The sequence below is a fragment of the Rhizobium sp. CC-YZS058 genome (assembly GCF_034720595.1).
GTDB lineage: Bacteria > Pseudomonadota > Alphaproteobacteria > Rhizobiales > Rhizobiaceae > Ferranicluibacter.
Genome location: NZ_JAYESJ010000001.1, coordinates 1,052,686 through 1,108,341, shown reverse-complemented (window position 1 = coordinate 1,108,341; position 55,656 = coordinate 1,052,686). Strand labels below are relative to the sequence as shown.

Genomic DNA, 55,656 nt, shown 5'->3' with positions numbered 1-55,656 from the left:
ACGCACGAGCAGCAGCGGCACGCTGCCGGCGCGCGCGCGCACCTGCAGCCGCCGGCTTTCCTGAAAACCGAGAGCGGCGGGATTGCCGCGCATTTCGAGAACCACGGCCGCAAAGACCGAAAAGTTGAGCGCAGCCTCGGCGATCCACAGCGCCTCCTTGAGGCTTCTCGGACCGGAGATCAGTGCCCGCGACAGATCGAGCCCATGGCCGGCAAGCCCGACGCCATAGGGAGCCCCGGCTTCCTTCAGCGCCATGCCTTCAGCGATCCAGAGAACCGGACCGAGCTCGCCGCCCTCGCGCCGGCGGGCCTGGCAGAGCGCGGCGAGCGCCAGGGTGAAGCCGATACCGGCGCCCGCATCGCGGGTTTCGCTGACGCGGATCTCCGTCATGCCGCGCAGGGGCAGGCCTCCCGCCAGCGCCTCGTCGAGCGCAGGAACGCCGATCGGCAGAACCGGCTCGGCCCTTGCCTTGCTGATGCCCTCTTCGCGCAGCACGGTGGCAGCCGGATCCAGCGGCGGGCGGCCAAAGCCCGCCTCCTCGCCGGCCCGCTCAGTGGCGCGCGTTCCGGTGCCTCTCTCCAGTCGGGCGATGGCATCGCGCAAGGCGCGCACCGTCTCCCGCGGCACAGCCTTTTCAGCCATGGCGGTCAGCTCCTGTCTGCGTGTTCACTTTATGTTCTTATTGATTCCAGAAGCTGAAGAAAGAGTCAACGCGCCTTGGAGAAGACTCTTTTCCATGAAGCATAGGAACTTTTTCCTCTTTCAACCATGCGTTGGCGGTCCTTCCAGCGCAGGACGGCGTTGCTTGCAGATCTCGTGCAAACAGGACCTCTCTTCCTTCTAAGGGAGAGAGCGATGGCATGGTGATGGAAAGGCGGGGACGATCCCGTCAGCTGCGATAGAGCGTATCCGGATAGACATCGGGCTCGGGAATGGTCGTGTTTCCCTCGCCAAGCGCCAGCTGCATGATCGTCGTGTCCAGCCAGCGGCCGAATTTGAGGCCCGTTCCCGGCATGGTGCCGCACAGCGCGAAGCCGGCGGCGCGATGAACGCCGATCGAGGCTGGATGCGCGCCACCGATCACCGCCACCATCTGACGGAAGCCGAGCGCCGTGCAACGGCGGATAAGATCGTCGAGCAGGACGCGGCCGATGCCCTTGCCCCGTGCGTCCGGCGAAAGATAGATCGAATCCTCGACCAGGAAGCGATAGGCGCTGCGCAGGCGGAAGGCGGAGGCATAGGCATAGCCGAGCACCAGACCCGCTTCGTCTACGGCCACCGTATAGGGATAGCCAAGCCCGGTGACGGTGGAGAAGCGATTGGTCATCTCCGCCTCGTCCGGCACGGCGATCTCATAGGTCGCCACGCCATTCAGCACGGACTCCCTGTAGATGGCGGTGATGGCGGGGAGATCGGCAAGCGTGGCGTCGCGCAGGGTAAAGGCGGGCATGAGATGGTCCTTGGACAGGCCTGAGAAGCGTCGTCCCTCTCCCACACTCTCGTCAGCCAATCAAGCCGATGCGCCCGCGGGTCTGCGCAGGACTGGCTGAAACGAGAAAAGGCGGCCGAAGCCGCCTTTCCGAAGTTTTCCATCCAGCCGGAGCCCGGATGCCTGGTCGATCAGTTGCGGTTGCCGAGGAAGCGCAGCAGGAACAGGAAGAGGTTGACGAAGTCGAGATAGAGCGTCAGCGCGCCCATGATCGCCTTGCGGCCGGCGGTTTCCACGCCATCGCTTTCGAAATACATTTCCTTGATGCGCTGCGTATCCCAGGCGGTCAGGCCCGCAAAGATCAGCACGCCGATCGCCGAGATGGCGAAGGTGACGGCCGATGACTGCAGGAACAGATTGACCAGCGAGGCGATGATCAGGCCGAACAGGCCCATGACCAGGAACGAGCCCATGGCCGAGAGATCACGCTTCGTCGTGTAGCCGAACAGCGACAGCGCGCCGAAGGAGGCGGCGGTCACGAAGAAGGTCTGCACGATGCTCTGGCCGGTATAGACCAGGAAGATCGAGGAGAGCGACAGGCCCATCAGGCCGGCATAGATCCAGAAGGTGGTCTGCGCGGCCGCCACGCTCATCTTGTGAATGCGGAAGCTCAGGAAGAACACCATCGCCAGCGGCGCCAGCATGACTACCCATTTGAGCGGGCTTACATAAATCGCCTGGCCGAACGCGGTCAGTTCACCATTGTTAAAAGCCAGCTGGAACGCGCCGAAGGCGGCGACGCCGGTGATGGCGAGGCCGAGCGCCATCAGGTTGTAGACGCGCAGCATGTAGCTGCGAAGGCCTTCATCGATCGCGGCGCCCGCCCGGCCGGCTGCGGCCTGCGTGCGGAGATTGCGAAAATCAGCCATGGTTTCCCTTTCAAGCCCCGATGGACGAGAGGTTGAGGGGGGATCCGAAAAGACCACGTCCCTCCCAGGCGCCGCTGCGGGGCTCAGCATGCCTGAGGGAGAATATGGGCCCGGCTCGGCCAAATCACAAGGCCCGCCGGGCAAAGGCGGGCCCACATGACCAATTTGTCATCCGTCGCGCGGGCCCTTGCCGTTGGCGGAGACTACAGGTCGCGCAGTACCGGCGCCGCCTTCTGCCCGAGCACCCGCCAGGTGCCGACGAGCCCGATGCCGACGGTGAGCACCAAGGCCGCGCCAATGGTGCCAACCGCCACGTCCGGCAGGAAGGTGGACGGCAGCGTCATGATGCGCGAGACGACGAACCAGGCCGCCACCCCGCCGGCAAACAGCGCGAAGAGCGCCGTGGAGAGGCCGAGCATCGCATATTCGTAGCAGAAGGCGCGGATCAGCGTCGCCCGCGTCGCGCCCAGGGTCTTCAGCACCACCGCATCATGCAGCCGCGCCCGGTTGCCGGCAGCCAGCGCCCCGGCCAGCACCAGCACCGAGGCGACCAGCGCCACGGCGGCCGCCGCGCGGATGGCCGTCGCCAGCTGGCCGAGCAGCGTATTGACGATATCGAGCGCGTCCTTGACCCGCACGCTGGTGATCGTCGGATAGGTGTTGGTTATGGCCTTCAGCGCAGCCGCCTCTTCCGCTTCCGTGGCCGAGGGGTCGATGATCGTCGCCAGCCAGGCATGCGGCGCCCCGGCAAAGGTGTTGGGCGAAAAGACCATGACGAAATTGATCGACAGCGATTCCCACTCCACCGTGCGGAAATTGGCGATGCGGGCGGTGATGTTGCGCCCGAGCACGTTGACCGTCACCGTATCGCCGAGCTTGAGCCCCAGCTCCTTGCCCTCATTGGCGGAGAAGGAGACGAGCGGCTCGCCGGCATAGTCCTTCGGCCACCAGTCCCCCTCGACCAGCGTGGAGTTGTCCGGGATGTTCTGCGCATAGGTGATGCCGCGGTCGCCGCGCAGCACCCAGCGCGCTTCGGCCGGAACCTCGCGGGTCGCCACATCCTCGCCGTTGAAGGCCAGGATGCGGCCGCGCAGCATCGGCACCTCGATGATCTTGCCCTCCGGCATCTCCCGCTGCAGCAAGCCGCGGAAGCCGTCGATCTCGCTGCCCTGGATATCGACGAAGAAGAAATTGGGCGCCCGCTCGGGCAGCGTCCCGGTCAGCTGGTTGCGCAGGTTTCCGTCGATCAGCGCCAGGGTAACGAGCAGCGCCAGGCCAAGCCCGAGCGACAGCACGACCGAAGGTGTGAGCGCACCCGGGCGATGGATATTGCCGATGGCCAGTCGCAAGGCCGGCGAAGACACGCGCGGCGCCCGGCGCGCCACCCACTGCACCAGCCAGGACACGCCGCGCAGCACGACGAAGGCGAAGAGAATGGCCCCCAGGAAGGTCAGCGAGATCCGCCGCTCCTCGGCTGTGAAGACCGCCAGCAAGGCGATCGCCGCCAGGCTTGCAAAGGCGCCGCCGAGATAGGCCCAGGCCGGCCTGCGGGCCGGGCCGATCGCCTGGTCGCGGAACAGGGCCGTGGCCGGAACCGACCGCGCCCGGCCGAGCGGCAGAAGTGCGAAGGCCAGCGCTGTCAGCACGCCGAACAGCGCCGCCAGGGCGAGTGCCGAAGGGTAGAGCGCGGCACCGGTCGAGACCGGCAGCACATCTTGAAGGAAGTAGCCGGTGACCGGCGGCACCAGCGCCCCGATCACGAGCCCGATGACAATGCCGATGGCGGCGATCAGCAGGATCTGGATGAGATAGATGGTGGAGACCAGCACACCCGGGGCGCCGAGGCACTTGAAGGTGGCGATGACGGCCCGCTTTCCATCGAGATAGGCGCGCACCGCATTGGCAACCCCGACCCCGCCGACGATGAGCGCCGTCAGCCCGACGAGCGTCAGGAACTGCGAGAAGCGGGTGATGTTGGCGGTCAGCGAGGGGGCGGCATTGCGCGAGGAGCGGATCGACCAGCCGGCCTCCGGAAAGGCGCGCTCGGCCTCCGCGCGAATGGCCGGCACGGCGCTCGGATCGGCCACTTTCAGCTTGTAGCCATATTCGACCAGGCTGCCGGTCTGCACCAAGCCGCTGGCGGAAAGCGCGGCATCGGAGATCATGAGCCGCGGGGCAAAGCCGAAGCCGTCGGATACCGCGTCCGGCTCCCGGGCGATGGTGCCGGAGATCCGCAGCCGGGCATTGCCGATCAGGATCTCGTCGCCAACCTTGACGCCCAGCCGGTCGATGAGCAGCGGCGCAACGAGCGCGCCGTAAACCCCGTTCCGCGCCGCCAGTTGCGTGGCGAGCGGGGCGGAGGGCGTGCTTTCCACCGCGCCATAGAGCGGATAGGCGGCGTCGACCGCCTTGAGCTCGACCAGCGCCTGATTGGAGCCATCCGGCAGCCGGGCCATGGAGCGCAGGCCCGAAGTCAGCGAAATCTGGCCCTTTTCCGCAAGAAAGGTCCGCTCGGCGTCGCTTGCCTCGCGGTTGTTGAGCTCGAATCGAAGGTCGCCGGCCAGAAGCTCCTGCCCCTGGGCGGCGATCGAGCCGGTGATCGACTGGGACAGCGAGTTGACGCCGGCAATCGCCGCCGTCCCGAGCGCGATGCAGCCGAGAAAAATGTAGAAGCCGCGCAAGCCGCCGCGCATCTCGCGCAGCGCAAGACGGAAGGCGAGCCGCAGATTGGGCAGCCGCAACGCCGGGGCCGACAGCGAGCGGCCGCTCATGCGCGGATCGCCTCGGCGGGGCTGCGGAGAGCGGCAGTGCCGTCATCGACGATCTCGCCCGACCGCACCTTGACCTGGCGGCTGCAGCGCGCGGCGAGGCTGGGGTCATGGGTGACGAGAAGCAGCGTCATGCCGCGCTCGCTCTGCTTGGAGAAGAGCAGATCGGCGATCTGACGGCCGGTTTCGGCATCGAGATTGCCGGTCGGCTCGTCGGCGATCAAAAGCTTGGGCGATGGCGCCAATGCCCGGGCAATCGCCACGCGCTGCTGCTCGCCGCCCGAAAGCTGGCCGGGATAATGGGAAAGCCGTGCCCCGAGCCCGACGGCGGTCAGCTCGCGCGCCGCGATCGCAAAGGCGTCCGCAACATTGGCGAGCTCCAGCGGCACGGCGACGTTTTCGAGCGCCGTCATGTTCGGGATCAGATGAAAAGACTGGAAGACGATGCCGATGTTGCGGCCGCGGAACTCGGCCACCTGGTCCTCGCTCAGCCCCTGAAGCGCCGTGCCGTCGATGGTGATCTCGCCGCCATCCAGGCGCTCCAGCCCCGCAAGCACCATCAGCAGGGTCGATTTGCCGGACCCGGACGGACCGACGATGCCGACGGACTGGCCAGCCTCGATCGACAGCGTCATCCCCTTCAGCACATGGACGGAGGCTGCGGCGCTGCCGAGCGTCAGATCCGCATTTTTCAGTTCGATCATGGTTTTTGCCACGCGCCGCCGCCCTATATGATGTGATGCTGCATCTGCTCAGTGGAAGCGATTTAGGAGTGACGCGATGCGATTGAAAGGCTTGATCCCGGTTTTCATCACCGCTCTCGCGATGTTGATCGCCGCCGCCCTGCCCTCGCGCGCGGCTCCGCTTTCGATCGTCGGCTTCGGCGACAGTCTGATGGCCGGCTACCAGCTTCCCCAAAACGAGGGCTTTACGGCCAAGCTCGAACAGGCGTTGAAGGCCAAGGGCCACGATGTGACAGTTACGAATGCCGGCGTCTCAGGCGACACGACCTCCGGCGGTCTCGCGCGGATCGACTGGTCGGTGCCGGACGGCACGCGCGGCGTGATTCTCGAACTCGGCGCGAACGACGCGCTGCGCGGGATCGCACCCGAAGAGACCCGCAAGAACCTGGTGGCCATGCTCGAGAAGCTGAAGGCCCGCAATATTCCGGTCCTCCTCGTTGGAATGTTGTCTCCGCCGAACATGGGCGGCGATTATGCCGACAGGTTCAACGCCATCTATCCCGAACTGGCGAAAACCTATGGCGTCGAGTTCTACCCGTTTTTCCTGGATGGCGTTGTGGAGAACGCCGGTTTGAAGCTCGAGGACGGCATGCACCCCAATGCCAAGGGGGTCGACCAGATGGTTGCGCGCATGCTTCCTTCGGTCGAGCGGTTTCTGCAGAGGCTCGGTTCGTGAAGACAAACGAGGGGGTTCTTCAGCCTTCGTTAATCATCGTGGACAAATATTGCAGGTGCGAATTACCAGTTGCGTCAGGCCGTCAAGCATGATCGGCTGACGTCTGTCGCAACATTCGGGGAGACCTCGCCATGCCGAGATTGTTCACCGCCCTCGAAATACCGCGCAATGCGGCCATGAGCCTCTCACTGCTGCGAGGTGGACTGCCCGGCGCCCGCTGGATCGACGTCGAGAATTACCACATCACCCTGCGCTTCATCGGCGATGTCGATGGACGCACCGCCGACGAGGTGGTCGACCGGCTCGACCGCATCGAGCGGCCGGAATTCCAGCTGCAGCTGACGGGAACCGGCGCCTTCGGCTCCAAGAAGCCCCATTCCGTCTTCGCCGGCGTCTCGACTCCGCCCGAGCTTTTCCAGCTCCAGGCCGAAATCGAACGGATCTGCCAGCGGGTGGGCCTGCCCGCCGATCCGCGCAAATTTACCCCGCATGTCACGCTTGCGCGGCTGCGCTCCTCCCGCGTCGAGGATGTGGTGACCTATCTTTCCGGCCGCGGCGGCTTCATGACCAACCCGTTCACGGTGTCGCGTTTCGTGCTGCTCTCCTCGCGCGATTCGGTCGGCGGCGGGCCGTATCTTACGGAAGAGGTGTTCTCCCTTCACGAGCCGCGCGGCGCCAGCTTCTCGATCAGTGCCGAGCAGCCGTCCAAGAGCATGCTGTAGACGGTCTCAAACCCGTCTTCCGCACCGAAATAGGGATCGGGCACGTCCTCCGACCGGCCGAGCGTTTCCTCCATGAACAGCGCCAAGCGCGCGGAAGCACCGGTCGGCGCCAGCGCCTTCAGCGACGTCCAATTGCTGCGGTCGAGCGCGAGGATCAGGTCGAAGCGCGAGAAATCCTCGACGCCGACCTGCCGGCCGCGCAGCGTGGCGATGTCGACCCCCTTGCCCCGCGCGGTGGCGATGGCCCGCGGATCCGGCGGATCGCCGATATGCCAGCGGCCCGTGCCGGCCGAATCGAAAAGGAGCGGCGCGCCGCTTTCCGCGGCGAGATGCCGGGCGATACCCTCGGCCATGGGCGAGCGGCAGATATTGCCGAGGCAGACGAAAAGAATGCGGATGGGCGGTGGACGCATGCAACTCTTCCCGTCGCGATGATCTTCCGGGGCATGCATAGAAGGAGTGACCCGATGGCGAAACCCGAAAAACTGGACCCGGCCGCACTTGCTGAAGAATTGGCCTCGTTCCCCGGCTGGACGCTCGCCCGGGAGGGTACGGCAATCGAGCGGACGTTCCGATTCAAGACCTTCGTCGAGGCCTTCGGCTTCATGAGCCAGGCCGCACTGGCCGCCGAAAAGCTCGACCATCATCCCGAATGGTTTAATGTCTATGGCCGGGTGGAGGTCACGCTGACCACGCATGATGCCGGCGGGCTGACGGAGCGTGATTTCAGCCTGGCCGCGCGCATGGACGCCGCGGCGACTGCCTGCCTCGCCTGATGCATCCTCCGGTTTGAATTGCGCGCACCCTCCCCCATATTGCCGTCAGAACCAGCAACAAAGGAAGCTTCCATGCCCGATGCCAAGAGCGGTCTGGACGAGGTCAAGATCGGCGAGATCCTGCTGCCCGGCGAAAAGAGCGAACAGGATGCCAAGGCCCGCCGCGTCGAGAGGCGCTTCTGGCCGACGCTCAAGCGCGCGATCCGCCATATCCCCTTCGCCCGCGATCTGGTGGCCGCCTATTATTGCGCCTTCGATCCGAAGACGCCGCTGCGCACGCGCGGCATCCTGCTCGGCGCGCTCGCCTATTTCGTGCTGCCCTTCGACGTGCTGCCGGACTTCGTCGCCCTGATCGGCTTTTCCGACGATATCGCCGTACTGACCGCCGCCTTCGCGGCCATCAGCGGGCAGATCAAGGAAGAGCATTACGAGAAGGCCGACGCGGCGCTGCGCGACGGGCTGGCCGGCTGAGGCAGTGCCTATCTCAGATTCCGTCGAAGCCCAATTAGATTTCGTCGAAAATGGTGTCCGCGAGCTGGCGCAGGCGCGCCGCCGCAGAAGGGCCCACCACGGCGAAGGAGCCTGAGGGCGTTGCCCAGGAGATCATGGCCAGATCGTCGCGCATGGTCTCGCTGACCCGACCCTCGCTGTCGGCCATGCCGATCTTCAGAAAGTAGATGGCAAAGACGTCGCCGCTCGTGTCGACATAGAAGAGCTGCCCGGTCGGCTGGCCCTCGACCACGATCAGCCGTGCGCCCTGGAAGGTCAGGCCGCTGCGGGTCAGGTCCGGAACCGCGAAGGGGATGCCGGTCGATCCTGTCAGCCAGGAGCGGATCTCCTCCCGCTCGTTGCCGGAAACCTCGACCAGGTGGCGCTGCTGGCGGACATAAATCCGGTGCATGTTGGCGATATCGTCCAGCCAGCCGCGTGCATCGGCCCGGCCGAGATCGGCGAGCGGCGCCCGGTCGTCCGCCGTGCTGCCGATCAGGTAGCCTGCCAATCCGCCGACGAACAGCATGCCGAACGAGGCGCCAAGCAGCTTGGGCCAGAGTTTCGACCGCTTCTTCTTCGGCGCACCGACGACGCGCTCGGTGCGTGGCGTCACGTCCACGCCTTGGCGGATGCGGCGCACCAGCGAAAGCGGCACGGGATCGTTGAGGACGCCATCCATGGCAGTGCGCCCGAAGGCAATGCCGGTCTTCAACCGGTCGAGCAGGCGACGGGCCTCCTCGTCACGCGCGATCAGGCGCTCCAGCGCTGCCCGTTCCGCCTCGTCCACCGCACCGTCCAGATAGGCCGACAGCCGTTCCTCGAGCGCCACTCCGTCTGCCCTTGCCAAAGATCAGGCCCTTCTCATGCTGGAGGCTGCGGTCATATTGGCCAGGCGCAGCCGGGCGGCGCACAGCGTTTTGGCGACCTGCTCCGGCGCGAGATCCAGGACCGCCGCTGCCTCGGTATAACTGTAGCGCTCGACATCGACCAGCAGGAAGACGCTGGCATAGGTGTCGGGCAGAGCGAGGATCAGCGCCCGGATTTCGCTTCCGGGCCCCTCCGTTCCCTGGCCCCCCTGTGCCAGCGCAGCGAGAGCCTCGCGCCAGGCCGGCGGTTTTTCACCGTGAACCGCGCGGGCAAGCGCAAAGATCCAGCCGTCCAGCCGGCCGCGTCCATCCCAGCCGCCGGGCTGGCCGATGGCACGGTTGCAGACTTCCTCCACCAGCGCATCCGCCTCACCGCCGTCACGCGTCAGCGTCAGCGCGAAGCGGCGCAGCCGTGGCAGCAGGCTCGAAAGCTCCCGCCGAAAATCCTTCGCATCTGGTGCAGGGCGCATGACCGTTCCATGTCCTTCAAGACCCCCGCGCCGGCCGCTCGCCAAAGGGCGGGGCTCGATCCGTCAGCCTTGCTGGGTTCCTCGCAACTCAAAACCGCGTCTGCCTCAAGGCACGGCGTTTCAAGATATGACTCCATTGCCGCGACCGGCGCAACCCGCCGCTTGCCGCATCACCGAATTTTGCGGGGCGCGCGCCATGAGAGCGCGCAGGCCATTCTAGAACCGCGTCGTTTCGGCCAGGCGCACGGTGGAGCTCGCGCCGAGCGAAGGCCCGGCCGTCAGTTCGAACCGTTCCCGCGTCAGGTTCCATTGGCCCGGGCTGCCGGCGATCGAGAAGAGGTTGAAGGAGGCCGGCGGCTTCGACCCGCCCGGCCCCTGCGAAGCCGAGGCGATGCCGACCACCGGCACCGGCTTGCGCTGTCCGCGCAGCTGGTAGACCGTGTTGAGATGCGTATGGCCGTGAAGAACCAGCTCCGCCCCACCGGTGGACACCACGGCGCCGAAGCGGCGGATGCCGATCATGCGCTTGTGCATCGGGGTCGCGCCGCGGATCGGCGGATGGTGGATGAGCACGACGCGAAACAGCCCTGCCTCGCCCGCCGCCCTGAGCAGATTGACGGTCTCGCGCGCCTGGCGCCGGCCGAAATAGCCGCTGGCCGCAAAGGGCGGCGTCGCGACCGCGGTCGAACAGCCGATGATGGCGACCGGACCACGCACGCGGAGATAGGGGTAGCAATGGAACTCCTCGTCCCATTCCGCCGGGCCCGCCTCGCCCCGCATATAGGGGTACCAGGCCTTGGTCGCCTTTTCATAGGCGCCCGGAACATAGGCATCGTGATTGCCGGGGATGACCGAGATCTGGTCCGGCTGGCCCGCGGCCGTCAGCCAGTCCGATACGGCAGCGATCTCGCGCTTGGAGGCGAGGTTTACCATGTCGCCGGTGATCGCCAGATGGTCGGGATCGATCCGGTCGATCTCGTTCATCAGGACGTTCAGCGTATCGCCGGCCATGTGGCTGCGGCGGTTGCGATGCCAGTTGATGAAGCCGGTGATGCGCTTGGAAAAGAGCTCCCTCACGGAGAGGTCCGGAAGCGGTCCGAGATGGATATCGGAGATATGGGCGAGCTTGAACATGCCCGTTACCTAGCGCATCCGGGTAAAAATGGTATCACGCCCCCTCCCTTTTCCCCATGCCGAGGCGCAGTGCCATGACCGAGCGACCCAAAGACCCGATCAGCCTGCGCGAGCGACTGCTGACGCGGCTTCTCCACCAGTACTTTGCCTGGTCGCGCGCCATGACGCTCGGCGTCCGCGCCGCCTGTTTCGACGCGGAAGGCCGCATCTTCCTCGTTCGCCATTCCTATGTGGCCGGCTGGCATATGCCGGGTGGCGGGGTGGAGCGCGGGGAAACAGCCTTCATGGCCATGGAAAAGGAGATCCGAGAGGAGGGCAACCTGCGCCTAGGCGCTGCGCCGGAGCTCTTCGCGGTCTATTTCAACACGCGCGGCAGCAAGCGCGACCATGTTCTTCTCTATATCTGCCGCGGCGTCACGCAGACCGCGCCGCGGGCGCCGGACCGGGAGATCATCGAAAGCGGTTTCTTCGCGCTCGATACCCTGCCGGATACGACGACCCCGGCGACGCGGCGACGCCTGTCAGAGCTCGGCGGCCAGCGCGCGCCCGAGGCTTACTGGTAAGGCTCAGCCGAGCCTTTCCCGCCCATGCGGTGTGTCGAGGTCGAGGATGGGACCGAGCGGCACGATGCCGGTCGGATTGATGAAGCGGTGGCTGGCGTAATAATGAGTCTTGATGTGGTGAAAATTCACCGTCTCGGCCACGCCGGGCACCTGGTAGAGATCCTTCAGATAGGCGCTCAGATTCGGATAGTCTGCCAGCCGGCGGATGTTGCACTTGAAGTGGCCGACATAGACCGCGTCGAAGCGGATGAGCGTGGTGAAGAGCCGCCAGTCGGCCTCGGTCAGTCGGTTGCCGACCAGGTACCGTTGGCCTGACAGCTTCTCTTCCAGCTCGTCCAGCATGGCAAAAACCGCGGTAACAGCCTGCGCATAGGCATCCTGCGTGCTGGCGAAGCCGGCCTTGTAGACACCATTGTTGACGGCATCGTAGATCCTGGCATTGAGCGCATCGATCTCGCCGCGCAGGGGTTCGGGATAGAAATCCAGCGTCGAGCCCGTGAGCCCGTCGAAGGCTGAGTTGAACATGCGGATGATCTCGGCCGATTCGTTGGAGACGATAGTGTTTTCCGCCTTGTCCCAGAGCACGGGCACCGTCACCCGGCCGGAATAGGCCGGCTCGGCCTTCGTATAGATCTCCCAGAGAGCGCCGGCGTCGAACAGGGGATCCAGCGTGCCGCCTTCGACGCCTTTGAACGCCCAGCCGTTCTCCAGCATGTGCGGATCGACGATCGCCAGGCTGATCAGGTCGTCAAGACCCTTGAGAGCGCGGAAGATCAGCGTGCGGTGCGCCCAGGGACAGGCGAGCGAGACGATCAGATGGTAGCGCCCCGCTTCCGCCTTGAAGCCGCCCTTGCCGCTCGGGCCAGCCTGGCCATCGGCGGTGATCCAGTTGCGGAAGGCGGAATTCCAGCGCTTGAAATGTCCGCCCGTCGATTTCGTGTCGTAGCCGACATCCTTCCAGACGCCCTCGACCAGCATGCCCATGGATCGCTCCTCCTCAATCAGCGCCCTGCCCGTGGCGGCGCGAGAGGAGGGAGGATAGCGTATCCGGGCAGGCGCGACAGGTGTCCTGCGGTGAACGCTGCGTTTTCGCTTGGAGGGAGCGGAATTATCTGCTATCGGCCACGCGCATTCCATGAAAGGCTGCAGGCTGATGAACCGCAAGGGTACCGAACGACGACGCTGATTGACCGACGCACCCTGTCGGGTGCCGCTTCACGTCCTTTTTCGTTCCGCTTCCCGGGTTTCCCATGTTCATGCCAAAGCACGATCTCGTCTATCTGACGGAAGACTCTTCACACGACGCCATCATCGAACTGATCAACGAAGAAGCCTTCGGGCCCGGTCGTCACGTTCGCGCCGCCGCGCGCATTCGCGAACAGGGGCCCCATGATCGCGCCCTATCCTTCGTCTGCACCGATGATGGCGAAACGATCGCCTCGGTCCGCATGACGCCGGTCATCGCCGGCGGCGTCAAGGGGCACCTGCTCGGGCCGCTCGCCGTACGCCCCTCGCACAAGAACCGCGGGATCGGGCGCGAACTGGTCCGCATCGCCGTGGAGGCCGGCCGGCGCCGCGGTTCGGAAGCGGTGATCCTCATCGGTGATCCGCCCTATTACCAGCCGCTCGGCTTCGAGCCTGTCGCGTTCAAGGCCTTGAGCTTTCCCGGACCGGTGGACCTGACCCGGGTTCTCGTCGTCCCGATCGCCGCGGATGCGCATGAACGGCTGAAGGGCGCGATTGCCTGGCGGCCGGACTGAGGGCGGCTTTGCCAGTTTGAATCCGTGAAAAAACCCCGCCGACAGGGCCGACGGGGTTCGAAACAGGGACGGACGAGCGGCTCAGGCGCCGATTTCGCCCTGATTGCTGATGATCTTCGAGACGAGACCGTAGGTCTTGGCCTCTTCGGCCGAGAGCCAGTAGTCGCGGTCGGTGTCCTTGGCGATCTTTTCGATCGGCTGGCCCGTCGCATCGGCGAAGATGCGGTTGAGGCGCTCGTTCATCTTGATGATTTCGCGGGCCTGGATCTCGATGTCCGACGCCATGCCGCGGGTGCCGCCCGAGGGTTGGTGCAGCAGGAAGCGGGTGTTCGGCAGGCAGAGGCGCCGCTCCTTCGGAGCCGCAACATAGATGAGCGCGCCGGCGGAGGCGACCCAGCCGGTGCCGATCATCCAGACCTTCGGCTTCACGAACTTGATCATGTCGTGAATGCTGTCGCCGGATTCGACGTGGCCGCCCGGCGAATTGACGAAGATCCGGATGTCCTCGTCGCTGGCCGACGACAGGGCCACGAGCTGCGAGCAGACCTTCTGCGCCAGTTCCTGGTTGATGCCGCCATAGATGAAGATCGACCGCGATTTGAACAGGTTCGCCTCGGTCTCCTTGCCCAAAGGCAGTTCCGTCTTCTTGTCGTCTTCGTCTTCGTTCATGCGCGTTCTCCCGCGGATCGTCGTGGCGTGTGCTGCTGTGAGATAAGGCTTCTCGCCGAGGATGACAATGTGCGAGATGCGGTGAAGGCCGATCAAGGCTAATGCACGGGCGATCCGCCGATCCGCGTCATTTGCCGTATGGACAGAGGCAGGTGGGCCGATAGGATGGCGGCGTGATCACACGGGCGCGGCCCCTCCTCCCGCTGCGCCCTCCGCCCAGGGGACCCCGCCATGACACGACACCTGACCGCCCGATTCTCCGGCCTCGCGCTTACCGCGCTGATGCTGACCGCCGCGCCGGCCTTTGCCCATATCGATCCCGTGGCGCATGGCACCGCGCTGAGCGACGCTGCCCATGGCGCGCTGCATCCCCTGTCCGGGCTCGACCATGTTCTCGTGATGATCGCCGTCGGCCTCTGGGCCGCCCAGCGCGGCGGGCGGGCCATCCTCGCCGTGCCGGCGGCCTTCGTCGGCGTGATGGCGCTCGGCTTCGGGCTTGCGCTGGCCGGCGTCTCCCTGCCCTTCATCGAGCCGGCGATCCTTGCTTCGATCGTCGCGCTCGGCCTTCTCGTCGCCATGGCCGTGCGGCTGCCGGTTGCGGCGGCGGCCGGCGTGGTGGCCATCTTCGCGCTCTTCCATGGCGCGGCCCATGGCGGCGAGCTCGGCTCGGCCGATCCGCTCGCTTTCGGTCTCGGCTTCGTCGCCACCACGGCTGTCCTGCATCTCTCCGGCATCGGGCTCGGCCTGGCACTCGGCCGGCTCGGCAGCGGCCTGCTCGCACGCATCCTCGGCGGCGCGACCGCGCTTGCCGGCGCTGCGCTGCTGCTTGCCGCCTGACGGCGTATCAGCCTCCTCGAAATCTATTGTGGTCCGGCTTTGAAAAGCCGGATTTCGCGCCCTACCTCGTTGACGGGCAGTGCAGCCCGCGTGGCCCGGCCTGCCGCCGGGCTGCGGTTTCAACCGACCGGGCGCAAGGCTTGATCCGCGCCCGCAAGGAGACAGGATCATGTCACCGGACGAACGCCAGCTTCTGACCGCCCTGTTCGACAGGGTGAGGACCGCCACCGCCACCCCACGCGACCGGGAAGCGGAGACCCTGATTGCCGAGGCCGTGCGCCAGGAACCCTCCGCCCCCTATTATCTGGCGCAGGCAGTGATCGTGCAGGAAAAGGGTCTCGAGGCCGCGGCGGCCCGCATCGAAGAGCTGGAGCAGCGGCTCCGCCGCGCCGAGGCGGGTGCAGCCGCTCCCCAGCAGGACGAGGGCGGTGGGTTTCTTTCTTCGATCTTCGGCTCCCGCGAGGCGCCCCGCCAGCCCCAGCCACCGCGTCCGCAGCCATCCGGCTATGGCCAGCGCGCCGCCGCAGAACCAGGCTATGGCGGTCCATGGGGCCGCTCTGCGGATCCCGGCTATGGTGGACCGCAAGGCGGCTATGGCGGCGGTGGCTATGGCGGCGCTCCGGCCGGCGGCATGTTCGGAGGCGGACGCAGCGGCGGCGGCTTCCTGAGCGGGGCCATGACCACCGCGGCCGGCGTGGCCGGCGGCATGCTGCTTGCCAATTCGCTGAGCGGCCTCTTCGCCAATCACATGACCGGCCTTGGCCTCGGCAACGCCGTTCCGGCCGGTTTCCCCGTCGAAGAGACGGTGATCAACAATTATTATGGCGACGACGCCATCACCGAGGCGAGCGACCGGAACGAGCAAGGCGACGACGGCGGCTTCCAGCAGGTCAGCGATGACGCCGGCCAGTCGGATGCCGGTTACGACCAGGATGCCGGCTTCGACCAGGACTTCGGCGGCGACGATTCAGGCAGCATGGACGTCTGAGCCGCCGCCTTCGCGTTCATGATCGGGCGGCGCGCCTCGCGCGCCGTTTCCTCAGCCGCGGCCGCGATAGGGCTGCACGCCCTGATCGGGCAGCCAGACGCCCTCCGGCGGCGCTCCGGTCTGCCAGAAGACGTCGATCGGGATGCCGCCGCGCGGATACCAGTAGGCGCCGATCCTCAGCCATTTGGGCGCCAGCAGATCGACCAGCCGCTTGGCGATGTCGAGCGTGCAGTCCTCATGGAAGGCGCCGTGGTTGCGGAACGAGGTCAGATAGAGCTTCAGCGATTTCGATTCGACCAGCCAGCCATCCGGCACATAATCGATGACGAGATGCGCGAAATCGGGCTGCCCGGTCATCGGGCAGAGCGAGGTGAATTCCGGCGCGGTGAAGCGCACGACGAAATCGGTGCCGGCATGCGTGCTCGGGACCTTTTCGAGCACGGCAGCCTCAGGGCTCGCCGGCGTCTCCACGGAACGACCGAGCTGCGAAAGCCCGGAAACATCGGTCTGGCTCATTGGTCTAGTCCTTCATCACCATGACGCGGATCCCGTGGGCCTTTTCGCCCTCCGGTTCGATATGGATGGCCACATGCGCGGCCGCGTTGACGCCGCGGATCGCCTCTTCCAGCCGGTCGCAAATATCATGCGCCTCGCCGACGGTCATGTCGGCGGGCACCACCATATGGAAATCGACGAAGATGACCGCCGCCGCCTGACGGGTCTTGAGGTCGTGCACGCCGAGCGAGCCTGCGGCATTGGCGGCGATCGCCGCCTGGATCGCCGCATCCTCCTCCGCCGGCACAGCGCGGTCCATCAGCCCGTTGACCGAACCGGCGATCACCTTCCAGCCCTGGAACAGGATGTTGCAGGCAACGACGACGGCGAGCAGCGGATCGAGAATGGTATAGCCGGTCACGATCGCCAGGATGAGGCCGACGAGCACGCCGACCGAGGTCACGACGTCGGAGAGAATGTGGTGGCCATCGGCGGTCAGGGCGGGCGAGCGATAGGCGCGGCCGGCCCGGATCAGGATCGTCGCCCAGATGGCGTTGACGACCCCGGCGGCAAAATTGATGGCGAGGCCCAGCGTCGGGGCTTCGATTGGCGCCGGATCGAGAACGGCCGGAACGGCCTCGTAGACGATCAGCAGCGCCGCGACGACGATGAGCACGCCCTCGATGACGGCCGAGAAATATTCGGCCTTGTGATGGCCGAAGGGATGGTCCTCGTCCGCCGGCTTGGCGGCATAGCCGATGACGACGAAGGCGATGACGGCCGCCACCACATTGACGATCGATTCGAGGCCATCGGAAAGAAGCGCGACCGACCCGGTGAACCACCAGGCCGACAGCTTCATGCCGAGCACGAGAATGGACAGCGGTATCGTCCAGAACGCGAGTTTCTGGGCCGATCCGACCGCGGAGGGAGCATGTGTCATGCTGGCGGCCCTTTTGATCTGTGGAGACACGCGCCATGGCGCAAAAGCAAGTCCCGCGCGAACGGGGCCTCCGTGCACGCGGGAACGCGCGCCTCCTAACAGGTGCGGCGATAGGGGGTCAAGCTTCGGCGACACCCCTTGAGACAGCCTCGGCGAGAAAGGCGACGATGGCCGCAATGGCCGGATGGCCCCGCCAATCCTCATGCCAGCCAATCCAGACATCGCGCTGAAAGACCCGCCGCTGCGGATCCGCCTCGACGAGCGCGAAGCGCCGGGCAACGAAGGCCGGCAGCACGGCAATGCCCGCCCCGCTCTCCGCCGCCGCGGCCAGGCAGGCGAGATCATTGCTCGTCATCGCAACGGGCGCACCCGGACCGGCGATCTCCATCATCCAGCGGTCCTGCGGCAGATCGCCGAGGGAGGGATCGAAACGGAGATAGCGTCGGTTGGCCATGGGCGTGGCGGCGAGATAGTCGGCATGGGCGTAGAGCCTGTAGCCGAGTTCGCCGGCCTTGCGCGCCACCAGCGCCGCCTCGGTCGGCCGACCCATCCGCATCACCACATCCGCCTCGCCCCGGCCGAGCGAGGTGATCCGCGTTTCCCCGATGAGCGACAGCGTCAGGCCGGGATGGGCGGCAAGGAAGGGCCCGATGTGTGGCGCGATCCAGGCGGCGCAAAAGAGCGGCGGCGCGCTCAGCGAGAAATGGCCGCTGAGCGTGCCGCTTTCCGCCGCCAGCGCGCGTGACAGTGCCTGCGCCTCCTCGTCCATGCGCCGGGCATGGTCGAGAATGCGGCGCCCCGCCTCGGTCAGGCCGAGCCGGCGGCCCCGGCGATCCAGGAGCTTGACGCCGCTTTTCGCCTCCAGCGCCGCAATGCGGCGGGCAACCGTCGCATGGTCGGCCCCGAGCCGGCGCCCGGCGCCGGACAAGGTACCATCGGCCCCGAAGGCTGCGAGATATTGCAGGTCGGTCCAGTCCAGAATGTGCAAAATCTCCCACCCGACGTGCATTCCTGGAGAATTTTGCACAAGGCGCCCGCGGTGCATAGTGGCGCCACCTTAGAGATGGAGATGTTCCATGACCAGCCTTCCCATGACATTGCGCCCGCGCCGCCTCCCCACCGCCGCCGCCCATGTGCTGACGCCGATGATCCTGTCCTTCTTCATGTCGGGTGTGGTGTCGCTGATCGCGACGCTGCGCGCGACCGGTCTGACGGCCGATCTCCCGGTCCAGGCTCTGCATGCCTGGATGCTGTCCTACCCGGTCGCCTTCCCGGCCGCGCTCGTCATGCTGCCGATCGTGCGGCGCATCGTCGGCCTGCTGGTCGAACCACCGCCGGCTGGGTGAGCCGGCGGCATCGGATCGCGATCAGGCGGCCTTGATCTTGGCGCGCTTGGCGAGCTTCTCGACGACGTTCTCGATCATCCGCATGCCGGCATCGCCGCCGAGCGTCATGATCGATTCCGGGTGGAACTGAACGGCCGCCACCGGTTCCTTCATGTGCTCGATGCCCATGATCGTGCCGTCCTCGCTCTCGGCGGTGATCATGAACTCGCGCGGCAGGGTCGAGGGATCGGCGAAGATCGAGTGGTAACGGCCGACCGTCACCTCGCGGCCGAGGCCGGAGAAGACGACGCCGGGCTCCAGCACGCGGATGCGCGAGGGCTTGCCATGCATGGGGATCGCCAGCTGCCGAAGATCCCCGCCATAGGCTTCGGCCAGCGCCTGCAGGCCGAGGCAGACGCCGAAGACGGGCAAATTGCGCGCCCGCGCCTTCTTGATCGTCGCCTTGCAATCGAAATCCTTCGGCGTGCCGGGACCGGGCGACAGCACGATCAGATCCGGCGCCACGCTGTCCAGCGTCTCTTCCGCCACCGGCGAGCGCACGGTGGTCACCGTCGCGCCCGTCTGGCGGAAATAATTGGCGAGCGTATGGACGAAGCTGTCCTCATGGTCGACCAGCAGGATCTTGACGCCGGCGCCGACCGGAGCGACATCGCGCGCCTGCTTGGCGCGGCTGGAAGACTTGGCGTCACGGATGGCAGCGATCATGGCGGAGGCCTTCAGTTCGGTTTCGGCTTCTTCCTCGTGCGGATCGGAATCGTTGAGCAGCGTCGCGCCGGCCCTCACTTCGGCAATGCCGTCCTTGATGCGGATCGTGCGCAGCGTCAGCCCCGTGTTCATGTCGCCATTGAAGCCGACCATGCCGATCGCCCCGCCATACCAGGCGCGCGGGCTCTTCTCATGGCTCTCGATGAAACGCATGGCCCAGAGCTTCGGCGCTCCGGTGACCGTCACCGCCCAGGCGTGGCTGAGGAATCCGTCGAAGGCATCCATGTCGTCGCGCAACCGGCCTTCGATATGGTCCACCGTGTGGATGAGGCGCGAATACATCTCGATCTGCCGTCGCCCGATCACCTTGACCGAGCCGGGTTCGCAGACGCGGCTCTTGTCGTTGCGGTCGACATCCGAGCACATGGTCAGCTCGGATTCGTCCTTCTTCGAGTTGAGCAGCTTCAGGATCTGCTCGCTGTCGGCGATCGGGTCGTCGCCGCGCTTGATCGTGCCGGAAATCGGGCAGGTCTCAATCCGGCGTCCGGAGACGCGCACGAACATTTCCGGCGAGGCGCCGACCAGATATTCCTGATTGCCGAGATTGATGAAGAAGGAATAGGGCGACGGGTTGATCGCCTTCAGCCGGTTGGAGATCTCCGAGGGGCGGCTTTCGCAGCGCTCGTAGAATTTCTGGCCGGGCACCACCTCGAACAGATCGCCGCGTCGGAAGCTCTCCTTGGCCTTGACGACCAGCTCGGCATATTCGCCGGGGCGATGATCGCCATGCGCGGGAATGCTGTCGACGGTGCGGAAGGGTTCGGCCGCAATCTCGCCCGCCTTTTCAACCGTCGTCTCGCCGTCCTTGGCGAAATCATAACGGTCGATCCAGGCCTTGGCGGAGTAGTGGTCGACGACGAGGATCTCGTCCGGCAGGAAGAGAACCATGTCACGCTGGTCCTCCGGCCGCGTGAGCTTGAAGTCGATCGCATCGAACTGGAAGGCAAGGTCGTAGCCAAAGGCGCCGTAAAGGCCGAGGCTCGCATCCTCTGCCGAATGGAAGAGGCCGGTGACGGCGCGCAGGACGGTGAAGACCGTCGGCTTCTTTGAGCGCTCCTCCTCGGTATAGATCCGCGCCGGCTCGTTGATCGTCAGATCAAGCCGCGTCGCCGTCAGGGCGCCGAGCGTCAGATCGGCAACGGTTTCGAGGTGACGGGCGATCAGCGCGAGCAGCACCTCGCCCCGGCCGTTATAGGCCTCCAGCCAGACATCGCGGCCGAAGGAGGAGATGGAGAGCGGCGGATCGACGATGGCCGTATCCCAGCGCGTGTAACGGCCCGGATATTCGTAGTTCGACGAGAACACCGCGCCACGGCGCTCGTCGAGCTTGTCCACATAGCCGGCGATCGCATCGGCATAGGCCGCAGCCCGGCGCTTGCGGGTTACGGTGACCCCGCCGTCGGTCACGTAGGATTCCGAACCGTCTTCCAGAAGTGTCGTCGCCATGTCTCGCTCCGTTCAGGCCCTGCTCCCCCACGGCCTGAATACAAAAAGCCGCCTCGAGGGTGTCGGGCGGCTTGTCGTCTCACTCACGCAGGACTGGTCAAGGCCGCTTTCAGCGAGCCCACCACCAGACGGAAAGGATGCGTGCGTTTTCCATGGCAAAACTGTTAGCGCGGGCGCGGCCTTTGCGCAAGCGGCGGGACGGGCCGGTGCCGCTTAAATCTTGCCACGCTCTTAGAACCGCTGCGTCAACGAAATCTTGACGCTGCGCCCGGGCTCGGAGCTGAAGTCTCGCCCTGGCGACGTGCCGCTGACCACCACGTCGCGGACGTTCACCGCGTCAAAATAGGTCTTGTCGAACACGTTGTAGAGGCCGGCACGCAGACTGAGGCCCTCAATCTTTTCGGGCTTCCACCAAGCGGTCATATCGACGATCCCATATCCCGGCGCCTTGAAGGTGGCGTTGGTGTCTTCCGAGACACCCCGTGCCCCAATCAGATATGCATCGATGCCCCAGGTCTCCGTGGCGAAGCCGGCGTTGAAAATGCCCTTCAGCGGCGCGACGCTGCCAAGCTTCAGGTCGGTCTCGAGATCCACGCCATCGGCATAGGTCAATGAACCGCCGAGATGGAATCCCGTATCGAAGCGCTTCGTCAGCGAGGCCTCGAGACCATAGATCCGCACACGATCCCGATTGACGGTGTCGGTGACGCCAAGGGGATAGGCGGGATCTTGGAACCCCGATATCTGCCGATCGATGAAGTTCCGATACCGGTTGTAGAACCCGGTGATGCGACCGCCCAGATCCTCGTCCCCATAAGTCGCGCCGACTTCGAAGCCGCGGCTGGTCTCGGGAACAAGATCGGGATTGCCGCGCACGAGATAGGTGCCCGGACCGCCGTAATCGAGATAGAGCTCTGTTGCGGTCGGCGAGCGGAACCCCATAGCCCATTGGGCAAAAAGCGCTAGGTCGGGCGCCACTTCCGCCTTGGCAAGCAGCTTGGGAGAGACCGCGCTGCCGCTCTGGCCGGGCGGCAGCCCGTCATAATTGATATTCTTTCGATAGGCCGGCGTATCCTGCGGCGACTGATCGTACCAGTCGTAGCGCAGGCCGGGGGTGAGAGAGACTCCGCTGCCGCCAAAGGCGATCTCGTCTTCGAGATAGAAACCAAGCTTCGTGCTCTCGACATCGGGCGCATCGGCCTGGTTGGTGTGCAGGAAGATACAGGCCGGGTCGGGGACCTTGTCGCAGCTGTCGAGGCCGGAGGAATATTGCGACGTGGTGCCGAAAGAACCATCGCCGCCGAGGCGCAGGGTATGGTTGAACGATTCTCCCTCTAACCTTCGCTCCAGATAGCCAGCCGCACCGACCGACGTGTTTTCGGTTTCGCTCAGCCGCGCATAGTCGCCGACGACGCTCGTAAAGCGACGGCCGGACTTGCCGCTGTCGCGTGTCAGGTGTTGCCAGTAAATGACCGCATGGGCGGCATCGAACAGGACATCATCCTCGGTGGCCTCGTACTGGTAGCCGAGCGAAACGCGGTCACGGCTATTGTCATCGCGGCCACTCCAGAAGCCAGGTCGAAAGTTTCCAGTTGCGCTCTGTTCAGACCTGAGGTCGATAATCCTGTCGCGCTTAAACCGTTCTCCAGTCAGCGTGAAACTGTGGCCAGCGTCGGTCTCGTGCTTGACCTTGACCAGCAGGTTATGCTGGTCGAGATCGGCCGGATTGGCTGCCGTGCGGCCGGCGCCGTAGAAATCGAGATCGCCACCGGTGCGGCGCTCATTGGCTGTTCTCAGTCCTGCCTCGACGAGAACGGAGGTCTGATCGAAACGCTTTGCGAGCGCCAGCGAGCTGGTAAGCCCCGTGTCCGCGCCATCGAAGGCAAAGCGGAACAGGCCGCCCCACGTCTTGCCTTCGCCGATGACGTCTTCCGGCTGCAGAGTGCGCAGAACAACAGCGCCGCCGAGCGCACCGTCGCCGGCTCGGCTGGAATCCGCACCGCGCACGACATCCACGGCCGAGAGCGTATCGAACTCGAAACTGTCGATGCCGCCATCAGCATCTCGGGCACCGTCGTCCAGAAACGGAATTGGCACGCCGTCGATCGTGGTCTGCACACGCGGTCCCTCGAGTCCGCGGATATTGACGCTGCCTGTGGTGCGGTTGAAGCCGAGTCCCGGCTGCAGCGTCCGTCCCAAATCCTCGAAGCTGTCCGCCTGCGCGGCATCAAGTACCTCTCTGGAACTTTCGATCGCCAGCGGCGTCGCCGCTATGCCTGTGACCTTAGACCGGATGGTCAACGTCTCGAGCATAGTTGCGCCAGCATCATTCGCCGGCTGTTCCTCCGACAGAGAATCCGGCGACTGGGCCAAAGCCGGCGGCAGGACCGCGCCGAGCAGCAGGAGCGCGGTCGTCGTAAGCAGGGTCAGGCGGGTCATCGGACACTCCTTTCGCCACGCCGAAGGGAGCCGGCGCGCAGAACAGTTGCGACAGGGGAAACAGCACGCGGGGAGCTGCGCACCCCACTTCGATAAAAAACATGAGTATTACTGTCAAGATATCGACCCACCGAAACTGCGCGGAGTTGGGGACGGGGTGGAGCGCACAAATGAACCGGGCGGCATGCTCTCGCGTTACCCCCGTGAAACCCGCCGATCCCTCCCCCTCTGGCTCATCCAATGATTGATCGCACGCCGTTGCTGCTCCTGCTCCTGCCCGCCCTTGTATTCCTTGCGGGCGCAAGCCTTCCGGCGGATGGACCGCTGCCATCGAAGAAGCCGGCCGAGACGTCCGCTCCAGTCTCACGGGCCGAGGCGGCGCCTGCAAAAGATGGAGAGCCCAAGGCGGCGGAGGATGCACCGGGCGCGCCGGACGCGGTACCGACGCCGAAGGAGAAGCCGGACGAGCCCGCTGCCTCGCCATCCGCAGGTCCTGCACCCAAGCCCGATAGCAAACCGGAGCCGGCGGCGCAGAAACCGGACGAGACGCCGCAGGAACCCGCCACGACGCCGAAGACCGAGCCCGCACCACCGGCGCCGCTCGCCATCGAGACGGAAGATCCGAAGGCCTATGCGCAGTGCCTGACGGATCTCAAGGCGATGGGTGCCACCTTCGAGGAGACGGCGCGGATCGACGACGGCAAGGGGTGCGGCATCGACAAGCCGCTGGTCGTCACCGACATCCTGCCCGGCGTGACACTGAAGCCGAAGGCGACGCTGCGCTGCGAGGCCGCGCTCGAGCTCGCCCGCTGGACACGCGAAGCCGTGCTGCCGGCCGCCGGCACCGCCGTGCCGGAGGACGGGGCGCTGACCACCATCAACCAGGCGTCGAGCTATATCTGCCGACTGCGCAACAATGCCGCAACGGGCAAGATCTCCGAACATGCGCGCGGCAACGCCATCGACATCGCCTCCTTCACCTTCAAATCCGGAAAGACGATCGCCATCCAGCCGCGCGACGAGGACAGCACGCTGACCGGCGCCTTCCAGCGCGCCGTGACGGCCACCGGCTGCCTCTACTTCGAAACCGTCCTCGACCCCGGCAGCGACGAGGCCCACGAGGACCATCTGCATTTCGACGTGCTGCAGCGGCGCGGGGGGTATCGCTACTGCCGGTGACTGGTGACGGAGGATCTTCGGAGCCCGCCTGCCCCAAAACCCCCTCTGGCCTGCCGGCCATCTCCCCCACAAGGGGGGAGAGACCGTGGGGCATGACCTTCGCTCCCCATCTTTAAAAATCGAATATCTCAAGCGCTTGCATGGCTCGCTTTATGGGCAGCGCGGGCGCGGCTGGGTCTCTCCCCCCTTGTGGGGGAGATGGCCGGCAGGCCAGAGGGGGTCTTTGCTCCGAAACGCGACGCCTATCGCGCAAGAATATCCCGCATCTCCACCAGGTTGGAGCGGACGCGCAGGATGTAGAAGCCCATGGTGGCGAGGTGGGTGGGCATGATCCAGCCGTCCTCACGGCCGTTGGAGATGATGGCCGGCTGGATGCGCAGCGCTGCGCGCAGCTGCTTCAGGCTCTCGCCCCAGATCGGAGCCAGGCCGCGCTGGGTGATGACCGCGTCGAAATCGGCGCCGGCAGCGGCCATGATGCCGTAATAACCGTAGAGCTGGCCATAGGCGAACCAGAAACGGTCGTCCGCCCGCGTATCGAACCAGCCGCCATTGTGGTTTTCCGAACGCTCGCGGATCATGGCGGAGGTGGAGCCGATGTCGTTCGAAATGCGGTCCAGAAATTCGATCAGATTGTCGGCCCGTGCATCGAAGGTGGCGTTGCAGGCCGCAAGCGTCGTGTTGAAGGCCTGCAGGTCGCGCATGGCGGAGCGGTAATAGCTGGGCGTCGGCGTCTTGGGGCCGAAGGGATCGAGCCCGAAATACCAGGAGCCTTCGTCGAACTGCATGTTGGAGCGGGCGCCCTGCAAGTTCGTGTCGATGCCGGAGGTGCCGCGCACCCGGCCGAGCGAATCGACCAGTTCCACCGTCGTGCGACGGATGGCCTGGTTCACGCCGCGCTGGAACGACGCCTTGTTGTCGAGAAACGGCGTCGAATCCCAATCGAGGCCGAAGAAACCGGCCTTGTAGAGCAGCATGGAGGAGATCCAGGCGTTCTCGTCGACGTTGAAGGCGATGAGATCGCTCGTCACGTCGACGATGCCGGACCGCTGGCAGACCGGCGCCGCCGGGGCTGCTGCCTGCCCCGTCGCCCCCTGCCCCGTCGCTCCCTGCCCATTCGCCACCGCACCTCCTGCCGCCTGACCATCTGGCGCTGGGACAGGCAGGCCGGCATCGAGCTTGCGGGCAGCGAAATTGTAGTGGGCGGGATAATCGGGGTCGAAATTGGTCCAGGCCTGGGTCTGCCAGAAGAAATAGCCGTAAAGGCCGGCAAACAGCAGGATGATGGCGATGAGCGGACCCTTGACGATCCAGCCGCCGCTGGCCCTGAAGGGCCGCAGGAGCGTGGTCGAAAGCCAGCCGCTGAGGCGGGACAACCCCTGCCGGATCGACTGGAAGAAACCGGTCAGACTGTCGCGCATGCCCTCATCCCTCGTTGCGGTACCGCCCTACACATATGCACTGCGACCGCCTGCGACAACGGGCGCACGAATTTACTAAAACAGACAATGACGATGACCACGCTGGCAATCCAAAGCGCTTTGGGATATCACCGCCTCAGTGTTTCGAGAGGACCTCATGAAAAACAAAGTGCAGCTGATCACCTATGTCGACCGCCTGACCGCCGGTGGGTTCGCCGATCTCAAGCATCTTCTGGATGGCAAGCTCAAGGGCGCCTTCGGGGGCGTGCACCCCCTGCCCTTCTTCCTGCCGATCGACGGCGCGGATGCCGGCTTCGATCCGGTCGATCACACGCTTGTCGATCCGCGTCTCGGCACCTGGGAGAACGTGAAGGCCCTGTCGCAGTCGGTGGAGATCATGGCCGATCTCATCGTCAACCATGTCTCGGCAGACAGCCCCTCGTTCCGGGATTTCCTTGCCAAGGGCGCCGCATCCGATTTTGCGGATATGTTCATGACCTATGGCAAGGTCTTCCCGAACGGCGCGACGGAGGCCGATCTCCTGTCCATCTATCGCCCGCGCCCCGGCCTGCCCTTCACCAAGACGACGCTCGGCGATGGCACGCAGCGCATGCTCTGGACCACCTTCACCCCGCAACAGGTCGATATCGACGTCTTCTCGGAAAAGGGGGCTGCCTATCTCGACGCCATTCTCGAGCGCTTCTCGCAATCCGGCGTGACGGCGCTGCGCCTCGACGCCGCCGGCTATGCGATCAAGAAGCCCGGCACCAGCTGCTTCATGATCCCGGAAACCTATGCCTTCCTTTCCGAACTCGCCGACAAGGCCCGCGCGCTCGGCATGGAAGTGCTGGTCGAAATCCACTCCTATTATCGCGACCAGATCGAGATCGCCCGCAAGGTCGACCGGGTCTATGATTTCGCGCTGCCGCCGCTGGTGCTGCACGCGCTTTACTCCGGCGAGGCCGGCCCGCTCGCGGAATGGCTGAAGATCAGCCCGCGCAATTGCATCACGGTGCTCGATACGCATGACGGCATCGGCGTGATCGATGTCGGCGCGCATAGCGACGGACGTCCAGGCCTGCTGAAACCTGCCGCGATCGACCGGCTGGTGGAAACCATGCACGAGCGCAGCGGCGGCCAGAGCCGCCAGGCGACCGGCGCTGCGGCCTCCAACCTCGATCTCTACCAGGTCAATTCCACCTATTTCGACGCGCTCGGCCGCAACGAGACCGACTATCTCATCGCCCGCGCGCTGCAGTTCTTCGCGCCCGGCATCCCGCAGGTCTATTACATCGGCCTGCTCGGCGGCGTGAACGATATGGAATTGCTGGCGAAAAGCCGCGTCGGCCGCGACATCAACCGGCATTACTACCAGCCGGAGGAGCTGGATCAGGCGCTGGAGACCCCGTTGGTGCGCAGCCTCTTGGCGCTGATGCGGCTGCGGAACGAGCATCCGGCCTTCGACGGCGGGTTCGCGCTGGAGGAAGTGTCGCCCTCCGCTCTCGGTCTCGTCTGGACGAAGGGCGAGGACAGCATCCGGCTCGATGTGGACTTCGCCGCACCCACCGCCGTCATCTCCGCCGCCGGCCCGTCCGGCGAGCGCCGCCTGCCTGTCGATCTGACGCTGGCAGGCTGACGCGGGTGATCTGACGGAGATGATCCGACACTCTCGGCCTGATCCTCAGGCAGGGTCGGCCGAGAAGGGGCCGTTCATCGCCTCATCCCAATGCCGGCGGCAAAGAGAGACATATTTCTCATTGCCGCCGATTTCGATCTGCGCCCCCTCATGCGCCACCTCACCATCGGGGCCGAGGCGGACGACCATGGTCGCCTTGCGGCCGCAATGGCAGATCGTGCGCACTTCGCGCATCTCGTCGGCAATGGCCAGGAGCGTCTGCGAGGCCGGGAAGAGCTTGCCCTGGAAATCGGTGCGCAGGCCATAGGTCATGACCGGGACGCCGAGGCGGTCCGCAATGCGCGCCAGCTCCCAGACCTGCGCCTCGGTCAAAAACTGTGCCTCGTCGACGAAGACGCAGGCGATCGGCTCCTCGGCGTGCAGACGGGTGACGATGGCAAACAGATCGTCCTCGGCATGGAAGGGCATGGCATCGGCGCTGAGCCCGATGCGCGAGGAGATCTTACCGCGCCCGGCCCGCTCGTCGAAGGCGGCGATGAACACGGCCACCCGCATGCCGCGCTCCTGATAATTGTAGGACGCCTGCAGCAGCATGGTGGACTTGCCGGCATTCATCGTCGCGTAATGGAAATAGAGCTTCGCCATCCCTGCCCCCGTTCGTCGAACCGATCTCGACCGGTCGGTCAATGACCTGTGACCGTCGCCTGCGAAAGTCCCTCTGGACGAAACACACAGAAAAGCAGATTCTTTCGCAGGGACCGCTTTGGCAACGGCAATGCGACATCACGTGTCGCGAGACGGGACGTGTGGGCACACGGTCTCAATACACTGCTTGTTCATCAAGCGGGTTGAAACGACCTGAAATTGATGATTGGCTGACGTCATACGATAAGGGAACAACACGATGACAAGAGCTTTCACCCAGACCCTCCTGCTGACGACGGCCTTCGCCGCCTCGGCGCTGACCGGTACCGCGGCGCTGGCCGCTGATCCGGAAAGCTGTGCGACCGTGCGCTTTTCGGATGTCGGCTGGACCGACATCACCGCCACCACCGCAACCACGGCGGTCATTGTGGAAGCTCTTGGCTACACGCCCGACATCAAGGTTCTTTCGGTTCCGGTGACCTACCAGTCGCTGAAGAACAAGGACATCGACGTCTTCCTCGGTAACTGGATGCCGGCACAGCAGAAGGACGTTCAGCCCTATCTCGACGACAAGTCGGTCGAGTCGCTCGGCGCAAATCTGGAAGGCGCGAAATACACGCTCGCCACCAATGCCAAGGGCGCCGAACTCGGCATCAAGGACTTCTCCGACATCGGCAAGCACAAGGATGAGCTTGACGGCAAGATCTACGGCATCGAGCCCGGCAATGACGGCAACCGCCTGGTCATGACGCTGATCGAGAAGAACGAGATGGGCATGGGCGGCCTCGAAGTCGTCGAGAGCTCCGAACAGGGCATGCTGGCGCAGGTTGCCCGCGCCGAGAAGGACCAGAAGCCGGTCGTCTTCCTTGGCTGGGCACCACACCCGATGAATTCCAGCTTCCAGATGACCTATCTGACCGGTGGCGACAGCACCTTCGGCCCGAACTTCGGCGGCGCGACCGTCTACACCAACACCCGCGCCGGTTTCGTGCAGGAATGCCCCAATATCGGCAAGCTGATCTCGCAGCTCAAATTCACGCTCGATATGGAAAACCATATCATGGGCAAGATCCTCAATGATGGCGAGGATCCCAAGCAGGCCGGAACGGAATGGCTGAAGGCCAATCCGGACGTGCTGGCGCCGTGGCTGGCCGGCGTGACGACAATGGACGGCAAGGATGGCCTGGCCGCCGTCAAGGAAAAGCTCGGAGTCTGAGCCGAAACGAGAAAAGACGGGGCCCTCCCCGTCTTTTCACTTTCGCCGGACTGGATCATGATGCGCAGCGACCGCATAGTGGTGCGGCCGCGCGGTTGCGCATGACAGCCTGCCGGCATTTTCCTCGTCCGCCCGTCCTCTCACGAAGGAAATGATCGTCCATGGATTTCCTGACCGGATATCGCGTTCCGATCGGCATGGGGGCAAAAGCCTTCGTCGATTGGCTCACGACCCATTTCAGTCTCTTTTTCGATCAGCTCTCGGCCTTCCTTGCCAGCGTCGTCGCCGGTATCCTGGTCGTGCTGCAGACCCCACATCCGCTGATCGTGGTGGCGCTGGTGACCGCGCTGTCCTTCTGGCTGCGCCGCTCGATCGGCGTTGCGCTGTTCACGCTGTTCGGTCTGCTGCTCATCATCAACCAGGGCTACTGGAAAGAGACGACGGAAACGCTGGCGCTCGTGCTGGCGGCAAGCGCCGTCTCCATGGCGGTCGGCATTCCGCTCGGCATTGCGGCGGCGCGCCGGCCCTGGTTCTATGCGTTCCTGCGGCCGGTCCTCGACCTCATGCAGACGATCCCCACCTTCGTCTATCTCATTCCGGCGCTGATCCTGTTCGGTCTCGGCATGGTCCCGGGCCTCATCGCCACGGTGATCTTCGCCATCCCCGCCCCCATCCGCCTCACCCGGCTCGGCATCATCTCCACGCCGCCGGCGCTGGTGGAAGCCGCAGTCTCCTTCGGCGCCACCTCCTCGCAGGTGCTGCGCAAGATCGAACTGCCTTTCGCCGCGCCGCAGATCATGGCCGGGCTGACGCAGACCATCATGCTGTCGCTGTCGATGGTGGTCATCGCCGCCCTTGTCGGCGCCAACGGTCTCGGCGTGCCCGTCCTGCGGGCGCTGAACACCGTCAATGTGGCGAAGGGCTTCGAGGCCGGGCTCTGCATCGTCATCCTCGCCATCATTCTCGACCGGCTGTTCCGCGTGGCGGATGAAGGAGAAGGCGCATGAGCGAAGCGGTTTCCTTCCGCAATGTCGATATCGTGTTCGGCAACAAGCCGGATCGGGCGCTGTCCCTCATCGACCAGGGCCGCACACGTGACGAGATCGGCGCCGCGACGGGCCTGGTGCTCGGCGTTGCCGATGCGACGCTCTCGATCCGCGAGGGCGAGATCCTGGTGCTGATGGGGCTCTCCGGTTCCGGCAAGTCGACCCTGCTGCGCGCGGTCAACGGGCTTGCCCCGGTGGTGCGCGGCCAGGTGGAGGTGCGCACACCGAACGGGCCGATCAATCCCTACACGGCCGGCCCCAAGGCGCTGCGCGATTTCCGCATGCACACGGTCTCCATGGTCTTCCAGCAATTCGCCCTGCTGCCCTGGCGCACGGTGGAGGACAATGTGGGTTTCGGCCTGGAGCTCGCCGGTGTCAGCGAGGCGGAGCGCAAGCGGCGGGTGGGCGAGCAGCTCGAGCTCGTCAATCTCGCCAAATGGTCAAAGCGCAAGGTGCAGGAGCTTTCCGGCGGCATGCAGCAGCGGGTGGGCCTTGCCCGCGCCTTTGCCACCGGCGCGCCGATCCTCTTGATGGACGAGCCCTTCTCCGCACTTGACCCCCTGATCCGAACCCGGCTGCAGGACGAACTGCTCGAGTTCCAGCGGCGGCTGAAGAAGACGATCCTGTTCGTCAGTCACGATCTGGACGAGGCCTTCCGCATCGGCAACCGGATCGCCATCATGGAATCCGGGCGGATCATCCAGTGCGGCACGCCGCGTGAGATCGTCCGCAACCCGGCCAACAGCTATGTCGCGGATTTCGTTCAGCACATGAACCCGATCGCCATGCTGACGGCAAGCGACGTGATGCGCCCCGGCGCACCGCGCCCGGACATGGCGGCCGGCGTGACCGGAACCGCCCAGCCGGAAACGCCGCTCGTCGCCGTTCTCGATGCAATGACCAGCCATCCCGGCGCGATCGGCGTCGTGGAGAACGGCATGATGATCGGAACGATCACTGCGCAGAATATTTTGGAAGGGTTGACGCAGCACCGCAACCGGCCTGTCTGATCAGCCCCTCGCCGCGTCCTCACGCAACCGTGTTCCCGCACGGCAGCTTTCCTATTTAAATATTCGAAAATTCGAATATAGTGTGCGTCTGGAGCAGTCGAGGTCAGAGCGTGTCGAACAGCCCGTCCGTCTACCAGGAGCCAAATGCGGAGGCCATCGCCCTTGCGCGACGGCTGCTGCGCAGCGCGCGCTTCGGCAGCCTTGCGGTGCTCGAGCCGGATGACGGCGGCTTTCCCCATGCCAGCCGGGTGGCGCTCGGCATGGATATCGACGGCGTGCCGGTGACGCTCGTTTCCGGTCTCGCGGCTCATACGCGGGCGCTTCATCACGATCCGCGGTGCTCGCTTCTCGTCGGCGAGGTGGGAAAAGGCGACCCCCTCGCCCACCCCCGGATGAGCCTGCGCTGTCGTGCTCATCTGGTCGAAGGCGACTCACCAAGCCATCACATGCTGCGTGCCCGCTACCTTCGTCGCCACCCGAAAGCTCAGCTTTACGTAGACCTTCCGGATTTCCGCTTCTTCCGACTTCTTCCCGTGGCTGCATCCTTGAATGGTGGATTCGGGCGCGCTTACCAAATCGACCCGCACTTTCTCCAGATCACCTCGCCTGCCCGCCAGTCCCTTGCGGCCAAGGAACAGGATCAGCTGGACATTCTCAATATGTCCGTTTCCGACATTCCGAGACGGCTTGCAACGTTGCAGATAAAGAAGACCTCGGGACAATGGACCGTGGTTGGGCTGGATGCTGCCGGTCTCGATCTTGCCTCGAAGGATCAATTTCTTCGTGTAGAGTTCAACCATGAGTTAGCATCAGTTGACGAATTGGCGTCTGAGCTTCACAAACTTTACGGTTAATTCGCAAAAGCTACCCCTAAATTTCGCAGTGCCCTGTTGTTCGCTTTATGTCTGATGCCTAATTGTCTGGTTTCCCACTCGCCACACATGAGTGGTCTGTCCCATCGTCCGTCCGGACGATCGAATGCATGGAGTATTAGGAATGGAAGCGATCCCTCACCAAGAACATGAGCGTGCCGAAGTTGCCGCTGAATTTCTCTCGGCCATGGCCAATCCGAAACGCCTCCTGATCCTGAACGAACTGGTCAAGGGCGAAGTTGCGGTTGGCGCTCTGGCCAATCAGGTCGGCCTCAGCCAGTCTGCCCTTTCGCAGCACCTGTCCAAGCTGCGCGCGCAGAACCTCGTCACCACCCGCCGCGATGCCCAGACGATCTACTATTCCAGCTCGTCGGAATCGGTCCTGAAGGTTCTCAAGACCCTGTCGGACATCTACAGCGAGGATGGCACCGCGGCTCCGGCCCGTCGTCGGACTGCCTGACGCTTGACCCGCCGATTGCCGGACCGTCAGGCCATCGGCAGAAATGACGTGCATGAGCCGCAGGACAAAGGATGGTCCGTCCTGGGAGGGGTTTCCTCCTTTGTCCCCTCTGCGGCCCAATGAGGGTGAGAACCATGTCCATGGTGTCCGCATCCATGGACAGCGCTCTGCTCCATCAAACAGACCGTCCCGTTCGTTGGGCGGTGGTCGGCACCGGGTCGATTGCCGCCAGTTTCGCGCGGGACATCGCCCTTGCCCCTTCCGCATCGCTGGTCTCGGTCTGCTCGCGCAGTCCCGAGGCCGCGGACGCCTTTTCCCGCCGGTTCGGCCCGCTCAGCCTCTCGACGGACCTCACCGCGCTGGCGCAGGACGCAAGGATCGATGCGGTCTATGTCGCCTCGCCCAACAGCGCGCACGCCGCGCAGGTGGCCACGCTGCTGGCAGCGGGCAAGCCGGTGCTTTGCGAAAAGACGCTCACCACCTCGCTCTCTGACACGCACGCGCTCATCAGTCAGGCCCGCGCTCTCAGCTCATTTCTCATGGAAGCGCTGTGGCTGCTCTATCTGCCGGCCATCCAGCGCCTGCGCGCGGTGCTCGCCTCCGGGACCATCGGAACCATTCGCGCCGTGCGCGGTGAGCTGGCCTTTCACAAGCCGTTCAATGCCGAGGACCGGTTCTTCTCCGCCGCGCTCGGCGGCGGGGCCCTGCTCGACCTCGGCATCTATCCGATCGCGCTGACGCTTTCGCTGTTCGGAAAGCCTGGACGGGTCGAGGGGAGCTGGCGGGCCGCGCCGAGCGGAGTGGATTCCTCGGCCGCCATGCGGCTGGACTATTCCGGATTTTCAGCCGCGCTGTCCTGCAGTTTCGACAGGACTGGACGGAACGCCTTCGTCATCGAGGGCGAGCGGGGCACGCTCATCCTGGACGGACCCTTCATCGCCGCACGCCGCCTCATAAAGGCTGAGGGTGGCGTCGGTCGGTTGCTCAGCGAGCCGTCCTCCGGCCGGCTCGCGGCCGGACTGAGGCGCGCCGTCCGTCTCCTGCCAAACGTCCACACCGAAGACCTGCCCTTTGCCGGCAGCGGCCTGCAGTTCGAGATCGAGGCTGCGAGCCGCGCCATCCGCGCCGGACAGGCCGAAGAGGAGACCGCGCCGCACTGGCTCACCCGCAGCGCGGCGGCCATCATCGAAACGATCCGCACGCAGACACCGCACCCTTGAGCCGCGCGCAAGGCGATCCTCGTCAGGGTTGACTGGGTGTCACGTCCCGCAGGCCGGCGTTCAGCGCCAGCACGATCTCCGTCAGGTGCAGGGCCGTCCGGCCGGAAAACAGCGGCGTCGGCCCACCGCGCACGGCCTCGGCCAGAGCCGCCACGCCGCGCGAAAAATCGATCTGAGAGGGATAGGCCGGCAAGGCGCCGGACGTCCTTGTCAGGGATCTTGGATAGGGCGCCACGCGTCCCGGCATCAGCCGCAGCGGCAGCTTGCGGCCGAGCCGGTCTTCGAGCCTTGCGAGCAGGCGATAGGCGAGGCTGCGACCCTTTGCGCCGCCCTCGACCTGCACGGCGGAGCGGTGATCCCACAGATCGCGAACGATCAGGGTGCCCGTCTCTCCGAGGATGGTGAGCGAGCGATCCCGCGGGGCGGCAAGGCCGCAGCTCAGCCGCGCCACGACGCCGGAGGCATGGGTCAGGCAGCCGACGGAAAAATCCGGACCGAGCCGCAGGCCTTCCGTACCGGGACCCTTCTGCGGGAAGGTGAGAGCCGAGACGGCGGCGACATGGGCGATCGGACCGAACAGGCCATAAAGCCAGGCGGTGGCATAGCCCGCATGCTCCAGCGTGCAGCCGAGTTCGAATTCATGCACCCCGGGCCACCTTGCGCCGGAGCGGCTGCGCCAGGTCTGCCAGTTCGCGCGGAAGACCGGGCCATCCTCCATCTCCGCATAGACCAAACGCGGCCTGCCGATGGCGCCGGCGTCGAGCAGCGCCTTGGTATGGTGGAAGGCGTCGCTCAGGGCATTGGCGGGTGCGCCGGCCAGCAGGAGACCGCGCGCGCTGGCGCGCTCCACGACCGCGTGCGCTTCCTCCACCGTCAGGGCGAGCGGCTTCTCGCAATAGACATGTTTGCCGGCGTCGAGCGCCCGGCAGTTGATGTCGAAATGGCTTTCCGGCGTGGTGAGATTGACGACGATCGCCACCTTCGGGTCGGTCAAGGCCGCCTCAAGCGTGTCATAGGCGGAGATGGACCAGAACCGCGCGAACTGATCGAGCCGCTGCTGGTCCCGATCATAGGCACCAACGAGGCGGAGCCCGGGGTGACGGGCCAGGGTCGTCATGTAGTAATCGGCGACGAAGCCCGTGCCGATGAGGGCGATGCCGGTGCTGCCCGGCGGAACCGGTGCAGCGTCGCTCATGGCGTATCGGCCAGGAAGGAAGCGACCGCGACCAGCGGCGCATTCCAGTTGATGGCCATTTCGTTGCTGGCCCAGGCCTTGATGTCGTCGACATAGCAGCGCTGCGGGGCGCAGCCCTGCAGCTGCTTGCGGGCGACCTCGTCCAGCAAGGCCGAGTTGGGGCCGCCGGCCAGCGTGCCGGGCGGCGGGTTCGGCAGCGACGGGTCTGCCTGGTGGGCGTACCAGCGGCTGTGCTGATTGGCCGCCGAGCGCCGGCCGTAGCCGGTGATATAGGAGAAGCCGAGCGCATTGCGGCCGAGCAGGTAGTCCATGCTTTCCCGCACGCCCTTCAGAAGGGCTTTGTCCTGCGAGAGATCATAGGCCGCGGCCATGACCAGCATGTTCTGCAGCAGCATCTGGTTGGAGCCCCAGTTATACTGATCGTCCTCCGGATGGTAGGCATGGCCGAAAGGCTCGTCCTGCTGCAGGGCCAGATAGTCGGCCCCGGCCTGACGGATCGCAGCCTGGACGAAGGCCCGGTCTTCCGGCGGCAGCGCGGTGCCGTAGAGCGCAAGGTCGAGGCGCCCGAGACCAGCCACAGATCGCCAGTCGAAGGCGGCGGGCAGAACGAAGCTCGAGCCTTCCCAATGGGGCGATGCCTTCGCGTCAGCCAGGAGGTCCGGCTCGCCGGTGGTGATGAAGAGTTCGGCTGCCGCCCAGTAGGCCTCGTCGGAGGCGTCGTCATCCTGGTAGTCGCCACCACCCTGCTGTCCGTCCGAGGTCGGCGGATAGAGATCGGGATTGGCCTTGGCCGCCTGGTAGGCCGTGCGGGCGGCCGAAAGCAGTGTCGCCGCATAGGTCTTGTCGGAGGCGGCGAACAGTCGTGCGCCCTGCGCGGCCGCGGCCGCGAAAGCGAAGGTCGCGGTCGTCGACGGCCGGTGCAGCGCGCGCATCTCCGGATCGTCGGCCGGCAGGGTCGGAACCTCCGTCCAGCGCGTGTCATGCACCTTGTGATGCACCATGCCGGCGAGCGGCTTGCCGGCCGGCACCTGCAGGCTGAGCAGGAAGTCGAGCTCCCAGCGCGCCTCGTCGAGAAGATCGGGCTGGCCGTTGCCGGCCTCCGGCAGGCGCGCCAGTCCGTCTTTCGTCAGCGCCTTGGCACCGGTCGTCACCGCCCGCTCGTAGGCGCCGAGCAATTGCGCGACCGAGATCGCCCCGCTGACGGCATATTTTCCCTGGTCGCCCGCATCATACCATCCGCCGGACACGTCGAGCGTATAGTCGCAGCTCCATCCGCCATAGAGCGTTGCCGCCGCCAGACCCGTCAGGCAGCCGACCTTCGTGTCGCCCTTGTTCGGCGCGACGCCGACATGGCCTGCGGCTCTGGCATAGTCCTCGCCGGCGATCTCGCCCTTGATCGCGATGCCGCTGCGCTGGGGATAGAACCAGGAGAGCGCATCGACACGCAGCTTCGCATAGAGACCGCCCCGGATGGAAAAGGGCTCGCTGCGGACGCCGCCGACCTCGAGATGGAAATTGCTGCCCTGCGCCGGCACGTCGGTGAAATCGATCACCTGCGTCATGGCGCCCGCTGTCGGGTCCATGCCGCGCGGCTCGGTCACGCCGCTCGCCACCCGGAGGCCGGATCCGTCGACCAGCTTGAAGCGCAAGGGGGCATCCGTGGTCGCAAGCAGCGTCGCCCGTTTCGGTCCATCCGGCAGATAGCCGCCCTGGTTGACCGCGATCAGCTGCACCTTGCCTTCGCCCGATTGCGGGGCGACGGGCGGCGCGCCCGCAGCCGCACCCGCCAGGCCGGGCTTCAGCGAGGCCTCGTGCAGGCAGATCTGATAGGCACTCTGCGCGCCGCCGAGCTGCAGCACAAGCTGCGCCGGGTCACTCTCGCGGGCGGTGAAATCGAGATGGGCCGGATGGTTGCCGGGCGAAAGGGTCATGCGGGCCTGTTCGGTCCAGGGCTCCGCCCCTCGCTGGACGAGGACCGGCACCGGCTGGACGCCGCCTTCGGCCCGCAAGGTCAGGCGATAGGTTTCGCCGGGGGACAGATGCAGGTCATTGACGCCGGCCAGCCGCTCCCAAGGCTGCCCACCGGCCGGAACGTCCATGCACAGCCGGCCCGGACTGCGCGACAGCGTGACCCCGCCGGCAGCCCAGAACTGGTCCTTGCCGCTGCGAAAATGGCTGTCCAGGATCAGCTCGTCGGCGAGCGCCGGCAGAGCGATCAGCGCCACCAGGCCGAGAAAGGCGAGCGGACCAGACGAACGACGCAGCGGTGCAAGGAAGGCGGCGCGCGCCGGCGAAGGGACTTTGATCATGATGGGGTCTATCCTGGCCCGCTTCATGCGGCGTTCGGCGCGCAGCATCCTGCGAAAAGGTGAAGGTTTCTTGAACCCCCGGCCGGTCTCGCCTTTCGCGCCGCTCCAGTGCCAGATTCCGCCACGCTCCCCGCCCATCCGCCAGCCACCGGCAGGCTTGACGTGGCATTAGCGCCTGATAATTTGACCATCGGGTCAAAGATTGGCCCTGCGCCGCCTGTCATCGGCCGTTTTGCAACGAAACAAGGGCCGCTCACGCAGGCCTGGGGAGCCTCGCATGTCCAACCGTCTCAACGCCACGCCGAATGATCTGCGCGCCTTCTGGATGCCGTTTACGGCCAACAGACAGTACAAGAAGGAACCGCGCCTTTTCGTTTCGGCCAAGGACATGCATTACCAGACGCATGACGGCCGCACCGTGCTGGACGGCACCGCCGGGCTTTGGTGCGTCAATGCCGGCCACTGCCGCCCGCTGATCACCGAGGCGATCCGCGAGCAGGCCGGCATTCTCGATTACGCACCGGCCTTCCAGCTCGGCCACCCCAAGGCCTTCGAGCTGGCCAACCGGCTGATCGACATCGCCCCGCCCGGCTTCGACCATGTTCTCTACACCAATTCCGGCTCCGAATCGGTCGACACGGCACTCAAGGTGGCGCTCGCCTATCACCGCGTGAAGGGCGACGGCTCGCGCACGCGCCTCATCGGCCGCGAGCGCGGCTATCATGGCGTCAATTTCGGCGGCATTTCCGTGGGCGGCATCGTGACCAACCGCAAGATGTTCGGCACGCTGCTCACCGGCGTCGACCACATGCCCCACACCCACCAGCCAGACAAGAATGCCTTCACCAAGGGCCAGCCGGAGCATGGCGGCGACATTGCCAGCGAACTCGAGCGCATCGTCACGCTGCATGACGCCTCGACCATCGCCGCCGTCATCGTCGAGCCGGTGGCGGGGTCCACGGGTGTGCTCATTCCGCCGAAGGGCTATCTGCAGAAGCTGCGCGAGATCTGCACCAAGCACGGCATCCTGTTGATCTTCGACGAAGTCATCACCGGCTATGGCCGTCTCGGCACCCCCTTCGCCGCGCAGTATTTCGACGTCATGCCGGACATGATCGTCACCGCCAAGGGCCTGACCAACGGCGTCATTCCCATGGGCGCCGTCTTCGTGACCGCCGAGATCCACGATGCCTTCATGCAGGGTCCGGAGCACATGATCGAGTTCTTCCACGGCTATACCTATTCGGGGAATCCGATCTCTTCGGCCGCGGCGCTTGCCACGCTCGACACCTATCGCGACGAGGGCCTGCTGACCCGCGCGGCGACTCTTGCCCCCTATTGGGAGAAGGCGCTGCATTCGCTCTCGGATTGCCCGCATGTCATCGACATCCGCAACATCGGCCTGATCGGCGCGATCGAATTGGCGCCGATTGCCGGAGAGCCGACCAAGCGGGCCTTCTCGGCCTTCCTGAAGGCCTATGAGAGCGGCTTCCTGATCCGCACGACCGGTGACATCATCGCGCTTTCGCCGCCGCTGATCATCACCGAAGCGCAGATCGACGAGTTGGTCGAAGGCATCCGCGCGGTGCTGACCGCCAACGCCTGATCGGCAGTGGGCGCCGCACCCTCTGCGGCGCCCTCTCCGAACGGCCGAGGGGGTTCCCCGTTGAGCCTGCCAGACACCCACCCCTTCTCCTTCGATCCGACCTATGGCTACAGCGAGGCCGCGCTTCTGGCCCTGCAGCCTCCGCCGGAGCCGCCCGGTTTCGACGCTTTCTGGCAGGCGCGCTCCGCCCGTGCCCGCGCGATCGACCCGAGGCCGACGCTTGCGGGAGGCCGCGTTGCCGGCCGGTGGACCGTTCAGGACATCCGCTTCGCCACCACGGACGGCATCACGCTCGGCGGCTGGCTGCTGACCCCGCGGGAGGGGCGCCTGCGGCGCGGGCTTGTGGTGGGGCATGGCTATGGCGGGCGCGAGGCGCCCGATCTCGACATTCCCGTCCATGATACGGCGATCCTCTTTCCCTGCTTCCGCGGCCTTTCGCGCAGCGCCGCACCGCCGATCCCTTCGGAGGCCTCCGGCCATGTCCTGCACGGGATAGAGGCGCGGGACCGCTATGTGATCGCCGGCTGCGTCGAGGATCTCTGGGTCTCGGTGAGCGCGCTTCTTGCGCTCTTCCCGCAGATCGGGACAGGGATCGGCTATAGCGGCATCAGCTTCGGCGGCGGTATCGGTGCGCTGGCGCTCGGCTACGAGCCGCGCATCGACCGCGGCTTTCTCGAAGTCCCGACCTTCGGCAATCGTCCGCTCTGGCTCAGCCTCCCGACGATCGGCAGCGGGGATGCCGTGCAGACCTACGCCCACCGCGACCCAAAGGTCGGCGAGAGGCTGCGGATCTTCGACGCAGCCATTGCGGCGCGGCGCATCGACAAGCCCATGCTCGTGGCGCCCGCCCGCTTCGATCCGGCAGTGGCGCCGCCCTGCCAGTTCTCGATTGCCAATGCGCTTCCCAATCATGAAAACTTCATCCTCGACGCCGGCCATTTCGAGTATCCTCATGAGGCGGAGCAGAAGGCTGCTCTCAGCAGGCGGATCGAGCGGTTTTTCGGGGCATCATGAATCGTGAGTATCATCGCTGGTACAGCCCGCGGCTCCATCGCGACATGGAGCTGCTGATCTTCGGCGATCGCGGCGCCAAGGTGCTGATGCTGCCGACCCGGGACGGGCGTTTCTGGGAATATGAAGAGCGCGGCATCGTGGCGAGCCTCAGGGACAAGGTGGAGGCCGGATATCTGCAGCTCTACTGCCTGGAGGGCATCGCGCAGGAAAGCCTCTATGATCGCGGAAAGCATCCGGCCGATCGCATCCGCCGCCATGCGGCCTATGAAGACTATATCCTCAACGAGGTCCTGCCGCTGATGGCGGCGCGCAATCCGTTCGGGGCAACGATCGTCCAGGGCTGCAGCCTCGGCGCCTTCCAGGCGGCGAGCCTCTTCTTCCGCCACCCGCATCTCTTCGACAAGCTCGCCGCCTTTTCCGGGCGCTACGATCTGAGCCTGCGGGTCGAGAGTTTCGACGATCTGTTCGAGGGGCATTATGACGAGGAGATCTTTTACCGCACGCCCTCGCATTTCCTGCCCGGGCTCGCCGATGACGGCGTGCTGCAACATATGCGCGGGCGCGAGATCGTGCTGACCATCGGCCGCGAGGATCCGTTCCTCGACAACAACCTGGCCCTGTCTCGGCTGCTCGCCGCCAAAGGCATCGGCCATCAGCTGCATGTCTGGGACGGCCGCGCCCATCGCGCCTCCGCCTGGCGCAAGATGGCGGCACTCTATGTGTGAGGCGCGTCAGGCCGCCTTATCGGCGAGCATGGCGACCAGCACGTCCGATTGCGAGACGATGCCGACCAGCTTGCCGCCCGGCCCGATTGCCGGCAGGTAATGCAGCCCTTCTTCCGCAAAGAGGACGATCGCCTCGCTGATCGGCATGTCCGGCGCCACCGTGCGGACCGGGCTGGTCATAATATCCTTGACCGTTCCGTTAGGAGCGCTGGCGCCGGTCATCGCCAGGCGCAGGCGCTGGCGCGCACCGATGCCGGGCCGCCCGCCGCGCCAGTCCGCCCGGTCGAGCAGGTCCGTCTGGGTGACGATGCCGAGGATGCGCGCCTGATCGTCCGTCACGGGCAGCGCCTTGATATGGTGGCGTGCCATCAGCGCATGCGCCTCCCCGAGCGGCGCATCCGGCGCTACGGCCACGACGTCGCGCGACATGATCTGCCCGCAGCGCGTCGTGCCCGAGCGTCGCCGGAGCGACCGCAGCTCCGTACGGCGCAGGATCTGTTCGAGATCCTCGCGGTTGATATCGATCACGGCATCCAGGTCCTTCAGCACGCTGTCGAGATCCTCGCTGGCAAAGCCGATGCGATCGAGCTGTGGCGGATCCTCGGTCTGGTGCGGATGGCGCGGTGCCGCCAGGCTGTGCGGATAGCTGCGGCCGGCCAGGCGGTTGTAGGTGAGCGCCGCGATCAGCAGCAGCAGCGAATTGCCCATGACCGGCCAAAGCACGAAACCATAGCCCAGGTCGTGAATCGCCGGTCCGCCGAGCACGGCAGTCAGCGCCACGGCGCCGCTTGGCGGATGCAGGCAGCGCAATGCCAGCATGGCACCGATCGCCAGCCCGATCGCAAGGGCTGCGGCGAGCAGCACATCGTCGACCAGAAGCGCGACGCTCACACCGATCACTGCGGCGACGAGATTGCCGACCAGCATGTTCCAGGGCTGGGCGAGCGGGCTGGAGGGCACGGCGAAAAGCAGCACCGCCGATGCCCCCATGGGCGGGATGAGCAGCGGCAGGGGTGGCCCGGCCAGGAGGAAGGCCAGAACCGCCGCAAAGCCGATGCCGAGCAGGGCGCCGAGCCCCGAGCGCAGCATCTCCCGCCGGCTGACCGAGGCCGATGCCGGCCCGAAGCCATGGAGAAGGCGCGCGAGGTCGCCTCCGCCGAAAGGTCTGATCATCGCACGCATCTCCCTCTGCTTCGGCAGCGGCTTAGCCTGCGCCAGCACGCATCGTCCAGTTCTTCCTCGGAGCGCTTTCGCACAGGCGAGGATCTGGTCTAGGATCGGGTTCCGACCCGAGACCACGGAGAGCCCGATGTCTGCTTCCCTCCCCGACCTGATCGACCAGGGCACCGGTCGCGTGCCGGCCGATCTCGTGCTGAAGAACGGCCGCTTCTTCGATCTCGTCACCGGGGATCTGGTCTCCTCCGACATCGCCATTTGCGGCGACCGCATCGTCGGCACCTGCGGGCGCTATGCGGGGCGGGAGGAAATCGACATTTCGGGCCTTACCGTCGTTCCAGGCTTCATCGACACGCATCTGCATATCGAATCCTCGCTGGTCACGCCGCATGAATTCGATCGCTGCGTGCTGCCCTATGGCGTGACGACGGCAATCTGCGATCCGCATGAAATCGCCAATGTGCTCGGAGCGGAGGGCATCCGCTTCTTCCTCGACTCCGCCGAGCAGACGATCATGGATGTGCGTGTCCAGCTTTCCTCCTGCGTGCCGGCCACCCATCTCGAAACCTCGGGTGCCGACCTGCCGATCGAGGCTCTTCTGCCGTTCCGCAATCATCCGAAGGTCATCGGCCTGGCGGAGTTCATGAACTTCCCCGGCGTCCTCCACAAGGATCCCGTCTGCCTCGCCAAGCTGGAGGCCTTCCAGGGCGGCCATATCGACGGGCATGCGCCCCTGCTGCGCGGCCTCGATCTCAACGGCTATCTCTCGGCCGGCATCCGCACCGACCACGAATGCACGAGCGCGGAGGAAGCGCTGGAGAAAATCCGAAAGGGCATGCATATCCTCGTGCGCGAGGGTTCGGTCTCGAAGGACCTGCATGCGCTGCTGCCGATCCTGACCGAACGCCTGTCCCCCTTCCTCGCGCTCTGCACCGACGACCGCAACCCGCTCGACATTGCCGAGGAAGGCCATCTCGACTTCATGATCCGCGAGGCGATCCGACTGGGCGCCGCGCCCCTCGCCGTCTATCGCGCCGCCTCGATTTCCGCGGCCCGGGCCTTTGGTCTGGCTGATCGGGGCCTCGTGGCGCCCGGCTGGCGGGCGGATCTCGTGGTCGTCGACAGCCTGGAGGGCGCCCGCGCCGCCCATGTCTTCGCCGCCGGCCGGCGGGTGACGGAGACCCTGTTCGCCACCCGGACGCCGGTTGCCCCGGTCGGGCTCGACAGCGTCAAGGCCGGCCGGATCGAGCCCTCGGCCTTCGCCGTTCCCTACAGCGACGGCGAAACCTCGGTGATCGGCGTGCTGCCCGGCAAGATCATCACCGAGCATCGCCGCTTCCAGCTGCCGGCGAAGGGCAACGAGGCAGGCGCGGATCTCGGGCGCGACATCATCAAGGTGGCGGTGATCGAGCGACATGGGTTGAACGGCAACCATGCCAATGGCTTCGTGCAGGGCTTCGGGCTGAAGAAAGGCGCGATCGCCTCCACCGTCGGCCATGACAGCCACAACATCTGCGTGGTGGGAGTCGATGCCGACGACATGGCGCTGGCCGCCAATCGGCTGGGGGAGATCAAGGGCGGCTTCGTCGTGGTGGAAGACGGTCGTGTCACCGCCGAGATCGCGCTGCCCGTTGCCGGCCTGATGAGCCTGGAGCCCTATGAGAGCGTGCGCGACACGCTGCAGACGCTGCGCAAGGCCGCCTTCTCGCTCGGCGCCACGCTGCAGGAACCCTTCCTCCAACTGGCCTTCCTCCCCCTCCCCGTCATCCCGCATCTGAAGATCTCGGACAGGGGGCTGGTGGATGTCGATCGGTTCATGCTGATCGGGTGACGCTTTGCAAGCGCCGGCCTTTGGGTTAGATTTATTGAAACCGAAGGAGCCCGGCATGAGCCTTCTGCGCCAGATCGAACAGTCCGTTACGGAGCTTTCCTCAAAGGAGTTCCAAGAGTTCGAGCGCTGGTTCGAGGCTCTGCAGGCTCGCAGATGGGACGAGCAGTTGGAACGTGACGCCAGATCCGGCGCCCTCGACGATGCCGCCGATGCCGCTCTTGCCGAGTTCCGCTCCGGCAAGACACGCAGTCTGTGAGGCATCACGCGACAACTGCCTTCTGGACAGCCTATGCCAGGCTACCCCGACATATCCAATCACTCGCGGACCGCAACTTCGAACTTCTCAAACAAAACCCCAACCATCCCTCCTTGCATCTGAAGCAGGTGGGTCGATTATGGTCGGTGCGTGTCGGGCTCTCCTGGCGCGCCCTTGCCGTTCAGGACGGTGTGGACTTCGTCTGGTTCTGGATCGGCTCGCATGCCGAATATGATAAGCGATTGCGATGACGTCACAAAGTTCCTGGCCAGCCTTTAGGAATTTCATCGCCTTCCTGCGGCGGCACGTTCGGCGCCGATCGGAGAAAATGGTCGAGCCCGCTCGCTGTCGCGCCCCTCGCCTTATTCCGCAGAAAGTCCTCCGCCATTTCCACGGGCTCGACCTTTTCTAGCACTGCCGAATCGATCCAGCTGGTCAACGGAGTACCAACATGATCTGTCGGTCTCTCAGTTGCCGACTCGACCGAATGCTGGTCTTTGCTGCCATTCCTCATGCCGTACTCCTGGCTGTCTTTTGTCATAGCACTCGCACGAAGCCCCTTCACGCCGACACCCGCCCGCAGAACGCATCCAGCGCCTCCAGCCGGATCTCGCCCTTCTCCAGCGTCGCCGTATCGAAGCCCGGGAGCGGGATCGCCTCGGTGACCGTCAGCCCCTTCGGCACCGGGACGCTCTGCGGGCCGCGGCGGAGGTTGAAGAGGAAGAGCAGGCGTTCGCCGGCCTTTTCGCGTGTGAAGATCAAAACATCCTGGTTGGTGTCGAGGAAGGTCAGGCCGCCATCATAGAGACTGTCATGGACCTTTCGGAAGGCGAGCGTCGCGCGGTAGTGGGCGAGCACTGAAGCCTCGTCGCCCTCCTGCGCGTCGACAGCCAGCGCCTTGTGTTCTGCCGGCACGGGAAGCCAGGGTTTGCCGGTCGTGAATCCGGCATTGGCGGCAGAGGCCGTCCAAGGCATCGGCGTGCGGCACCCGTCGCGGCCCTTGAAGGCCGGCCAGAAGCGGATGCCATAGGGGTCACGCAATTCGTGAAGCTCCAGCTCCGCCTCGGGCAGCGCCAGCTCTTCGCCCTGGTAGAGGCAGATCGAGCCGCGGAGAGTCGCGAGCACGGTGATGGCGAGTTTCGCGACCCGCTCGCGCTCGCTCTCCTGCTCGATGAAGCGGCTGACATGGCGCTTGACGTCATGGTTCGAGAAGGCCCAGCAGACCCAGCCGTCGCGCACATTGTCCTCGAAGGCCGAGACGCATTGGCGGATATGGCTTGCGGTAAAATCCGGGCCCAGCAGGTCGAAGGTGTAGCACATATGCAGCTTGTCGCCGTCGCTGACATAGGCGGCAAGCGTCTTCAGGGAGCGGGCGCCATCGCCGATCTCGCCGACGGAGCTGCGGCCCTCATAGCTGTCGAGCAGCGCGCGGAACCGCTTGAGGAAGCCGATGTTTTCCGGCTGGGTCTTGTCGTAGAGATGCTGCTGCATGCCATAGGGATTGACGTCCGGCGCGTCGAGACCGGGCGCATCGTCGTCATGGCCGAGCGGTGGGTTGTCGCGCAGCTCCTTGTCGTGGAAGTAGTAGTTGACCGTATCGAGCCGGAAGCCGTCGACGCCGCGGTCGAGCCAGAAGCGCACGGCGTCCAGCACCGCATCCTGAACGGCCGGGGTGTGAAAGTTGAGGTCCGGCTGCGAGCCCAGAAAGTTGTGCAGGTAATATTGCTTGCGCACCCCGTCCCATTCCCAGGCCGGCCCGCCGAAGATCGACAGCCAGTTGTTGGGCGCCGTGCCGTCCGGCTTGGCATCGGCCCAGACATACCAGTCGGCCTTCTCGTTGCTGCGGCTTGACCGGCTCTCCTCGAACCAGGGATGCTTGTCGGAGGTGTGGGAGATCACCTGGTCGATGATAACCTTGATGCCGAGCGCATGCGCCCGCTCCATCATGGCGTCGAAATCGGCGAGCGTGCCGAACATCGGGTCGACATCGCAGTAATTGGAGACGTCATAGCCCATGTCGGCCATGGGCGAGGTGAAGAAGGGCGAGAGCCAGATGGCATCGACGCCGAGGCTGGCAATATAGGGCAGCCGTTCGGTGACCCCCTTGATATCGCCCAGCCCATCGCCCGTCATGTCCTGAAAGGAGCGCGGATAGACCTGATAGATCACCGCGCCGCGCCACCAGTCCTTGCCGCTTCTCGCCTCAGCCGCCATTGGGCACTCCTTCGCTCTCGGGGGATCGAGGGAGAGATGTAAAGCGCAGCTTGGCCGGAGTAAACCGCGCCAGGCCGGCTTTCGGCTCAGCGCTTCTTCTTGCGGTCCTCGAAGGGATTTTCGGAAGCGCGCAAGTGCAGACGGATCGGCACGCCCGGCATGTCGAAGTCCGTGCGCAGGCCGTTGGTGAGATAGCGGATATAGCTTTCCGGCACGGCATCCGGCCGGGTGCAGGAGATCATGAAGCCTGGCGGCCGGGCTTTCACCTGCGTCATATATTTCAGCTTCAGCCGGCGGCCGGAGACGGCCGGTGGCGGATGCTGGATCTGCTGGCTTTCCAGCCAGCGATTGAGCCGCGCGGTCGAGATACGCCGGTTCCAGACCTTGTCGGTGTCGATGATCGACTGCATCAGCTTGTCGAGCCCGTAGCCGGTCTGGCCGGAGATCGGCACGGCGCGGATGCCGCGAGCCTGCGGCAGGAGCCGCTCGGTCTTTTCGCGCAGATCGGCAAGCAGGGCCTGCGGATCGTCGATCAGGTCCCATTTGTTGAAGGCGAGCACGGCGGCGCGGCCCTCGCGGATCACCAAGTCGACGAGCTGCAGGTCCTGCTTCTCGAAGGGGATGGTGGCATCGAAGACGATGACGACGGATTCGGCAAAGCGGATCGAGCGCAGGCTGTCGGCGACGGAGAGCTTCTCGAGCTTCTCCTGCACGCGCGCCTTGCGGCGCATACCGGCCGTATCGAACATCTTGATGGTGCGGCCGCGCCATTCCCATTCGACGGAAATGGAATCGCGCGTGATCCCGGCTTCCGGTCCGGTCAACAGCCGGTCCTCGCCGAGGAAGCGGTTGATCAGCGTCGACTTGCCGGCATTCGGGCGGCCGATGATGGTGACGCGCAGCGGCTTGCTGTCGTCATAGACTGGCTCGACCTCGTCCGCCTCTTCGCCCGGCTTGTCGCGTACGTCGATATCGGTTTCCGCCTCGTCCACGTCAGGCGGATAGGCGCGGTCCTCGCCGATTGCGGCGACGATCGCGTCGCGCAGATCGAGCATTCCTTGCCCATGTTCGGCCGAAATCGGGCAGGGATCGCCAAGGCCCAGCGTGAAGGCATCGTAGAAGCCGGCATCCGAGCCGCGTGCTTCCGATTTGTTGGCGACGAGCACCACCGGCTTGCCGCGCCGGCGCAGCATTTCGGCCAGCGTCTCGTCGGCGGGCGTCAACCCCGCCTTGGCATCGACGACGAAGAGCGAAAGGTCGGCCTCGTCGATTGCCGCTTCCGTCTGCGCCCACATGCGGCCCTGCAGGGTCTCGGGACCAGACTGCTCGAGTCCAGCCGTGTCGATGATCGTGAAGCGCAGGTCGATCAGCCGCGCCTCCCCCGGCCGCCGGTCGCGCGTCACACCGGGCGTATCGTCGACAAGCGCCAGCTTGCGGCCGACCAGCCGATTGAACAAGGTGGACTTGCCGACATTGGGACGGCCGACAATGGCGACGGTGAAACTCATGGAACGTCCGATCAGGCGGCTTTGCCGCTAGTGGTCCGATTTTGACATTTGCCACCGCTTGCAGAACCCTGGAGGCAAATGTCAAAATCATAAGGACCACTAGGCAAGGTCATGTTTTCTAGTGGAATTTACGAAATTGACATTTGATTCTCGAGCTCGCTGCAAGTGGGTATCAAATGTCGATTTCATTCCACTAGAGGCGATGACGTCGAGCATCATCTGGGCACGGTTGGCGAGGTTGCGCGGCGCTTCCGCGTCATCGATGATCTGCTGGAACCAGTCGCGGGCCTTGGTCATGTCGCCGGCCTTCATGGCAGCGAGACCCAGCACCTCGCGGGCGGAATGGCGCATGCCGTTGCCGGCGACGGCAAGGCTCTCGACCTCGCCCTGCACCTGGGCATAGCTGCCGGCATCGACGAGCAGATAGGCGCTGCGCAGGCGCGCGGCATCGCGCACGGGCTGCTCGACGCTGGCATCATCGGCGATGGCCTTGAAGGCGGCGGCCGCGGCGGCGGCATCGCCCTTCTGCGCCTGCAGCGTCGCGGCCCGCATGCGGGCGAGCAGCGGATAGGCGCCGTGGCCATCGGCCTCCAGCTTCTGCAGGGCCGCCAGCGCCTCGTCGGGCTTGTTGTCCTTGGCGAGCGTCAGGGCCGCCAGGAAGGCATCGCCCGAAGCCGAGGCCGAGCTCTCTTCCCAATAATCATAAGCGACCTTGCCGATCGTGCCCACGACGATGAGAACGGCAAGCGCGATGAGAATGCCGCCATAGCGGGTCCAGACCGCCCGCACCTGCTCGGAGCGGAGCTCTTCGTTCACCTCGCGAATGAAACTGTCGTTCTGATGCGCCATTACCGTTCCGGCTGACCGGCCTTCCCTTGGAGTTTTCGTCGCTGCCTTGAGCGTTAAGGCGCGCTTCTAGCCTATTTTGTCGCCATTGTAAGGGGGCTGGCCCATTTCGCAGGCCACGCCTGCGTGAACGGGGCATTCCGCAGGCCGGTCTCTCAGCCCATCGCGATCGGCTGGACGCCGATCAGCCACTCATGCAGGCGCCAGATGAAGGCGAGATAGGCGAGGACGCCGATCGCCACCGCGAACAGGTCGTAGCGCGCGGAGCGGAACGTCGGCAGCACACGGTCGCCCGCCCGTTCGCGGCGCTTGAGCGAGATGCGCACCAGCACGCCCCAGGCAAGGAAGGCGCCGAAGAGAACGATGGAATTGGTTTCGCCATTGGCAAGAAGATGGGCGAAGGCCCAGATCTTCACGGCCAGGACCTGCGGATGCTTGGTCTTCGTCGCGATATGGCCGGCAGGCAGTAAGCCTGCCGCCAGGATGACGAAGGAAATGAGCATGAGGAGAAGCGCGATATGGCGCAGGAAGACCGGCGGTGTGTACAGGACGCCGGTCGTCAGCCGCGCCTCGCCATAGCCGTAGATGATGAGACAGAGCCCGACCAGGCTGACCAGACTGTAGAGACCCTTCCAGCCGCCTTCGCCGATGCGGGCCACCATGCGGGCCCGGAAATCCGGCACGAAGGCTTGCGTCAGGTGGATGCCGAGAAAAAGGACGATACCGAGGATGAGAAGCGCCATGAGGATCTCCGAAGGGCGGCAAGGCAAGACTGCGCCGACCCTAGCTGGAGCCCGCAGGAATTTCCACGCAATTCAAAGGATTGCCGCATTGATGCCGCAAGCGGCCCTGCCCCTCCCCCGTCAAGGCCTCGCCCCCATGCCCTTTCGCCTGCCCGCCCGTTATCCGCTTCTCGCCCTCTCCCTCAGCCTCGGCCTGCAGCCGGCCCTGGCGCAGCCGATGGACGACCTGCCCGGCCCGGCCGCCGAGCAGCGCGCGCCGGAAACGCTCGGCGATCAAACCGCCGCACCTCCGTCGGGCGAGGCATCGCCAACGGGAGCAACCTCCTCCCCTCTCTCCTCGGAAACCCTGCGCGGCCCGCAGGGCGCCGATGGCGCGCCGGCCACCACAGGGGACAGCGCCGCGGACAAGACCCGGGCCCAGCTCGTCATCATTTCCTTCGACGGCGCGCACGACAACCGGCTTTGGGAAAAGAGCCTGGAGATGGGCGCGCGCACCGGGGCGCATTTCACCTATTTCCTCTCCTGCACCTTTCTGATGACCAAGGCCGAGGGCGGCCGCGCCTACAAGGCGGCCGGTCACAAGCCGGGCGCTTCCAATGTCGGCTTTGCCCAGTCGCGCGAGGAGATTGCCGCGAGGGTTCGCCATATCTGGCGGGCACACGAGGCCGGCCACGAAATCGGCAGCCATGGCTGCGGCCATTTCGACGGCAAGCTCTGGAGCAAGACGGACTGGACTGCCGAGTTCAAGGCGTTCCACGCGGCTTTCGATGGCGCCTGGGCGACGGCGGGGATCGATGCAGAGAAACCGGAGGGGTGGGCCGCGCTTGGCCGGTCGGTCCAAGGCTTCCGCGCGCCCTATCTTTCCACCAGCGATGGTCTGGTGCCGGCCGAGCGCATGGCGGGCTATGCCTATGATGCAAGCTTGGTCACCAAAGGCCCGGCCTGGCCGACGGCCGAAGACGGCCTGCCGCGCTTCGGCCTGCCGCTGATCGCCGAAGGCCCCTCGGCGCGACGGGTCATCGGCATGGACTACAATCTCTTCGTCCGACACTCAATGGGCGTCGAAAACCGCAAGGATTCGGCGCTCTTCGAGGAGCGGACGCTGAAAGCCTATCGCCAGGCCTTCGAGGCCGAATATGCCGGACGACGCATTCCCCTGCAGCTCGGCTTTCACTTCGTGGAGATGAATGGCGGCGCCTATTGGCACGCGCTCGACCGGTTCTTGAGCGAAACCTGCCGAAAGCCGGACGTGGCCTGCGTCAGCTATCACGAAGCCCTGCCGCTGATCGAAGCCCGCCGCAAGACGGACCCCTCGGCGTTCTAGGGCGCGTGCAGCAGGAGGGCGTCAGCGGTCCAACGTCCGGCTGCTCGGCAATCACAGGGCAAAGAGCATTTCCGGAGCTTGGGCTTTACCGGAAATGCCCGAGGCCGGGTCAGCGGGCGGCGATGCCGGGTCCGTCTTCGGCCTGACCCTGCATATAGCGCTGGTCGATCTCCGGCAGCGGCTCGCCTTCGATGGCCGCCTCGAAGGCGCGCAGACGCTTGTAGATCGAGAGGAGCTCGACGATCGTTGTCCAGGAATTCACGAGATACTGGAAAGATTCTCGAACCTGACCGAACACGTTCAGGATCTGGTTCATCACGCCGAGCGAGAGCTTGCCGGCGACGATGGAGGGAACGAGGACGAAGGTCCCGAACAGATTGTCCGCCTGCAAGTAGAAGATGCGGGCGATGTTGAAATACATGTAATGGAAGTAGAGGCGGAAGTAATTTTTCCGCACATTGGCGAAGAGCTCCCGTACCGTGATCGGATCGGCGCGGTTCGGATCGTCCTCACCATACACCAGTTCCTTACGATAGGCCGCTTCGACACGCTGGTTCCTGAACTCCAGTCCCGGAAGCTTGATGCCGACCAGAGCGAGGAAAATCGTGCCGAACAGGGCCCAAGAAATGGCCGCCCAAACGAGCGCGTGCGGAATTGCGCCGACGAACGGCAATTCGGTGACGGTGGCCGAGAACTTGAACAGCACCGGCATGAAGGCGATCAGCGTCATGATGGAGCTGACCAGGTTGACGCCAAGCCCCTCCATCGTCCGCGAGAACCGCATCGTATCGTCCTGCACGCGCTGGGAGGCGCCCTCGATGCTGCGAAGCTTGTCCCAGTGGGACATGTAAAAATCGTTCATCGCCGTACGCCAGCGGAAGACATAATGGCTGACGAAGAAAAGGTTGAGCACGCCGACCGTGACGGCAACGAAGGCGATGCCGGCAAAGCCGATCATGCCGATATACAACTGATCCGCCGTGACGGGCGCCGTGCGTGCCAGCGCCTGCTGGATCATGTCATAGAAAGGCCCATACCAGGCATTGATGGCCACGCTGACCTGAACCGAAAAATAAGTGTTGAAGATGATCAATGCCGTGCCGAGGATCGACCAGTTTTGCCAGGGATGCGGCCGATAGGTGAACCAGAAGGCCGCGAACAGCGCGACCATCAGCCCGTAATAGAGATAGAACCACAGGAAGGGCGGTGACCAGAAGACAGATACGCCAATGATCGGCTCCTGTCCTTCGGGCAGCGACGGCAGCCCGATGAGGTTGCCGAACTCGCTGGCGCCTGCGTACCAGGCGGCGATGGCAATCAGAGACCACAGGACGACGGACGGAAAAAAATAACGCGGATAGGGGAAGAAGGAAACGAACAAGGCGCGGGCTTTCGTTGAATGAGCAGCCGGGCGGCCGCGGAGGCGAACGCAGTGCGGCAAAACTAGGCGAAAACCCGCGCCGCAACAATCGTATGCCGCGATCATTACGGCGATTTAATCGGACTTTGCTGAAACGCCGTACCAAGGCACAGAGCGATGGGATGAACCCGCGCGGGAAAGGAGCGCGAAACGGTCACTTCACCCCGCCAGCGTCACCACCAACGGCCCGTTTTTCGTCACCACCACCGTGTGTTCATATTGCACGGTCGGCGCGCGGGGTTCGCTGTAGAGGGTCCAGGGATCGTCGCCGTCGCTCCCCTCCGCCCATTCGGCGCCGAGCGAGAGGAAGGGTTCGATGGTGAAGACCATGCCCTCCTCCATCCGCCGCTTTTCCTGCGGGTCCGGCCAGGTGGCGATTTCGGTCGGGTGTTCGTGGAGCGAGCGGCCGACACCGTGGCTGGAGAGGTTGGTGACGAGCGTATAGCGGTTCTTGCGGGCGAAAGCCCCGATCGCATTGCCGATGGAGGCGAGCGGGCGCCCGCTGCGCACCTCGTTCAGACCGACCCAGAGCGCCCTCTTGCCATCGCGGCACAGGCGCTCGATCTCGCGCTTGACCGGCGGCACGGCGAAGGAGGCGCCGGTATCGGCGAAGAACCCGGCCTTTTCGGCCGACACATCGATATTCACGAGATCGCCCGGCTGAAACACCCGCGGTCCGGGGATGCCGTGAGCCACCTCCTCGTTGACGCTGATGCAGGTGGCGCCCGGGAATTTGTAGGACAGTTCCGGCGCCGACTGCGCACCCGCGTCTTCCAGCAGCTTCCGGCCGATCGCATCGAGCTCGGCCGTGGTCATGCCCGGCTCGATCGCGGCCCCCATGACCGCCACCGCCTCGGCGCAGATGCGGCCGATCTCCTTCAGGCGTTCGAGATCGTCGGCGGACTCAAGGATCATGTCTGGACTTTCGCATTCGAGCAGGCGGCGTCCTGCTCCGGATTGGCTCCGCCCTATCTAGGCCCTGCCAGGCGCGGGATAAAGTGGTTGCGGCCCTTTACTGCGCCGCAACAGGCGCCTCAGCGCTTTCAGCCAGCGCGGCGCGCACGAGCGGCGCCACCTTCGTGCCGTAGAGCTCGATCCCGCGCATGATCTGCGCATGCGGCATCAGGCCGATTGCCATCTGCAGCAGGAAGCGGTCGTTGCGGAAGAGTTTCGCATGGCGGATAATCTTCTCCGCCACCATGTCCGGATCGCCGAGGAACAGATTGCCGCGCGGCGAGATCGCCTGGTCGAACTGGGCGCGGCTCGTCGGCCCCCAGCCCCGCTCGCGGCCGATGCGGTTCATCACCTCCGCCTGAGGACCATAGAACTGATCGGCTGCTGCCTGCGTGCTGTCGGCGATGAAGCCATGCACGTTGACGCTGGTCTTGAGGCGGGAGGGCTCCTGGCCGGCACGCCTCGCGGCCTCGCGGTAAAGCTCGAACAGCGGCGCAAAGCGCGCCGGCTCGCCGCCGATGATGGCAAGCGCCATGGGCAGGCCGAGCGCACCGGCGCGGGCGACCGATTGCGGCGTGCCGCCGACCGCGATCCAGAGCGGCAGCGGATCCTGCAGGGGACGCGGATAGACGCCGCGCCCGTGGATCGCCGACCGCATGGTCCCGGACCAGGTGATGACCGCCTGTTCGCGCAGGTGGATCAGCAGATCGAGCTTTTCGGAGAAGAGATCGTCGTAATCATCGAGCGACTGGCCGAAGAGCGGGAAGGATTCGATGAAGGAGCCGCGGCCGGCCATCATCTCGGCCCGGCCGCCGGACAGAAGATCCAGCGTCGAAAACTGCTGGAAGACCCGCACCGGGTCCTCCGAGGACAGCACCGTCACCGCGCTCGTCAACCGGATGCGCGACGTGCGTGCCGCCGCAGCAGCAAGAATCACGGCAGGGGCCGAGACGGCATAATCCGGGCGGTGATGCTCCCCGAGCCCGAAGACATCGAGGCCGACCTGATCGGCAAGCTCGATCTCCTCGATCAGCTCCCGCAGCCGCCGCTCCCCTTCCCGCCCCTTGTCCGGCGCATTGGGATCGACATCCCCGAATGTGTAAAGCCCCAGTTCCATGGTCTTCGTCCTGCCTGCCTGTCGTTCTTCCTTACATAGGGAGCGAAGGGAGGCTTGCCTATCTCGACGCGTGGAACAGTGCGTTTCCCAAATCAGGTGGAAGCCGTAGACCATGGGTTGAGGAGAGACACGGAAATTGCCTTGAAGTCGGCCGTATTGCGGGTGACCACCGTCAAATCATGCCGCATGGCCGTCGCTGCGATCAGGGCATCATTCTCGGGCCGCTTGTCGGGAACATGCAGCGAGGCGCAGATCTGCGCGATTTCCACATCGATGAACAGAATTCGCTCGGCGAAAAGAGGATAGACCGCATCGGACAGCCAGGCCTTCAACAGTTGCGCCTGACGTGCGTCACGACGGAGCAAGCGGCCATAGCCGATCTCCAGTTCAAGCACCGAGACCACTGAAAGATAAAGTTCCGACGGGGCCGCCCGCTGCAGCCAGGCGGCCACCGCTGCGTCGCACGTTCCTCTTGCGATCTTTCGCATCTCGGACACGACATTCGTGTCGAGCAGAAACATCAGTCGAGGTCCGCCACCCGCGTGTGCCCGTCCGCCGTGCGCGGCGGCAGGTCGAGATCGACCTCGGCCAGAGCTTCGAATTCCGGCTTCGAAAGGGCTGCGTAGGCGGAACGCTTGTCACCGGGCGAAGAGGCCGAAGACGCGCCACCGAGAGCTTCATAATCCTTCAAAGACAGAAGAACATAAGCCGAGCTGCCGTTTTCCGTGATGATCACCGGCCCGCTCTCGGTTGCGCGCACCGCTGCGGAAGCGTCGTTCTGCAGGTCGTGTCGGCTGTAGATCATGGTCATGGGGCACCTCGTCTCCTGGCAAACCAGCCTGCGCGGCAGCGCCTTGATGAGACGAGCCTAATGCAGAGCGGCGGCCGCTTCAAGCGCTGGCTCGCGCTCGGTCAGCCCACCGTCAGGGTCCGCTTTACGGCCTCCTTCCAGCCGCGGATCTTCTCGCGGCGGGTTTTCTCGTCCATCTGCGGTTCGAAGCGCCGATCGCGCGCCCAGGTGCGGGCAAAGGTCTCGCGATCGGGCCAGACGCCGGCCCGGCTGCCGGCCAGCCAGGCCGCGCCGAGCGCCGTTGTTTCCAGGATCACAGGCCGGTCGACGGGCGCATCCAAAAGGTCGGCCAGGCGCTGCATGGTCCAGTCGGAGGCGACCATGCCGCCATCGACGCGCAGAACCGTATCCGCCCCCTCGCTTTTCCAGTCGCGGTGCATGGCGTCGGTCAGGTCGCGGGTCTGGTAGCAGACAGCTTCCAGCGCGGCCTTGGCAAGCTCGGCCGGACCGGTGTTGCGCGTCAGGCCGAAGATGGCGCCGCGGGCATCGGGGTCCCAGTGCGGGGCGCCGAGGCCGGTGAAGGCCGGCACGAGGTAGACGTCCTGGGTAGGGTCCGCCTGATCGGCGAGCGTGCCCGTGTCCGGCGCCGCCTTGATCATCTTCATGCCGT

54 protein-coding genes and 1 pseudogene (2 of these 55 cut by a window edge) are annotated in these 55,656 nt (G+C 65.2%); 23 read left to right on the top strand and 32 right to left on the bottom strand.

Going from position 1 to position 55,656, the window contains the following annotated elements; genetic code table 11:
• The 5 genes from U8330_RS05375 to U8330_RS05355 all read right to left on the bottom strand — a co-directional run.
• Positions 1-642, bottom strand: partial view of a hypothetical protein gene (locus U8330_RS05375; protein WP_323104100.1) — the 5' portion only. The gene continues 357 nt to the left of window position 1, outside the view; 642 of the gene's 999 nt are visible here — the first part of the coding sequence; it begins with the start codon at positions 640-642; the stop codon falls past the left edge of the window.
• Between the two features lie 247 nt (positions 643-889).
• Positions 890-1,450 (bottom strand): GNAT family N-acetyltransferase, encoded by a 561-nt coding sequence (locus tag U8330_RS05370; protein ID WP_323104099.1) that lies wholly within the window; start codon positions 1,448-1,450, stop codon positions 890-892.
• 170 nt (positions 1,451-1,620) lie between these two features.
• A complete protein-coding gene (locus U8330_RS05365) occupies positions 1,621-2,358 on the bottom strand; it encodes a Bax inhibitor-1/YccA family protein (protein WP_323104098.1) in 738 nt (245 codons plus the stop codon).
• A 203-nt stretch (positions 2,359-2,561) separates the two neighbouring features.
• On the bottom strand, positions 2,562-5,129 hold the full coding sequence (locus U8330_RS05360) for an ABC transporter permease (protein ID WP_323104097.1): 2,568 nt from the start codon (positions 5,127-5,129) through the stop codon (positions 2,562-2,564).
• A complete protein-coding gene (locus U8330_RS05355; RefSeq protein ID WP_323104096.1) occupies positions 5,126-5,842 on the bottom strand; it encodes an ABC transporter ATP-binding protein in 717 nt (238 codons plus the stop codon). The genes U8330_RS05360 and U8330_RS05355 overlap by 4 nt, the downstream gene beginning before the upstream one ends.
• A gap of 64 nt (positions 5,843-5,906) precedes the next feature.
• Between U8330_RS05355 and U8330_RS05350 the strand changes: the two genes are divergently transcribed.
• Positions 5,907-6,545 carry an arylesterase gene (locus U8330_RS05350; protein ID WP_323104095.1) on the top strand — a complete coding sequence of 213 codons (639 nt, stop codon included), beginning with the start codon at positions 5,907-5,909 and terminating at the stop codon, positions 6,543-6,545.
• A gap of 131 nt (positions 6,546-6,676) precedes the next feature.
• Entirely contained in the window at positions 6,677-7,267 is a 591-nt protein-coding gene (thpR, locus tag U8330_RS05345) for an RNA 2',3'-cyclic phosphodiesterase (RefSeq protein ID WP_323104094.1), read from the top strand.
• On the opposite strand, the gene U8330_RS05340 is transcribed toward thpR, so the two are convergent.
• Complete coding sequence (locus U8330_RS05340) at positions 7,204-7,680, bottom strand: low molecular weight protein-tyrosine-phosphatase (RefSeq protein WP_323104093.1); 477 nt, start codon at positions 7,678-7,680, stop codon at positions 7,204-7,206. The genes thpR and U8330_RS05340 overlap by 64 nt on opposite strands.
• Positions 7,681-7,734: 54 nt before the next feature.
• Between U8330_RS05340 and U8330_RS05335 the strand changes: the two genes are divergently transcribed.
• Positions 7,735-8,043: a 4a-hydroxytetrahydrobiopterin dehydratase gene (locus U8330_RS05335; protein WP_323104092.1), complete on the top strand. Its 309-nt coding sequence runs from the start codon at positions 7,735-7,737 to the stop codon at positions 8,041-8,043.
• Positions 8,044-8,136: 93 nt separating this feature from the next.
• Positions 8,137-8,514 carry a YkvA family protein gene (locus U8330_RS05330; RefSeq protein WP_323107180.1) on the top strand — a complete coding sequence of 126 codons (378 nt, stop codon included), beginning with the start codon at positions 8,137-8,139 and terminating at the stop codon, positions 8,512-8,514.
• A gap of 34 nt (positions 8,515-8,548) precedes the next feature.
• Here the strand turns inward: U8330_RS05330 and U8330_RS05325 are convergent, their stop codons facing one another.
• The 3 genes from U8330_RS05325 to U8330_RS05315 all read right to left on the bottom strand — a co-directional run bounded on the left by U8330_RS05325 (position 8,549) and on the right by U8330_RS05315 (position 11,005).
• On the bottom strand, positions 8,549-9,364 hold the full coding sequence (locus U8330_RS05325; RefSeq protein ID WP_323104091.1) for an anti-sigma factor: 816 nt from the start codon (positions 9,362-9,364) through the stop codon (positions 8,549-8,551).
• Positions 9,365-9,385: 21 nt separating this feature from the next.
• The gene (locus tag U8330_RS05320) at positions 9,386-9,871 is read right to left on the bottom strand and encodes an RNA polymerase sigma factor (protein WP_323104090.1); all 486 of its coding nucleotides are present in this window, start codon (positions 9,869-9,871) and stop codon (positions 9,386-9,388) included.
• 216 nt (positions 9,872-10,087) lie between these two features.
• Entirely contained in the window at positions 10,088-11,005 is a 918-nt protein-coding gene (locus U8330_RS05315; RefSeq protein ID WP_323104089.1) for a metallophosphoesterase, read from the bottom strand.
• Between the two features lie 74 nt (positions 11,006-11,079).
• Here U8330_RS05315 and U8330_RS05310 point away from each other — a divergent pair, with 74 nt between their 5' ends.
• A complete protein-coding gene (locus U8330_RS05310) occupies positions 11,080-11,568 on the top strand; it encodes an NUDIX domain-containing protein (protein ID WP_323104088.1) in 489 nt (162 codons plus the stop codon).
• A gap of 3 nt (positions 11,569-11,571) precedes the next feature.
• Here the strand turns inward: U8330_RS05310 and U8330_RS05305 are convergent, their stop codons facing one another.
• Positions 11,572-12,552 (bottom strand): glutathione S-transferase family protein, encoded by a 981-nt coding sequence (locus U8330_RS05305; protein ID WP_323104087.1) that lies wholly within the window; start codon positions 12,550-12,552, stop codon positions 11,572-11,574.
• Positions 12,553-12,824: 272 nt separating this feature from the next.
• Between U8330_RS05305 and U8330_RS05300 the strand changes: the two genes are divergently transcribed.
• On the top strand, positions 12,825-13,328 hold the full coding sequence (locus U8330_RS05300) for an N-acetyltransferase (protein ID WP_323107179.1): 504 nt from the start codon (positions 12,825-12,827) through the stop codon (positions 13,326-13,328).
• An 81-nt stretch (positions 13,329-13,409) separates the two neighbouring features.
• Here U8330_RS05300 and U8330_RS05295 read toward each other — a convergent pair whose 3' ends face one another.
• Positions 13,410-13,997, bottom strand: coding sequence for an ATP-dependent Clp protease proteolytic subunit (locus U8330_RS05295; protein ID WP_323104086.1), 588 nt, complete (start codon positions 13,995-13,997; stop codon positions 13,410-13,412).
• Between the two features lie 231 nt (positions 13,998-14,228).
• Between U8330_RS05295 and U8330_RS05290 the strand changes: the two genes are divergently transcribed.
• Together U8330_RS05290 and U8330_RS05285 are read left to right on the top strand one after the other, a co-directional pair.
• A complete protein-coding gene (locus tag U8330_RS05290) occupies positions 14,229-14,834 on the top strand; it encodes a HupE/UreJ family protein (RefSeq protein WP_323104085.1) in 606 nt (201 codons plus the stop codon).
• A gap of 169 nt (positions 14,835-15,003) precedes the next feature.
• Entirely contained in the window at positions 15,004-15,822 is an 819-nt protein-coding gene (locus U8330_RS05285; protein ID WP_323104084.1) for a DUF2076 domain-containing protein, read from the top strand.
• 51 nt (positions 15,823-15,873) lie between these two features.
• Here U8330_RS05285 and queF read toward each other — a convergent pair whose 3' ends face one another.
• From queF to U8330_RS05270, 3 genes are all read right to left on the bottom strand, one after another.
• Positions 15,874-16,338 carry a preQ(1) synthase gene (gene queF, locus U8330_RS05280; protein WP_323104083.1) on the bottom strand — a complete coding sequence of 155 codons (465 nt, stop codon included), beginning with the start codon at positions 16,336-16,338 and terminating at the stop codon, positions 15,874-15,876.
• A gap of 4 nt (positions 16,339-16,342) precedes the next feature.
• Positions 16,343-17,260 (bottom strand): cation diffusion facilitator family transporter, encoded by a 918-nt coding sequence (locus U8330_RS05275; RefSeq protein ID WP_323104082.1) that lies wholly within the window; start codon positions 17,258-17,260, stop codon positions 16,343-16,345.
• Between the two features lie 118 nt (positions 17,261-17,378).
• Entirely contained in the window at positions 17,379-18,248 is an 870-nt protein-coding gene (locus U8330_RS05270; protein WP_323104081.1) for a LysR family transcriptional regulator, read from the bottom strand.
• 88 nt (positions 18,249-18,336) lie between these two features.
• On the opposite strand from U8330_RS05270, the gene U8330_RS05265 reads away from it, so the two are divergent.
• Positions 18,337-18,606 (top strand): DUF2798 domain-containing protein, encoded by a 270-nt coding sequence (locus tag U8330_RS05265; protein WP_323104080.1) that lies wholly within the window; start codon positions 18,337-18,339, stop codon positions 18,604-18,606.
• Between the two features lie 21 nt (positions 18,607-18,627).
• Here U8330_RS05265 and U8330_RS05260 read toward each other — a convergent pair whose 3' ends face one another.
• Together U8330_RS05260 and U8330_RS05255 are read right to left on the bottom strand one after the other, a co-directional pair.
• Positions 18,628-20,817 carry an anthranilate synthase gene (locus tag U8330_RS05260; RefSeq protein ID WP_323104079.1) on the bottom strand — a complete coding sequence of 730 codons (2,190 nt, stop codon included), beginning with the start codon at positions 20,815-20,817 and terminating at the stop codon, positions 18,628-18,630.
• A gap of 231 nt (positions 20,818-21,048) precedes the next feature.
• Positions 21,049-23,256, bottom strand: a complete 2,208-nt coding sequence (locus U8330_RS05255) for a TonB-dependent hemoglobin/transferrin/lactoferrin family receptor (RefSeq protein WP_323104078.1) — start codon at positions 23,254-23,256, stop codon at positions 21,049-21,051.
• A 240-nt stretch (positions 23,257-23,496) separates the two neighbouring features.
• On the opposite strand from U8330_RS05255, the gene U8330_RS05250 reads away from it, so the two are divergent.
• A complete protein-coding gene (locus U8330_RS05250) occupies positions 23,497-24,435 on the top strand; it encodes an extensin family protein (protein WP_323104077.1) in 939 nt (312 codons plus the stop codon).
• 242 nt (positions 24,436-24,677) lie between these two features.
• Here U8330_RS05250 and U8330_RS05245 read toward each other — a convergent pair whose 3' ends face one another.
• On the bottom strand, positions 24,678-25,853 hold the full coding sequence (locus U8330_RS05245) for a DUF2333 family protein (protein ID WP_323104076.1): 1,176 nt from the start codon (positions 25,851-25,853) through the stop codon (positions 24,678-24,680).
• Between the two features lie 157 nt (positions 25,854-26,010).
• Between U8330_RS05245 and gtfA the strand changes: the two genes are divergently transcribed.
• The gene (gtfA, locus tag U8330_RS05240) at positions 26,011-27,489 is read left to right on the top strand and encodes a sucrose phosphorylase (protein WP_323104075.1); all 1,479 of its coding nucleotides are present in this window, start codon (positions 26,011-26,013) and stop codon (positions 27,487-27,489) included.
• A gap of 45 nt (positions 27,490-27,534) precedes the next feature.
• Here gtfA and U8330_RS05235 read toward each other — a convergent pair whose 3' ends face one another.
• The gene (locus U8330_RS05235; protein ID WP_323104074.1) at positions 27,535-28,134 is read right to left on the bottom strand and encodes a thymidine kinase; all 600 of its coding nucleotides are present in this window, start codon (positions 28,132-28,134) and stop codon (positions 27,535-27,537) included.
• Positions 28,135-28,393: 259 nt separating this feature from the next.
• Here U8330_RS05235 and U8330_RS05230 point away from each other — a divergent pair, with 259 nt between their 5' ends.
• The 6 genes from U8330_RS05230 (at position 28,394) to U8330_RS05205 (ending at position 33,958) form a co-directional block, all read left to right on the top strand.
• Complete coding sequence (locus U8330_RS05230) at positions 28,394-29,350, top strand: choline ABC transporter substrate-binding protein (RefSeq protein WP_323104073.1); 957 nt, start codon at positions 28,394-28,396, stop codon at positions 29,348-29,350.
• 161 nt (positions 29,351-29,511) lie between these two features.
• The gene (gene choW, locus U8330_RS05225; protein WP_323104072.1) at positions 29,512-30,357 is read left to right on the top strand and encodes a choline ABC transporter permease subunit; all 846 of its coding nucleotides are present in this window, start codon (positions 29,512-29,514) and stop codon (positions 30,355-30,357) included.
• On the top strand, positions 30,354-31,406 hold the full coding sequence (gene choV / locus U8330_RS05220) for a choline ABC transporter ATP-binding protein (RefSeq protein ID WP_323104071.1): 1,053 nt from the start codon (positions 30,354-30,356) through the stop codon (positions 31,404-31,406). The genes choW and choV overlap by 4 nt, the downstream gene beginning before the upstream one ends.
• 110 nt (positions 31,407-31,516) lie before the next feature.
• Positions 31,517-32,260 (top strand): HugZ family protein, encoded by a 744-nt coding sequence (locus tag U8330_RS05215; RefSeq protein WP_323104070.1) that lies wholly within the window; start codon positions 31,517-31,519, stop codon positions 32,258-32,260.
• A gap of 142 nt (positions 32,261-32,402) precedes the next feature.
• Complete coding sequence (locus U8330_RS05210; protein ID WP_323104069.1) at positions 32,403-32,738, top strand: metalloregulator ArsR/SmtB family transcription factor; 336 nt, start codon at positions 32,403-32,405, stop codon at positions 32,736-32,738.
• Between the two features lie 134 nt (positions 32,739-32,872).
• Positions 32,873-33,958, top strand: coding sequence for a Gfo/Idh/MocA family oxidoreductase (locus tag U8330_RS05205; RefSeq protein ID WP_323104068.1), 1,086 nt, complete (start codon positions 32,873-32,875; stop codon positions 33,956-33,958).
• A 22-nt stretch (positions 33,959-33,980) separates the two neighbouring features.
• Here the strand turns inward: U8330_RS05205 and U8330_RS05200 are convergent, their stop codons facing one another.
• Together U8330_RS05200 and U8330_RS05195 are read right to left on the bottom strand one after the other, a co-directional pair.
• Positions 33,981-35,153, bottom strand: a complete 1,173-nt coding sequence (locus U8330_RS05200; protein WP_323104067.1) for a Gfo/Idh/MocA family oxidoreductase — start codon at positions 35,151-35,153, stop codon at positions 33,981-33,983.
• Entirely contained in the window at positions 35,150-37,462 is a 2,313-nt protein-coding gene (locus U8330_RS05195; RefSeq protein ID WP_323104066.1) for a glycoside hydrolase family 9 protein, read from the bottom strand. The genes U8330_RS05200 and U8330_RS05195 overlap by 4 nt, the downstream gene beginning before the upstream one ends.
• 277 nt (positions 37,463-37,739) lie before the next feature.
• Here U8330_RS05195 and U8330_RS05190 point away from each other — a divergent pair, with 277 nt between their 5' ends.
• Genes U8330_RS05190 through U8330_RS05180 form a run of 3 tightly spaced genes read left to right on the top strand, consistent with a single transcriptional unit; the run spans position 37,740 to position 40,807 of the window.
• A complete protein-coding gene (locus U8330_RS05190; protein WP_323104065.1) occupies positions 37,740-39,068 on the top strand; it encodes an aspartate aminotransferase family protein in 1,329 nt (442 codons plus the stop codon).
• A gap of 60 nt (positions 39,069-39,128) precedes the next feature.
• Entirely contained in the window at positions 39,129-40,082 is a 954-nt protein-coding gene (locus U8330_RS05185; protein ID WP_323104064.1) for an acetylxylan esterase, read from the top strand.
• Positions 40,079-40,807: an esterase family protein gene (locus U8330_RS05180; RefSeq protein ID WP_323104063.1), complete on the top strand. Its 729-nt coding sequence runs from the start codon at positions 40,079-40,081 to the stop codon at positions 40,805-40,807. The genes U8330_RS05185 and U8330_RS05180 overlap by 4 nt, the downstream gene beginning before the upstream one ends.
• Before the next feature lie 6 nt (positions 40,808-40,813).
• Here the strand turns inward: U8330_RS05180 and U8330_RS05175 are convergent, their stop codons facing one another.
• A complete protein-coding gene (locus U8330_RS05175; protein ID WP_323104062.1) occupies positions 40,814-41,980 on the bottom strand; it encodes an HPP family protein in 1,167 nt (388 codons plus the stop codon).
• 136 nt (positions 41,981-42,116) lie between these two features.
• Here U8330_RS05175 and ade point away from each other — a divergent pair, with 136 nt between their 5' ends.
• On the top strand, positions 42,117-43,814 hold the full coding sequence (ade, locus tag U8330_RS05170) for an adenine deaminase (RefSeq protein WP_323104061.1): 1,698 nt from the start codon (positions 42,117-42,119) through the stop codon (positions 43,812-43,814).
• A 55-nt stretch (positions 43,815-43,869) separates the two neighbouring features.
• Positions 43,870-44,070 carry a hypothetical protein gene (locus U8330_RS05165; RefSeq protein ID WP_323104060.1) on the top strand — a complete coding sequence of 67 codons (201 nt, stop codon included), beginning with the start codon at positions 43,870-43,872 and terminating at the stop codon, positions 44,068-44,070.
• A 253-nt stretch (positions 44,071-44,323) separates the two neighbouring features.
• Here the strand turns inward: U8330_RS05165 and U8330_RS05160 are convergent, their stop codons facing one another.
• From U8330_RS05160 to U8330_RS05140, 5 genes and pseudogenes are all read right to left on the bottom strand, one after another.
• Positions 44,324-44,584, bottom strand: a complete 261-nt coding sequence (locus U8330_RS05160) for a pilus assembly protein HicB (protein WP_323104059.1) — start codon at positions 44,582-44,584, stop codon at positions 44,324-44,326.
• Between the two features lie 47 nt (positions 44,585-44,631).
• Positions 44,632-46,284 (bottom strand): alpha-glucosidase, encoded by a 1,653-nt coding sequence (locus U8330_RS05155; protein ID WP_323104058.1) that lies wholly within the window; start codon positions 46,282-46,284, stop codon positions 44,632-44,634.
• Positions 46,285-46,370: 86 nt separating this feature from the next.
• Positions 46,371-47,792 carry a ribosome biogenesis GTPase Der gene (gene der, locus U8330_RS05150; protein ID WP_323104057.1) on the bottom strand — a complete coding sequence of 474 codons (1,422 nt, stop codon included), beginning with the start codon at positions 47,790-47,792 and terminating at the stop codon, positions 46,371-46,373.
• A gap of 189 nt (positions 47,793-47,981) precedes the next feature.
• A pseudogene (locus tag U8330_RS05145) lies at positions 47,982-48,641 on the bottom strand (tetratricopeptide repeat protein); the annotation flags it as partial.
• Between the two features lie 152 nt (positions 48,642-48,793).
• Positions 48,794-49,381 carry an NnrU family protein gene (locus U8330_RS05140; protein WP_323104056.1) on the bottom strand — a complete coding sequence of 196 codons (588 nt, stop codon included), beginning with the start codon at positions 49,379-49,381 and terminating at the stop codon, positions 48,794-48,796.
• Between the two features lie 136 nt (positions 49,382-49,517).
• Here U8330_RS05140 and U8330_RS05135 point away from each other — a divergent pair, with 136 nt between their 5' ends.
• A complete protein-coding gene (locus U8330_RS05135) occupies positions 49,518-50,705 on the top strand; it encodes a polysaccharide deacetylase (protein ID WP_323104055.1) in 1,188 nt (395 codons plus the stop codon).
• Positions 50,706-50,814: 109 nt separating this feature from the next.
• Here U8330_RS05135 and sbmA read toward each other — a convergent pair whose 3' ends face one another.
• From sbmA to glpK, 6 genes are all read right to left on the bottom strand, one after another.
• Positions 50,815-52,086, bottom strand: a complete 1,272-nt coding sequence (gene sbmA / locus U8330_RS05130) for a peptide antibiotic transporter SbmA (protein ID WP_323104054.1) — start codon at positions 52,084-52,086, stop codon at positions 50,815-50,817.
• Between the two features lie 198 nt (positions 52,087-52,284).
• Positions 52,285-53,040 (bottom strand): type I methionyl aminopeptidase, encoded by a 756-nt coding sequence (gene map / locus U8330_RS05125; protein ID WP_323104053.1) that lies wholly within the window; start codon positions 53,038-53,040, stop codon positions 52,285-52,287.
• A 97-nt stretch (positions 53,041-53,137) separates the two neighbouring features.
• A complete protein-coding gene (locus U8330_RS05120; RefSeq protein WP_323104052.1) occupies positions 53,138-54,196 on the bottom strand; it encodes an LLM class flavin-dependent oxidoreductase in 1,059 nt (352 codons plus the stop codon).
• A gap of 92 nt (positions 54,197-54,288) precedes the next feature.
• Complete coding sequence (locus U8330_RS05115) at positions 54,289-54,717, bottom strand: type II toxin-antitoxin system VapC family toxin (RefSeq protein WP_323104051.1); 429 nt, start codon at positions 54,715-54,717, stop codon at positions 54,289-54,291.
• Entirely contained in the window at positions 54,717-55,007 is a 291-nt protein-coding gene (locus U8330_RS05110) for a type II toxin-antitoxin system prevent-host-death family antitoxin (protein WP_323104050.1), read from the bottom strand. Before U8330_RS05110 ends, U8330_RS05115 begins: the two co-directional genes overlap by 1 nt.
• A gap of 101 nt (positions 55,008-55,108) precedes the next feature.
• Positions 55,109-55,656, bottom strand: the 3' portion of a protein-coding gene (gene glpK / locus U8330_RS05105; RefSeq protein ID WP_323104049.1) for a glycerol kinase GlpK. The gene runs 946 nt beyond the window's last position; the window shows 548 of its 1,494 coding nt (coding positions 947-1,494); the start codon falls outside the window, past its right edge — the gene reads right to left on this strand; the stop codon is at positions 55,109-55,111.

What these genes read in the sequence shown, in the direction of transcription:
- U8330_RS05370 (WP_323104099.1), bottom strand. Translation starts at nt 1,450, where the DNA reads ATGCCCGCCTTTACCCTGCGCGACGCCACGCTTGCCGATCTCCCCGCC.
- U8330_RS05365 (WP_323104098.1), bottom strand. Translation starts at nt 2,358, where the DNA reads ATGGCTGATTTTCGCAATCTCCGCACGCAGGCCGCAGCCGGCCGGGCG.
- U8330_RS05360 (WP_323104097.1), bottom strand. Translation starts at nt 5,129, where the DNA reads ATGAGCGGCCGCTCGCTGTCGGCCCCGGCGTTGCGGCTGCCCAATCTG.
- U8330_RS05350 (WP_323104095.1), top strand. Translation starts at nt 5,907, where the DNA reads ATGCGATTGAAAGGCTTGATCCCGGTTTTCATCACCGCTCTCGCGATG.
- thpR (WP_323104094.1), top strand. Translation starts at nt 6,677, where the DNA reads ATGCCGAGATTGTTCACCGCCCTCGAAATACCGCGCAATGCGGCCATG.
- U8330_RS05340 (WP_323104093.1), bottom strand. Translation starts at nt 7,680, where the DNA reads ATGCGTCCACCGCCCATCCGCATTCTTTTCGTCTGCCTCGGCAATATC.
- U8330_RS05335 (WP_323104092.1), top strand. Translation starts at nt 7,735, where the DNA reads ATGGCGAAACCCGAAAAACTGGACCCGGCCGCACTTGCTGAAGAATTG.
- U8330_RS05320 (WP_323104090.1), bottom strand. Translation starts at nt 9,871, where the DNA reads ATGCGCCCTGCACCAGATGCGAAGGATTTTCGGCGGGAGCTTTCGAGC.
- U8330_RS05315 (WP_323104089.1), bottom strand. Translation starts at nt 11,005, where the DNA reads ATGTTCAAGCTCGCCCATATCTCCGATATCCATCTCGGACCGCTTCCG.
- U8330_RS05310 (WP_323104088.1), top strand. Translation starts at nt 11,080, where the DNA reads ATGACCGAGCGACCCAAAGACCCGATCAGCCTGCGCGAGCGACTGCTG.
- U8330_RS05305 (WP_323104087.1), bottom strand. Translation starts at nt 12,552, where the DNA reads ATGGGCATGCTGGTCGAGGGCGTCTGGAAGGATGTCGGCTACGACACG.
- U8330_RS05300 (WP_323107179.1), top strand. Translation starts at nt 12,825, where the DNA reads ATGCCAAAGCACGATCTCGTCTATCTGACGGAAGACTCTTCACACGAC.
- U8330_RS05295 (WP_323104086.1), bottom strand. Translation starts at nt 13,997, where the DNA reads ATGAACGAAGACGAAGACGACAAGAAGACGGAACTGCCTTTGGGCAAG.
- U8330_RS05290 (WP_323104085.1), top strand. Translation starts at nt 14,229, where the DNA reads ATGACACGACACCTGACCGCCCGATTCTCCGGCCTCGCGCTTACCGCG.
- U8330_RS05285 (WP_323104084.1), top strand. Translation starts at nt 15,004, where the DNA reads ATGTCACCGGACGAACGCCAGCTTCTGACCGCCCTGTTCGACAGGGTG.
- queF (WP_323104083.1), bottom strand. Translation starts at nt 16,338, where the DNA reads ATGAGCCAGACCGATGTTTCCGGGCTTTCGCAGCTCGGTCGTTCCGTG.
- U8330_RS05275 (WP_323104082.1), bottom strand. Translation starts at nt 17,260, where the DNA reads ATGACACATGCTCCCTCCGCGGTCGGATCGGCCCAGAAACTCGCGTTC.
- U8330_RS05265 (WP_323104080.1), top strand. Translation starts at nt 18,337, where the DNA reads ATGACCAGCCTTCCCATGACATTGCGCCCGCGCCGCCTCCCCACCGCC.
- U8330_RS05260 (WP_323104079.1), bottom strand. Translation starts at nt 20,817, where the DNA reads ATGGCGACGACACTTCTGGAAGACGGTTCGGAATCCTACGTGACCGAC.
- U8330_RS05255 (WP_323104078.1), bottom strand. Translation starts at nt 23,256, where the DNA reads ATGACCCGCCTGACCCTGCTTACGACGACCGCGCTCCTGCTGCTCGGC.
- U8330_RS05250 (WP_323104077.1), top strand. Translation starts at nt 23,497, where the DNA reads ATGATTGATCGCACGCCGTTGCTGCTCCTGCTCCTGCCCGCCCTTGTA.
- U8330_RS05245 (WP_323104076.1), bottom strand. Translation starts at nt 25,853, where the DNA reads ATGCGCGACAGTCTGACCGGTTTCTTCCAGTCGATCCGGCAGGGGTTG.
- gtfA (WP_323104075.1), top strand. Translation starts at nt 26,011, where the DNA reads ATGAAAAACAAAGTGCAGCTGATCACCTATGTCGACCGCCTGACCGCC.
- U8330_RS05235 (WP_323104074.1), bottom strand. Translation starts at nt 28,134, where the DNA reads ATGGCGAAGCTCTATTTCCATTACGCGACGATGAATGCCGGCAAGTCC.
- U8330_RS05230 (WP_323104073.1), top strand. Translation starts at nt 28,394, where the DNA reads ATGACAAGAGCTTTCACCCAGACCCTCCTGCTGACGACGGCCTTCGCC.
- choW (WP_323104072.1), top strand. Translation starts at nt 29,512, where the DNA reads ATGGATTTCCTGACCGGATATCGCGTTCCGATCGGCATGGGGGCAAAA.
- choV (WP_323104071.1), top strand. Translation starts at nt 30,354, where the DNA reads ATGAGCGAAGCGGTTTCCTTCCGCAATGTCGATATCGTGTTCGGCAAC.
- U8330_RS05210 (WP_323104069.1), top strand. Translation starts at nt 32,403, where the DNA reads ATGGAAGCGATCCCTCACCAAGAACATGAGCGTGCCGAAGTTGCCGCT.
- U8330_RS05205 (WP_323104068.1), top strand. Translation starts at nt 32,873, where the DNA reads ATGTCCATGGTGTCCGCATCCATGGACAGCGCTCTGCTCCATCAAACA.
- U8330_RS05200 (WP_323104067.1), bottom strand. Translation starts at nt 35,153, where the DNA reads ATGAGCGACGCTGCACCGGTTCCGCCGGGCAGCACCGGCATCGCCCTC.
- U8330_RS05195 (WP_323104066.1), bottom strand. Translation starts at nt 37,462, where the DNA reads ATGATCAAAGTCCCTTCGCCGGCGCGCGCCGCCTTCCTTGCACCGCTG.
- U8330_RS05190 (WP_323104065.1), top strand. Translation starts at nt 37,740, where the DNA reads ATGTCCAACCGTCTCAACGCCACGCCGAATGATCTGCGCGCCTTCTGG.
- U8330_RS05180 (WP_323104063.1), top strand. Translation starts at nt 40,079, where the DNA reads ATGAATCGTGAGTATCATCGCTGGTACAGCCCGCGGCTCCATCGCGAC.
- U8330_RS05175 (WP_323104062.1), bottom strand. Translation starts at nt 41,980, where the DNA reads ATGATCAGACCTTTCGGCGGAGGCGACCTCGCGCGCCTTCTCCATGGC.
- ade (WP_323104061.1), top strand. Translation starts at nt 42,117, where the DNA reads ATGTCTGCTTCCCTCCCCGACCTGATCGACCAGGGCACCGGTCGCGTG.
- U8330_RS05165 (WP_323104060.1), top strand. Translation starts at nt 43,870, where the DNA reads ATGAGCCTTCTGCGCCAGATCGAACAGTCCGTTACGGAGCTTTCCTCA.
- U8330_RS05160 (WP_323104059.1), bottom strand. Translation starts at nt 44,584, where the DNA reads ATGAGGAATGGCAGCAAAGACCAGCATTCGGTCGAGTCGGCAACTGAG.
- U8330_RS05155 (WP_323104058.1), bottom strand. Translation starts at nt 46,284, where the DNA reads ATGGCGGCTGAGGCGAGAAGCGGCAAGGACTGGTGGCGCGGCGCGGTG.
- der (WP_323104057.1), bottom strand. Translation starts at nt 47,792, where the DNA reads ATGAGTTTCACCGTCGCCATTGTCGGCCGTCCCAATGTCGGCAAGTCC.
- U8330_RS05140 (WP_323104056.1), bottom strand. Translation starts at nt 49,381, where the DNA reads ATGGCGCTTCTCATCCTCGGTATCGTCCTTTTTCTCGGCATCCACCTG.
- U8330_RS05135 (WP_323104055.1), top strand. Translation starts at nt 49,518, where the DNA reads ATGCCCTTTCGCCTGCCCGCCCGTTATCCGCTTCTCGCCCTCTCCCTC.
- map (WP_323104053.1), bottom strand. Translation starts at nt 53,040, where the DNA reads ATGATCCTTGAGTCCGCCGACGATCTCGAACGCCTGAAGGAGATCGGC.
- U8330_RS05120 (WP_323104052.1), bottom strand. Translation starts at nt 54,196, where the DNA reads ATGGAACTGGGGCTTTACACATTCGGGGATGTCGATCCCAATGCGCCG.
- U8330_RS05115 (WP_323104051.1), bottom strand. Translation starts at nt 54,717, where the DNA reads ATGTTTCTGCTCGACACGAATGTCGTGTCCGAGATGCGAAAGATCGCA.
- U8330_RS05110 (WP_323104050.1), bottom strand. Translation starts at nt 55,007, where the DNA reads ATGACCATGATCTACAGCCGACACGACCTGCAGAACGACGCTTCCGCA.